Here is a 57,671-nt window from a genome sequence, read left to right as displayed (position 1 = left end):
TTCCTCAATGCTGTCAAACTGCACATTCGTCATTCCCAGCTCTTCTCCCTGGTAAATGTAAGGAGTTCCCTGCATTCCATGAAGCATTGTCGCCAGCATTTTTGCCGACTCTTTTCTGTATTTTCCGTCATTTCCCCAGCGCGACACGATTCTGGGAAGATCATGGTTATTCATGAACAGGCTGTTCCATCCTGTCTGATATAAAGTATTCTGCCACTTCGCAAGGCATTTTTTCAGCTTAACCATATTTAATGGAATAGTATCCCATTTTTCCTTTCCTTCTTCCTGATCAAGCATAATATGCTCAAACTGGAAAACCATGGAAAATTCACTTCCATCCGGATTGCTATATTTCTTTGCAATTTCCGGTGTTGCTCCCCAGGCTTCTCCAACAGTGATCATATCACCCTTCTGAAATGTTTCCCTGCTTAATTCACGCAGAAATTCATGCAGCTTTGGTCCATTATTTGTAATCTTAAGATCTGGCTCTTTTGCAATCTGATCGATCACATCCAGACGAAATCCACCTGCACCTTTTTCCATCCACCAGAGAATCATATCATAGAGTTCTCTTCTCACTTTCGGATTCCCCCAGTTCAGATCCGGCTGTTTCACTGAAAACTGATGAAAATAATACTGCCCCAGTTCTGGAACCCACTCCCATGCCGGTCCTCCGAACGCAGAATTCATATCATTTGGATAAACACCCTCTTCTCCGTCACGCCACACATAATAATCATGATACGGATTGTCTTTACTTTTCTTTGCCTCCAAAAACCATCTGTGTTCATCAGAAGTATGATTCAACACAAGATCCATCATAATTCGAATTCCGCGTTTCTTCGCCTCCGCAAATAACTGTTCCATATCTTCCATTGTTCCGAACATCGGCTCAATATCCTGATAATCTGAAATATCGTATCCATTGTCATCCTGTGGCGAACGATACACCGGTGAAAGCCAGATTGCATCTATTCCAAGTTTTTTCAAATAATCCAATCTGCTGATAATTCCTGGAATATCACCAATTCCATCTCCATCCGAATCTTGAAAGCTTTTCGGATAAATCTGATATACAACTGCATTTCTCCACCATTTATTCTTATTTCCCATACTCATTCTCGATATCTCTCCGGCAGATTTTCTGATTCTACCGGGATATCCTCTCCTTTCTAACCATATACCTGGCTTATTTTTTTCTATATTTTAACGGAGAAACTCCATATGTTTTTTTGAAGCTTCTGATAAAATAGCTTACATTCTGATATCCACTCTGCATTGCAATCTCTGTAACAGGAATATCCGTATCTTGTAACAGCTGTTTTGCATGCTCTAACCTTAAATGTGTTATATATTGCGAAAGGGTAATATGAAAATGTTCCTTAAAATATCGCGATATATATTTTTCCGAAAGATGAAACTGCTCACTAAATTCTTTTAATGATATCTTTTCCATAAAATTCTGCTGTATATATGAAATCATTTCTTTTTCTATCGTATTTCTCCCGCTTTTATCATTTTCGATTACAAAGCCCCTCTCCCACATTTCAAGAATAAATTGTAAAAGAATTATTTTTGTCTTTATCTGAGCAGTTATTATGGACTCAGTTTTCTTATTTTTTGCCACATATATTTCAACCAACTGCTCACATAGTTCTTTTGCTGTATCTTTTACTCTTGGACTTATCATCAGATGACCATTTTTTAACGGCTCCAGTAATTTATCATCCAACATGTCATTTATACAAAAAGATATGTATTTTAACGGAAAAAGGAAAGTAAAATAATCCACTGTACCAGTCTGTGAACCCATAAAATGCAGATTGCCCGGCGACACTACAAAAGCATTCCCGGGGGTTCCAATATAATTTTCTCCTGATATACTAACAGTCAAAAAACCGCTTTTTACATATATAATTTCCAGTTCATCATGCCAATGAACCGGTATCTGAAATGATCGTCCTTCATTTTTTATATGATATGTACTAAACGGATCATCCTTTGTACCATGTGGTTTATTTTCCTTTAATTCAAAGTACATAATCTCTCCTATACTTCTACAAGACCTTTACTTTTCCATTTTCCACTCTTCCATCTAAGTACCATTCCCACAGCTCTCGCACATTCGTCACCTGCCATAGCAATATATGCTCCTACAGCCAGAAGTCCCATGTGTATTCCGAGAAAATAGGTTCCGCCAACTGCAAACAAATACATAAATATCGCACCTAATATAACCGGAAAAAGTGCGTCTCCGCTCGTTTTTAACGCCTGCCCATATACAAGGTTTGTTACCCTTCCAAGTTCAAGAAATATATCTACTATTAACAACTTTACCACAAGATTTATCATCTGTGAATCATCAGTAAATATATGCACGATAAAATGTCCGGCAAATGCAAAGGTCACGGAAAAGCATGTCGCTGTGATGATAGCATATATCGCAGCTTTTCTCGTCCCCCTGTTACATTCCTCAAACTCTTTTGCTCCAATTCTCCAGCCGGTCATAATTGCATTTGCCTGAGCAAGGGCAGCTCCCACGCAATACGAGAAATTTGCAATCTGTACAGCATATGAACGCGCTGTAACATTCATTCCGTCCACATCCATCTGATTCATAAAACGCACTATAAATGTCATTGCGATGTTGTAAAGTGCTGTTTCAAGCGCAGAAGGAAAACCAATCTTAACAATCTGTGCAAATATCTTTCTTGATGTAATCCGCTCAGGACTCTGTTTTGCTTTTATAAGTACAGCCCCCATGCCGGCTACAATAATAAGATTTACAACTCTCGAAATAACCGTGGCAACAGCAACTCCCATCACACCCCAGTCGAATGCAAATAAGAATACTGAATTAAGTATTATATTGAGAACATTTCCAACAACAGTTCCTATCAAAGAATGTTTTGTATATCCAAACACTCTCAAATAACTGGAGAAAATAGGAATCAGTGCATTTAAAAAACATGCACCGCCAACAATTCTAAGATATATTTCAGCCGGCTCAAGCAAAGCCGGAGCAATACTTACGATTCTAAGTATCCCACCAGAAAAAGTAGCAAGAACGACAGACATTACGATACCTATCAATGCGTTGAATATAAGTCCAAGTTGTCTTGCCTGATATGCTATCCCCGGTCTTCCGGCTCCGATATTTTGTGACATAACGGCTATCATACCCGATGATATTACTCCAAACATAATAATAAAAACACCTATATATGTATTTGCTGTTCCCACTGCTCCTACAGCCTGATCACTTACAGATGATAGCATAAGCGTGTCAACCATACCTGAAAGCATATAAAATAAAGTTTCTAAACATATTGGCACAGATAGCTGTGTTAATGTTTTTCTTTCAGTTTCCATAGTTTTCTCCTCACATAGAATTCAAGAATACTATATCAATAATACGATATATTTCTATGTAATTCTTGTATAATATCATGTGAAAATTGCACTATTTCTACTCAATACTCTCGTATATAACAACACTGCTTCCTTTAATCTCTGGAACTCCTTTATTAAGTACAACTTGAACACTGGACTGATAGCAGACGCAAATTCAAAAGCAATATCTTTATGTGCGAATATTCCGCCGTATTTACCTCGCTTAATGGTCTGAGCACGAATGTTCTCATGTTCAATCTCTGCCACTGCTGACAGAACAGATATCATTAGCTTCCCGGCATCTTTAGATGAATCAATTCCATCCTCTACACAAATCAGATTCACACCAAAATTCTGCATATTTCCTAAGTTTGTCCTTCTGTGCCTCCAAGCTGTAACCCTCAACCTGAATTGCTGTTGATACACGAGTATATATATAGCATTTTGTTTTCTTTTCCAATACATTCACTTCCCTCTATTGTGGTAAAATCAACGTTGGGTTTTTTAACAGTGTGGCAATAACCGGGGCATATTTAGATATTCCATAATCTTCAACAATACTGGTTATTCTAGCGCCTGCATCCTTTGATGAAGCACCACATAAGAAAACTCTTTCATCATCAGTTCCATAATCCAACACTATAAATCGATCATGAAATATACCACCTGTCTTTTTCATTGATATTTTTACGGATGGATATTCTTTGCAAAAATCCGTAAATTCTATATTATGAAGTTTATTATTGCCAACATTATCGCTGAATAAGGTAATATTTACTCCTGTAGGAGAATTTTTAAGATGTACCAGCGTTCTTAATCCAATATAATTGTCAACGACATATATTGACGACTTTGCCTGCTTATAGATGGACTCATATACCTCATCTGCACTACTAAATTTTGCATTAAACATGAGCCACTTTTCATCATCATCTGAAACAAAGCTGTTCATCATATCCGCCAACTCGGATTTGGTCACAACATCCTTCAAGCCTTCTGCAACATCTGAAATCTGCTTTTCAAGAGATATCATATCTGAGTTGATTTTGTTAATTTCTATTCTGTTGTTAGCAGTTTCCATGCTTAACTGAAGAATTTCCCGCTGACCTATAAGATCACGATTTTCTAATATGTAATCTTTCATTTTCTTAAAGGTTCTTATTAATGCCTTGCTCTGCTTAACAGCCAACGGTCCTTTCAAGACAGTCATCAACATATATAATCCTTGCTCTGTAAATACATGAGGATTATAACGACTTTTTGAACTTATATTTGCGGTACAATTTTTGTACCGCAAATCTTCTAATTCCTCATCTGTCAATTCAAACATAAAATCTTCATCAAATTTTTCAATATTATTTTTTACCTGTCTATTAAATCCCTTCGTATCATAGCCATATATCTCTGCTAAATCAGCATCAAGCAATACCCTTTTACCCCTAATTTTATACAGTTTTTCTTTTAGATATTCTTCTGTTACTTCTATTACTGCAACATCGATTTCTTTCTTTTTATCTTCTGCCATAAAACTCCTCCATCCATTTTGCGGTCAAAAAAATTGTCCGCAACTCTCATATTACATATTGCTGACGTCAGTAAAATGGTCTATTCCTCTTTTTTCTTCATTTTGTCATAATACGCTTTATACCTATAAATCGTCCGCTCACTGACATTGTTCCGCTTCGCAATTTCTATCATCGTCATACCACTCTCATATCCAATGACAAAATCATTATAAATTGCCATCCATTTGGCGTTATGTTTCTGCCGCCCGCTTAATTTACGATTTCTGTAATACTCCAATTCCTCCCGAAGTTCTGCATTCTCTTTTTCCAACTCCTCAATTCTTTTTAACGCCTCTTCAAGTGTTACAGATTTCTCCATTATCCTGTCCTCCGTTCATGTCATTTTCATTTTGTCTATATTATATATATCTGTGTTTCTTTAGTCAATCCGATTATGTCATGTTGCGTCATTTTTTACAATATCTTTCATACAATCGAAATACCGCTGATATCGTTTACAGGCTAACATTGCAGACCTACGTGCATGATACTGAAAAGATGGTTGGACGTTCTGTTGATCTCTTTGAAAAAACAACACAAGCAAAAACGTCATAAATAAAATATTGGGAGTGAATCCGCTGATTGTTCAGCGTGTTCACTCCCTTTTCTTTGTTCAGTAATGATTTTAAAAATTGCGGTGGCAAATGGGTGGCAAATAGACTGAACCACACCTATAAAACCGCCTATTTCCGTGATAATAAGCACACAGTTTCCACGTGCACCGTATGCGGAAACTGATCCACCGGCGTCACATCCTTAAGTTCATATCCATTTGCTCTTAAGAACTTCACATCCCTCGCAAGCGTTGCACTGTCGCAGCTTACATACACGACTTTCTCTGGCTGCATATCCACGATCGTCTGAAGCAGGGATTCCTCACAGCCCTTTCTCGGCGGATCGACCACGATCACATCAGCGTGCGCCGTCTCTCCGTTATGTGTCTTTTCATATTCTTTATAATATTCCGGCAGAACTTCTTCTGCCTTGCCTACATAGAATTCCGCATTCGTAATATCATTGATCTTCGCATTATTCCTTGCATCGTCAATGGCCTGCGGTACGATCTCTACACCATATACCTGCTTTGCTTTCTTCGCAAGGAACAGGGAAATGGTTCCGATTCCGCAGTACAGATCCCACACTGTCTCATTGCCTGTAAGACCTGCATAGTCCAGTGCCAGTCCGTATAACTTCTCTGTCTGGACCGGATTCACCTGGTAAAATGACAGAGGGGAAATCTGATACTTAATCTCACCGATATAGTCTGTGATGAACTCCTGCCCCCACAGAAGGCGGATCGTATCGCCCATGATCACATTCGTCTTCGCCGTATTCGAGCTGAGTGTGATGCTTGTCATGCCCGGAATCTGTCGGAGACGTCCGACCAGATCATGGCAGTGCGGAATGGTCTTTCCATTGATAACCAAACACACCATGATCTCATCCGTTTTAAATCCGTAACGGAGCAGCACATGGCGCACCAGTCCCTTATGTTTCACTTCATCGTATGCCGGAATTTCAAATTCTTCCATAAAATCCAGGATACAGTTCAAGATCTCTTCATTCACTTCCACACCAAGTACACAGTCTGTATTCCCGATAATACTGTGTGTTCTGCCGGCATAGAATCCGGCGGTCACTTTGCCGTCTTTGTCTGTCCCAATCGGAAACTGTGCCTTATTACGGTAGCGGAACGGCTGCATCCCTTCCTCGTCCATGCCGACAACCGGATGCATGATCTGATCCAGAAGTTCACCCGGAACTTCTCCGATCCGCTCCAGATTGCCGCGTACCTTAGATTCTTTAAATGCAAGCTGTGCCGGGTACTTCATCTCCTGTATCTGGCATCCACCACATTTTCGCGCCATCGGACAGACCACTTCCTCTATGCGGTCCTTCGACGGAGTCAGGACATTCATCAGGCGGGCATAGCCGTAATTCTTCTTGGCTTTCATAACCTTTGCCTCTACGACATCCCCTATAATGGCATCTTTGATGAACAGTGTATACCCGTCCACCTTGCCGATGCCTTCTCCTCCGACTCCGATATCTTCAATTTTAACCTTTACTAATTCATTCTTCTGCATCATTAAATAACTGTCTTTCTGATATTTGATTCAAACAGGCGGTTATATCCCAGCCAGTCATTACTTTTTTTATCTTTGAATAACTCTGTCAGGGTCTGCATCTTCGCATCTGCATTGTCGGCAAGATTCAGAGCCATCGCCTCGGCAAGTGCCGGTTTCTTCGGGGAACCGTATTCCAGTTCTCCGTGATGCGCAACGATACAGTGTTTTAATTCGTTCGCAAGTTTCTCTGGAAAATCCGGAATATTGCGGACTGCATCTCCGATCATCTCCACACCGATCACGATATGTCCCAGAAGCTGTCCTTCGTCTGTGTAATCATTTTCCGGGAAAGATGACAATTCCTTCGTCTTTCCGATATCGTGACAGATTGCCGCCGTGAAAAGCAGATCCTTATTCAGGATCGGATATGCCCCCACCATGTAATCACAGAACTTCACTACACTCAGTGTATGTTCCAGAAGTCCTCCGGCAAACCCGTGATGTACCGTCTTCGCGGCCGAATGTCCCTTGAAATTACGGATAAATGTCTCGTCTTTTATAAAATAATGATCCAGTACTTGTCTCAAATACTGGTTGTCTACTTTCTTAATGTATCCAAGCAGTTCCTCATACATGCCATCTGTACTTTTCTCTGTTGTCGGCATATAATCGGCAGCGATGTATTCGCCTTCCTGCACCTTTCTGATCTGCTTGATATTCATCTGCAGATTATTGTTATAGCTGATGATCTCACCATATACCTCAATGAAATCCAGCTCATCATAGTCTGCGATCCCGCCGGAATTCGGATCCCATACTTTTCCGTCCAGTGTTCCGGTCTTATCCTGAAGGATCAGATTATCATACGGTCTTCCGTTTCTGGTCTCCGCCGAACGCTTTCCTTTACACAAATATACATTTCTGATCGTTTCCCCTTCGTGAAGGGTATTGATATATCTCATCTTATTTCCTCTTTCTATATTCTATATCTTTATTTTACAACTGTCCCGGCACCAAAACATCCAGTCCGGCAGACTACTCCTTACTTCCGACTGTCACGTCAAAGGAAATGTCCACATAACCACCGGATCCCTGTCTCTGTCCTTTGAGTCTGATCTTACTGCCGCTTTTCTGGTCCCGCAGTACACTCTGGTAGGCTGATAGTGATGTTATCTTCTTCCCTGCTGCCTCCGTAATGATATCTCCACTCTGGATCCCTGCTGCCATTGCCGGTGAATCCGTCTCTACGGTCCGGACATACACGCCTTCGGGAATTCCCTGCGCTTCGATTTCTGCCGTCACATCCAGTCCACGGATGCCGATATATGGCACCGCCTGACCGTTGGATAACAGTTCAATCTCTGATTTCAATCCTGAGATCCCATAACCAGTCACCAGTTCTTTGCTGCTGTTTCCGGATATGCCCTGGTCAATAATTCCAACCACTTCGCCCGACAGGTTGATGATCACACCTGTCCCGTCCTCTGCCGCACCAATGTCTGTACAAAGAAGCGGATAACTTCCGTCATCACCGTCCAGTTCATTTCTGCTGCTCGCAATTGTTCCGAATCCAACCGCTCCCGCATAACCGAACGGTTTTCCGAGAACCACCGCAGCATCTCCTTTCTGTACCGAACCGGAACTGCCAAGAGTTGCAATACTGATCTGCTGCCATGTTGACTGCGCGATGCTGCTTTTGGCTACAGCATAGATCGCAAATCCAAGACTTTCATCCTTCTTCTTCACAGAAGCCTGCTTCGTTGTCCCATCCGCGAATCTGATATGGATCTCTTTTGTATCTCTTAATATAGAAGTCTTTCCGTATATCAGAAGTTCCTGGCCATTATCCGCAATGATCAGTCCGGACACACTGTTCTTATTATCATAAGATTCTTCCGTCCAGTCCTGCTCTCCCGAGATACCGATGACCTCAACTACCGATTTTGCGGCTTCGGATGCTACTGAATTCATTGCTTTCTGAAGTTCTCTGTAACTGTCAATGCCAAGCGTCTGTACTGTACTGTCATTGCCGGTATCTGCAGTGGTTTCATCCGACTTTTCTTCCTCTTTTTCTTCCGGTATTACAACTTCCTGTGAATCTCCGGGAAACTTTTCATCCAGCCATGGCCTGAGCGCAGAAAAACTAATACAGGCACACACACCGAACGCCACTCCAAGTCCTGCGATCCGAAGCAGATCTTTACGGTACTTTTTCCCGCGGCTGTTCTCATCTTTGATTGTTTCCTGCATAAATAAATACTCTGATTTTTCAGTTTTATTTCCAGGTTCGCCCTGTTCATTTTTCAGATGTTTCTGCTCATCCATCAGCTCTTCCGTCTCCTTTACAATCCTTTTTATAGTATACCGTATGGAATGGGAATGTTCAATATTATCCTTTTCTTTATAGCGTAAATAAGGTAGAATAGTTACTGACCAGAATTACTGTACATACAGTAACATAGAATAGATCCAGGTGAAAAACATGAATAAAAAAACATTAACGAAATTAGAATATCATAAAATTATTGACATCTTAATAGAACAGGCAACCTCTTTCGGCGGCAAAGAACGCTGCAAAAGATTGAAACCCATGACATCTCTTCCGGATATCAATACTGCACAGGAACAAACTGCCGCCGCATTTACCCGTATCATCAGGAAGGGGCGCCCTTCTTTCGGAAGCTGCAACCCGGTCGGGGAATCTTTAAAGCGTCTGGAAGTCGGTGCAGCTCTTGGAAGCGGGGAACTCCTGCGCATCTGCAAGCTTTTGGAAAATGCAGGGCAGATCAAAGCCTACGGCCGTCATGAGACTGTAGACGATGCGGAAGATTGTCTGGATATATTTTTCCAGCAGATTGAGCCGCTGACACTGATCAGCACCGAGATACGCAGATGTATCATTGACGAAGATGAGATCAGCGATGATGCCAGCAGCACTCTGAAGCAGATCCGCCACTCCATGAACCAGATCAACGATAAAGTACATTCTACCTTATCTTCTCTGGTCAATGGTTCACTCCGCACCTATCTGCAGGATTCGATCATCACAATGCGCGGGGACCGCTACTGTATCCCGGTCAAAGCCGAATACCGGAGCCAGGTATCCGGTCTAATCCACGATCAGTCTGCCACGGGCTCTACCCTGTTCATCGAACCAATGTCTGTTGTAAAACTGAATAATGACCTGAAAGAACTTTACGGCAAAGAGCAGGAAGAGATACAGATAATCCTTGCACGCTTGAGTGCCGATGTCGCAGAATATACAGAGTCCATCCGCACCGACTATAAAATCATGACGGAACTGGACTTCATTTTCGCAAGAGGAAACCTTGCAATTCTTATGAACGCAAGTAAGCCTGTCTTCAATACAAAGGGAAAAATCCATATCCGCGAAGGACGTCATCCTCTGTTAGATAAAAAGAAAGTCGTTCCGATCACCGTCACTCTCGGTGACACTTTCGACCTTCTGATCGTAACCGGACCAAACACCGGCGGTAAGACTGTTTCCTTAAAAACGGTCGGATTATTTACCCTGATGGGACAGGCGGGACTTCATATCCCTGCACTGGACCGTTCGGAGCTGGCTCTTTTTGAAAATGTATATGCCGATATCGGAGATGAACAAAGTATTGAGCAGAGCCTCAGTACCTTCTCCTCTCACATGACGAACATCGTCTCGTTCTTAAAACATGTAGATGAACATTCTCTGGTGCTGTTCGATGAGTTGAACGCAGGAACCGACCCTACTGAAGGTGCCGCTCTCGCAATCGCCATCTTAAGCTATCTCCATCAGCGAGGGATCCGCACCATGGCAACTACTCACTACAGTGAGCTGAAAGTCTTCGCTCTTTCCACACCAGGTGTTGAGAATGCCTGTTGTGAATTTGATGTCGAGACGCTCAGTCCGACTTACCGTCTTCTGATCGGTATCCCGGGAAAGAGTAATGCGTTTGCCATCGCAGGAAAGCTTGGCCTTCCTGATTACATCATCGATGATGCCAGAACACACCTGACCGAACAGGATGAATCCTTCGAAGACTTGTTGACCGATCTCGAGACAAGTAAGCGTACTATCCGGAAAGAACAGGAAGAAATCGAGCACTACAAACGTGAGCTGGAACGTCTCGAAGAAGAGACCCGTCAGAAACGTGACAAATTAGAAGAACAGCGCGACCGCATCATCCGTGAAGCCAATGAAAAAGCGCATGAGATTCTGGCCGATGCCAAGGAAACCGCCGATGAGACGATGCGTAACTTCCACAAGTTCGGCAAGGCAAATATCTCCGTTGCCGAGATGGAAAAAGAACGTGAACGTCTCCGCAAGAAAATGAATGCCACACAGAATTCCATGAAGACGGATGCGAAAAAACCGAAAAAGACTTACAAAGCCAGTGATTTCAAGTTAGGTGAATCCGTTAAAGTACTCAGCATGAACCTGACCGGATCTGTCACTTCACTTCCGGATGCCAAAGGGAATGTCACCGTGCAGATGGGAATCTTGCGCTCCACAGTCAATATTTCCGATCTGGAGATCATTGACGAAGCGCCGGCATATTCATTTACCGGAAGAACTCGTCAGACCGGCAAAGGTAAAGTTAAAATGGGCAAATCCCTTGCGATCAGTCCGGAGATCAACCTTCTTGGAAAAACGGTCGATGAGGCGGTTGCCGAACTGGATAAGTATCTGGATGATGCATCGCTTGCACATCTCAGTTCCGTAAGAATCGTTCACGGAAAAGGTACCGGAGCCTTAAGAGCCGGCATCCACAAATATCTAAAGCGGCAGAAACACGTCAAATCATTCCGTCTTGGGGCTTTCGGCGAGGGTGACGCAGGCGTAACCATTGCCGAACTGAAATAAAACAAAAAATGCATCTGCATATGGGAGGCGTATACATCTATGAATAAACAGAAAATACTGATCGTCGATGACGATGAAAATATTGCCGAACTGGTCTCTTTATATCTGGCCAAAGAATGCTTTGATACCATGATGGTCCACGACGGCGAACGGGCACTGATTGCCTTTGATACTTACAAACCGAATCTGGTCCTTTTAGATCTTATGCTGCCTGGTATCGATGGATATCAGGTCTGTCGTGAGATCCGCACCAGATCCAACACCCCGATCATCATGCTCTCAGCCAAAGGCGAAGTATTCGACAAGGTACTTGGTCTTGAACTAGGCGCAGATGATTATATTATGAAACCGTTCGATGCCAAAGAGCTTGTTGCCCGCGTAAAAGCTGTTTTACGCCGCTATCAGGTTGGTTCAAAACCTGAGACCCCTCAGGCAGATAAGGGAAAATGTGTCGAATATCCGGGAATTGAGATCAATCTGACTAATTATTCTGTCATTGTTGACGGACATACCGTTGAGATGCCTCCGAAAGAACTGGAACTTCTTTATTTCCTCGCGTCTTCTCCAAATCAGGTCTTCACCAGAGAACAGCTGCTGGATCAGATCTGGGGTTACGAATACATCGGCGATACCCGTACCGTAGATGTTCATATCAAACGTCTCCGCGAGAAGATCAAGGATCATAACGGCTGGAGTCTCAGCACCGTATGGGGAATCGGTTATAAATTTGAAGTAAAATAACAGCGGGTAGATATCATGAAAAGTACATTATATTTAAAATTCATATTTATCTATATCATATTCGGATTCTTAAGCCTTTTTACAGCCGCAACGCTGACAGAGAATCTGGTCCGTACACCGATCTTTAACCGTATAAGTAACAGCATGTACCGGGAGGCTACGATGGTTGCCACCAGCTATCTTCCCGGTTATTTTTCCGGTGAATTGCAGGAACCCGATACACAGATGATCTTATCCGGGATTGAGACCCAGCTGGATGCCGCAGTCTGGTTCGTTTCCAGGGACGGTAACATGATCGCCTCCGCTCATTCCGGTGAGTACCCATCCGCTCCGGATACAATCAAGGATTTTGATCCTGCCGAATCCGGAAGTGACCGTTCACAGACCGGTGATTATCACGGATATTTCGACAATGACGTCATCACTGTGACCGTTCCGGTGACTTACGGGTATTTTCCAAAAGGTTATCTGATGATCCATCAGTACACTACCGTCGTTGATACTATGACGGATATATTGATGCGTGGTGTATATATCACATTCATCGTGATCTTCCTGCTCTCGTTCATTATCCTGCTGGCATTCCATTTCCTTGTCTACCGCCCGCTTCACAAGATCACCGAAGCTGCAACACAGTATGCTTCCGGCAATCTGGAGTATGAGATTCCGGTCACGACCGAAGACGAGATGGGTTATCTGTCTGCATCACTGAACTATATGTCTTCACAGCTTCGTGATATGGAAGATTACCAGAAGAAATTTGTGGCAAATGTATCCCACGATTTCCGTTCTCCGCTTACTTCCATCAAAGGGTATGTAGAAGCTATGACAGACGGAACTATCCCGCCTGAACTACATGAGAAGTACCTGAAGATTATCTTATTTGAAACGGAACGTCTGACAGACCTGACACATGATCTGCTGACATTAAATGAATTCGACACCAATCACCTGCTTCTCAACCGGGAAGTATTCGATATCCACGAGATGATCAAACACGTGGCGGCATCCTTCGAGGGAGCCTGCACCCAGAAGAAGATCTCTATTGAACTGGTCTTCGCAACAAAGCATCTGAATGTAAATGCCGACAAACGTAAAATCCAGCAAGTCTTATACAATCTGCTGGACAATGCCATTAAATTCAGCGATCCGGATTCTATTATTACCATCGAAACAACAGACCGCGGTGAAAAAGTATATACAGCAGTCAAAGATAATGGGATCGGAATTCCAAGGGCGGCACTCGGAAAAATCTGGGAACGTTTTTACAAAAGTGATCTCTCCCGCGGGAAGGATAAGAAAGGCACCGGTCTTGGACTTGCGATCGTGAAAGAAGCGGTGCAGGCACATGGTGAGAACATCACTGTAGTGAGTACGGAAGGAGTAGGAACAGAGTTTTCATTTTCACTTCCGAAAGCTGCAGGCTAATGTAACAGGGAATTATCCCTTATCTTCCAAAAAAGAAAGTCACTTCTGCTCATATTCACAGAAATGACTTTCTTTTTTATTTTGTATAGAGTATCTTCTGCACTTCATCCGTCTTCAGATTCTCTTTTGTCACCCAGGTATATCCGGTATTCACTATAGCTTCATTTCCCATATCAAGAGAAGCTCTTGCCGCAGCCACCACGGTTGCGTATCCCATGCCGAATGGATTCTGCACGATCAATCCATCAACCGTACCGTCTTTCAGATCCTGGATCTCATCATCATTGGCATCAAAACCGATCACTTTTACTTTTTTCTCCATTTTATTTCTTTCCAGTCCATCAGCTGCCAGTTTCACAGAATCACCGTTTGCCGCAAAGCAGCCGGTGATATTCGGATGGTTTGCAAGGATGTAATCGACTACCTGGTCTTCTGTAATACTGTCTGCAGCCACTATATCTTCTCCGGTAAGCTGTCCATCCGGAAGTTCACTGTCTTTTGGACGGTAAGTTCCGGCATTGATCTCGTCAGATACTGTCTTCTGCATATTGCTCAATTCATCCATGTGATATACATTTACCACAGAAATATTCGGATGGTTTGCTGTCAGTTCATCCGTCACCGCTTTTTCTCTCTGAAGAGCAGCCTGTGATTTCGAATCCTGAATGAACAGAACTGCTTCCCCGCTGTCTCCCATCTCTTCTGCCAGTCTCTGTGCTGCTTCTGTTCCTGCAGCTACATTGTCCGTTGATACATCCGCAGCCACTCCCTGATAATCAGACCCGGAATCAAAAGTGACAACCGGGATCTCGCTGTCTGTTGCGAGATCAAACTGTACCTGGCAAGCCTGCAGATCTACAATTGAGATTCCGACCGCAACCGGATATCTGTCCAATTCTTCATCCAGAAGGTTCACCTGATCATCCACATTGTCTGCTTTATCCGGTGCATTATACGTTACTTTTATCTTGTCTTTTCCTGTATATCCAAGACTTGCATTCAGATCCTCTGCAGCCTGTGTCACGCCTTTCTTTACTTCGTCCCAATACTGCGTACCATTCGCCTTTCCTATAATAGAAATGTAGTCTCCCTTTTTCAGCTTCAGTCCGTTTGTATTATTATAAGCTGCCGGACTGATCAGGTCTAATTTGCCCTGATATTCCTTCTCTTCTGTCTTGGTTGTATTCTTCTCTGCTTCAATCTTCTTCTCTTCATCTGTTGCTTTCGGTGTCTGCTGACATCCGCATACAAGCAGTGCCATACCAAGCAGCATAGCAATGATTCGATTTCTTTTCATTTTCCTCTCTCCTATATCCGGTATCATTTCTACCTGTATTATATTCTACTCCTATTTTCACTTCTATTTTTCTTATACTTCATCAGCATTCTATACTATACACCAAAACGGTGAAAATTTGTTGAATTTTTTATTGAAATTTTTCTTAATTTTAACCGGGATTTACCCAAAATTCAAAAGAACGTCTCTTTTCACCACCGAATATGCTTTTTCACAACAGTATCTGCTAACGCAAGTTAGTTATGACTAAACTTTTATGTATTTCCAAAAAAACATGTAATTTACTTGTTTATTTCAGCTTTTTGTATTATGATATGGACAGAGACAACGAATTGGTTTATGTCTAGAATTTAAACTCAAAGGAGGGTATAATACTATGGCACACGTAATTGGTGATGAATGTGTAAGCTGTGGATCTTGCGAAGCTGAATGTCCAGTAGGAGCTATTTCTCAGGGAGCAGAGCATTATGAAATTGATGCTGACGCTTGTGTAGATTGTGGAGCATGTGCAGCTCAGTGTCCAGTAGGAGCTATTTCTGAAGGCTAATCATTCGAAATAAGAAGCATATACAAAGAACCTGCCAACAGCAGGTTCTTTTGCATATTCAGACAAACTCATGCGCAGTATTTATGTACTGCGCATTTTTCAACATTTTTGTTTCCCTCGACGGATTCTGACGAAATCGGTGCTTTCCACTGTGCTATGATACATTTACCCATAAGGGACAAGTATTATAATATAAGGGGGTATCTAATGTGGGAAATCATACCAATGCTTTGAATACTTTAGAACAGATCAAACGCGAGACCAAAGATGATGCCAGACTGTATGCATGTATCAGGGATCTCTACGAACAGGGTGTCTCCCTTTCCGATCTCAAAGCCCTGATCCCGGATATCAGACGAACCAGGGAACAGCTTCAGTTAAAACGTATGCTGCAGAATAACAACGAAGTGCTTCTCAACATGTTCAGCCAGGAGATGACATTTCTTCTGGATGCAAAAGAACGCCAGGAAGAGCTGGAATTCAAAAAACTGGACCAGCTGATCCGCCAGCAGCAATCCTTCCGGAAAGCTTCGGCCGATGCCGGTCCAGTAAAAAAACTAAAACGAATCTTCCTGTCTGCTTAGGTTCGCAAACTTTGTGTACTCACCTAACCAGGCCAGATTAACGGTCCCTACCGGACCGTTTCTTTGTTTTGCGATAATGATTTCTGCCTGTTTTTTGAACTCTGAATCTTTGTTATAGTATTCATCCCTGTAGATAAACATTACCACATCCGCATCCTGCTCAATGGCTCCGGATTCACGGAGATCAGAAAGCATCGGCCGCTTGTCCGGCCGGCTTTCTACCGCACGGCTTAACTGTGACAGCGATACAACCGGCACATTCAGCTCTCTGGCAAGTCCCTTTAACTGACGGGAAATGTCTGAGACTTCCTGCTGTCTGGATTCGGAACTCTTTCCTACACTTCCGGTCATTAACTGTAAGTAGTCGATGATGATGATATCCAGTCCGTGCTCCAGCTTGTATTTCCTGCACTTTGATCTTAATTCCGAGATGGAGATACCCGGTGTATCATCAATGATCAGTTTCGACTGACCGATCACACCTGCTCCTTCAATCAGTTTCTCCCAGTCGGAATCTTTCATATTACCGGTTCTGAGTGACTGTGCATCTACCTGTGATTCCAGTGAGAACAGTCGGTTTACCAGTTGTTCCTTTGACATCTCAAGACTGAAGATGGCAACCGCTTTATTCTTCTTGAACGCCATATACTGTGCGATGTTCAGGACAAATGCCGTCTTACCCATGGACGGACGCGCCGCGATCAGGATAAAATCTGACGGCTGGAAGCCGGACAGTTTATAATCCAGATCGATGAATCCGGTCGGGATTCCTGTAACGGTTCCCTTACTCTTAGATGCCTTTTCAATCTTATCCAGCGCATTCAAGACCACCTGCTTGATTGGAACATATTCGCCGGTCGTTCGTCTCTGTAATAACTGGAACATGGATTTCTCGGTCTGCTCCATGATAGACTCCAGAGGTTCTTTTCCGGCATAGCACATATTTTCAATCTCTTCATTCAATTTGATCATCTTACGCATCACAGATTTGTCTGCCACGATCTGTGCATAATATTTCACATTCGCAGAAGTCGGCACTGCTGTCACCAGGTCTCTGACAAATTCCAGACTGGCAATCTCTGCCGGTACATCTTTTTCCTTCAGTCGTTCCTGCAAAGTAATCAGATCGACCGGTTTTCCTTCATTGAATAGTTCGATCATCGAATCAAAGATCACTCCATATGACGCCTGATAAAAATCATCACCACTGATGATTTCTCCTGCAGTGGTGATGGCATCTTTATCCATAAGCATGGCGCCGACAACAGACTGTTCTGCTTCGATGCTGTGTGGCATGACTCGTTTGATGAGTGCTTCTTCCACGCCTGAATTCCTCCTATGCTTCTTCTTTTACAACAACTTTCAGCTCAGCCGTTACCTTTGGATGCAGCTTAACCGGAACCATATGTGTTCCCAGTGTTCTGATCGCTTCTTTTAACTGAACTTTCTTCTTGTCAATCGTAAGATCCATCTGTTTTTTGACTTCTTCTGCAATCTCCTTTGAAGATACAGAGCCGAACGCTCTGCCGCCTTCACCCATCTTGATCGCAACTTCAATCTTTCCTGCTTCGATCTTTCCGCCAAGTTCCTGGGCATCTTCATACTGCTGCTGAGCGATCTTGTCATCGTTCGCTTTCTTTAATTTCAGGTCATTTAAATTCTTTCCGTTAGCTTCTACACCTTTATTTTTCTTTAAGATGAAGTTTCTTGCGTATCCGTCGCTGACGTTTACGATCTCTCCCTTTTTACCAAGTGACTTTACGTCTTCTGTCAAAATAACTTTCATTACAAGTCTCCTCCTTCTATCATTTCGTCAATCACCTGTTTTAAGCAGGCTACCGCTTCATCCATATCAGTATGGTTAAACTGTGCACCTGAAGCGTTCATATGACCGCCTCCGCCCAGACGTTCCATGATGATCTGTACGTTAACTTCATCGATCGAACGTGCGCTGACGTATATTCTTCCATTATATTCTGTTAATACAAATGATGCCTTGATCGCACTGATGTCCAATAATTCATTTGCCGCCTGTGCCCCGATGATCGTCGGGCTTTCAATGTGAAGATCCACACCCCTTGCAATGGCAAATTTGTTACGGTACACTTCTGCACTGCTGATGATCTCCGCTTTTGCCCTGTAAGATTCCATATCGTCACGGAACAACTTTCTTACCAGCGTAATATCTGCACCGGACCTTCTCAGGAATGCTGCCGCTTCAAAAGTACGGACTCCGGTACTGTTCACAAAGTTGTTGGTATCGATCATGATGCCGGCATACAGGCTGCTCGCCTCAATCTTCGGGATCTTGATCCCATCTACAATATACTGCAATACCTCTGATACCATCTCACAAGCCGATGAGGCATATGGCTCAATATAAGATAACAGCGCATTATCAATATTGTCACTGCTCTGTCTGTGATGATCCAATACCACGATCGTCTTCGTTGTCTTCAGAAGGTCCTCGCACTCTGTCATCATCGGACGGTTCGTATCTACAACGACTACCATTGAATTCTCGTCTGCCATATTCATCGCCTGTGACGATGTCAAAAACAGATCATCCGGGTAAGCCGGATCTTGTTCGAATAATTCATATAAAGGCCTGAGCGATGCTGACACTTCATTGATCACAATATAAGCACGTTTCTCCAGTGCCAGTGCCGCACGATAGATTCCCATTGCCGCACCGAACGCATCCACATCTGTCAGCTTATGCCCCATAACGAATATCTTATCTTTGACCGTGATAAATTCACGCAGTGCCTCGGCTTTTACACGCGCCTTTACACGGGTATTCTTCGCTGTCTGTTCTCGCTTTCCGCCATAATAGGTAACACCGTGACAATCCTTGATCACAGCCTGGTCGCCGCCTCTTGCAAGTGCGAGATCGATCGCTACACGCGCATAGTTATAACTCTGTGCATAAGAATCGGAACTCAGTCCCAGACCGATACTAAGTGTTGCCGGAATCCCATTTCCGATATTTACGGACTTTACATCATCCAGCAGGGAGAACTTATCTTCTTCCAGCTGTTTAAAATAAGACTTTCGGATGATAATGAAATACTTATCATTCTCCAGCTTCTTGACGATTCCGTCAACTTTTGCAATATACTGATTGATCTTACGGTCTACCAGAGCCATCAGAAGTGACTGTCTGACCTCTTCCACACTGTCGATCACTTCATCGTAGTTATCAATGTATACCAGGCCTGCAACCATTCTCTGTTCTTCATTTTCCCTAATCGTACGGTTCAGTTCTGTAACATCCTGAAGATATACCGCAATGAAATATTCCTTCTCCTTTGGCAATTCCATAAGCTGTTCCGTATCGCTGAATCCCTCTACCGATACTCTGCGCAGTTCTGCCTGGTATTCCTTATCATCATAATATACTTCCATCGTGACCTTCTGCTGATCCTCTTTTGGAAATATACTCCGGTTCAATTCCGGAATGTATTTACTGATGTAAGCTTCTCCTTTTGGCTTTCCGCCCAGAATTGCTTCGAATTCGTCATTCATCCAGACTGCTTTCCCATCATCTAACAGGATTGCATAGGGAATCGACAGTTCCCTCAGCAGCGTATTCTGGACAATGCCATACTGTGCAGCAAATTCCACGAGATCCTTCATGATGATATTCTTACTGTAAAAATACAGTCCGCCTACCATGATGATATATATCAGCACGAATACGGCCATCAGGATTCCCGCTCTGTGATCCATCTTATACACCCACAGATCCATTGCGATCAGGAGCAATGCCATGATTGCCGGCCACTGAATATAAAGCTTCAACTGGCCTTTCAGCTGCACCTTTCCATTTTCATTCTTTTTTTCCATGATTCTCGCCTCTGTTCGTGAGTCTTACTCACTACTTTTGCACTACAAAATGCCGATGGCATCTCACACTACACTTTACATACGTGATGATTATACCATTTCTTATCATAAAAAGAAAGATGGGAAATCTTAACGTTCTGTTAAGTGTTCCCCATCTTTCTATGTTTTTATTTCTTAAGTTCCTTTTTCATTTATGCTTCATATCCGTTAGGATTCTGTGACTGCCATCTCCATGTGTCTGCGCACATCTCGTCCAGACCTTTTTCTGCTTTCCATCCAAGAACTTTCGCTGCTTTTGCAGGATCTGCATAACACATTGCGATATCTCCTGCTCTTCTCGGCTTGATCTCGTAAGGAATCTCCTTACCACATGCTTTTCCAAATGCTTTTACCATATCAAGTACGGAATATCCCACACCTGTTCCAAGATTGATCACGTCAAGTCCAGGATTGCTGAAGATATAATCAATTGCTTTCACATGTCCTTTTGCAAGGTCCACTACATGAATATAATCACGGACTCCTGTTCCGTCCGGTGTATCATAATCGTCCCCGAACACACCCAGTTTTTCAAGCTTTCCTACTGCCACCTGTGAAATGTATGGCATCAGATTATTCGGAATTCCCTTTGGATCTTCTCCGATACGTCCGCTTTCATGCGCTCCGACCGGGTTGAAATAACGAAGCAGGATGACATTCATATCCGGATTTGCCTTCTGTACATCTGTCATGATCTGTTCCATCATAGACTTTGTCCATCCATAAGGATTCGTGCACTGTCCCTTCGGACACTCCTCTGTGATCGGCATCTCTTCCGGACTTCCGTATACAGTTGCAGAAGAACTGAATACAATATTCTTAACACCGGTCTGTTTCATAACATCCATCAGTGTCAGAGTTCCTGTTATATTATTACGGTAGTACTCTAATGGCTTCTGTACGGATTCTCCGACTGCTTTCAGTGCTGCACAATGGATAACCGCATCTACGCCTTCTTTTTCCAGCATTGCCTTCAATGCAGCTTCATCCATTACATCCCCTTCATAAAATGTAATCGTCTTTCCGGTAAGCTCTTCTACCCTTTTTAAAGATTCTTTAGATGAATTACAAAGATTGTCATATACAACCACTTCATATCCTTCATTCAAAAGTTCCAGTGCCGTATGACTTCCGATATAACCGGCTCCTCCGGTAATTAATATTTTCTTGGCCACAATAGTACCTCCTAGTTGTTACTATACTTTTTCACGATTTCGTTCATAGTATACCACTTTTGTTCCATATCTTCAACAAGCTTGAACTGGGTACGGCATCTGTCAAGATTATGACCTTCTCTGTGTATCCTGAAATATTTATCTCCCTGCAGATAATCTGTAAGGAAACGCATACCACATTCAAATGTCATCGTCTTTGCGCCCATCGGCATCAGCTCGATCTCCTTAGCTGTCAGCTTTCCGTCACATCCTTTTAAAAATCCTTTCGTATACAATTCAAATAATTCCATACTGCAGGATACTTTCGTAAGGTCTGTCTCATCCTCAAGTGCCGTACTTGCACCGAAACGGATGGAATCCCCGAAATCATTCATCGCAAGCCCCGGCATAACTGTGTCCAGATCGATCACACAGATTCCTTTCCCGGTCTTATCGTCCAGCATAACATTATTCAATTTTGTATCATTGTGTGTAACACGAAGTGGAAGCTCATGCCTGTCCAGCATTTCTGCAAAACAATTAGCAATCTCTTCTCTTTCGAGAACGAACCGGATCTCTTTCTCTACAGAAGCTGCTCTTCCCATAACATCTTCTTCCACTGCTTTCTTAAACAGCGCAAACCGGTTTCTCGTATCATGGAACTTTTCTATCGTCTCATGCAGTGTCTCCGCCGGATAGTCAGACAGCAGACTCTGGAAATTCCCGAATGCCACCGCACTTTCATAAAACTGCTCCGGCTTCTCTACCAGATCATAGGTACTTGCATCGGTAATAAATTTATAGGATCTCCAGTAATCTCCCGTAGAATCTATGTAATATGGTTTCCCATCAACCGCCGGGATCACATTCAATGTCTCACGTTCCGGATCTCCACCATTTTCTATAATCTTCTTTTTCAGAAATGATGTCACTCCTGTGATATTCTCCATGACTTCTACCGGTTTTGGAAATGCCGTAGAATTCATTCTCTGAAGAATGACTTTGATTCTTCCCATCTCGGCAATCTCGAATACCAGAAGAAATGTATCATTGATGTGTCCGCTTCCGTATGGACAGTCCTTTACTAATGTTCCTTCATATTTAAAATGTGCAATCGCTTCATCTCTTTGTTCCCGTGTTACAGGATTCATTTATTTTCCCTCCCAAAGATGCTGCGGGTACAGTCCTTCGTCTTTCATTCTCTGAATGGCTGCAACCACAACCGGTTTATCTTCTTTATAAGTTACTCCATACCATTTATCTGCGGATTTCAGTACCGATACTGTTGCTTTGTCTTCCGCAAGAAGATTACTTACTACAGTTGGCAGGAAATACTCGCATTTCATAGGATTCTCCTGCAGTCCTTTGTCAAGAAATGCCGGGAATCCTGCTTTGATCTCTTCTAAGATACTCTTTGTAAATCCCCACATGTTCATAGATACCGTTGTATCATCCGGTACCTGTACCCATGTATTACCGTCGTCTTCTGTGTATGCAACGCCGCCGTTGTACTTTTCGATTCTGGTACGTTCTGTTACGGATACCAGTTCTCCATTCTCATTCGTCTCACATACACCTCTGGATACATATCCGTTGTCCGTTACCGTATTGGCAAGATGATATCCGACCATTGTATATCTGTACTTATCATCATCTGCATGTGTAGACAGATAATCATAGATAAGCTTGAATGCTTCTACTCCATAATAGTCATCTGCATTGATCACTGCGAACGGTCCGTCAATCTCATCCATACAGCTATATACAGCATGTGCTGTTCCCCAAGGTTTTACACGTCCTTCCGGTACTTCATAGCCTTCCGGAATGTTGTCGATATTCTGATAAGCATATGCTACGTCCATGTATTTTTCCATACGTTTTCCCACATGCTCTTTGAACTCTTCTTCGATCTCGTGTTTGATTATGAATACGACCTTCTCAAAGCCGGCTCTCTTTGCATCATACATGGAAAAATCCATGATAATATGTCCGTCATTGTCTACAGGATCTAACTGCTTCAGACCTCCGTATCTGCTTCCCATTCCTGCTGCCATGATCACTAATACTGGTTTATTCATTATAATTACCTCCATGTCTTTAGGATCTTTCGTTTCTAGATTCATTGTAGTATAACTATTTCCAGAAATCTTTATCCTATTATTTTCTTAATTTGCATTATTTATATGGTTTAATTGCCATTTTATTATGTACTGTTTTTCATCTTCTGGCAATCCCCTCTACCCAAATATTAGCGTCCGCTTTAATTTGCATGAAAAGTATAACGATACGGCAATGAAGCTCTGTCCTGATACAATTCATGATTCAGGATCTCCCAGAGATCCTGGATACTGTCTTCTCCTTCTCTTACATCATCAACCACAATTCCTTCCTCACTGTTCAGCAATTTATCCGCTTCTTCAAGCCTTCCTGTCTTCACAAGCCCCAGTGCATAATAATATTGCACCCGCCCGATGGATTTCATATCTTCATCCATAACAGCATACTGCTGTAAAATTGCTCTATATGCTTCGCATTGACTCAGAATTTTAAGTCCTTCTTTCTGATATGACAGGCAGTGTCTCTTAAGTTCCATTCCTCTTTGTGCATACAATGCCGCAAGATTTTTATTTCCTTCATGAATACTTAAACATGCCAGTCCATGCAGTGCCCATGCGTTCTCCTGAAGTTTCAACGATGTCTCATACATTTCTTTTGCAATTTTATCATTTCCTTTTCGGAATTCAAGAATTCCAAGATGATAATATGCATACCAGTTTTCATAATTCGGTGCTACTGGTTTCAGCGTCGTCTTTTTCAGATAAGCCAGAAATTCTTCTCCATTCCAGAATGCATCCGGTTCTGTCTCTGGGTCCGGACAATGAAGCTCTCCTGTCTCAAAAAAATGTTCCCACTTTTCCATACTTTCCGTTTTCTTTACAAATTTCAAATGACCCGTTCTTGCGTACTCTTTGCGAAATGCACCATAACCACTTCCCGGAGTAATCAGTTCTGCCTCTGTTAATGCCATCTTTTTTGTTTTCTTCAATTCTTCTTCCAGTTTCCCGATCAGCTGAGTTTTTTGCAGATAGTCTGTTATGTATCTTTTTCTTTCTTCAAATGATTTATCATATATCTCTGCAGTCAGTTCTTCTGAATATGCCGGTCCGTAACATTCCATCCATTCCCACGCAGTGTGTGGTGCCATCGGAATACATCCATACTGTGTCTTTCCAAGTCCCGCCTGGATTTCTACATAGCGCCCTGCATCTTTTGTCAAAAACTCCTGCCAGTGATCAGATGCTGCATTACTTCCCCATGAAAACAGTTTTCTTCCTTTCAGTCTTCCTGTCGAAAACTGCAAAAGCCCTTTTCCGTTTTTATCTACATTTACAATATATTTCGGCTCGTTTTCCGGGATATTAAAGAAATAATCAATACTCCGTGGAATTTTCTGATAATCCGAAACATCCACACCATCCACTTCTGGCAAAGATACTTTACGACATTCAACGCCTGTTCCTGCATATGCTTCTGATGCAGGAACTGTTATATGTCCCTGTTCATACTCCGGAACCGCCATATTGCTCCACCAATACATCGGAATCACTTCCGTACTTTCATTCACTATTCTCATTCTACATTTCAAATATGAGCAATCATCATCCAGCCAAAAATCCATCTGCCATGTTACCCCTCTGATTCTTTCATACTCATACATTCTCAGTACTGGTTCTCCTTCATCGGTATGTGTCTCTGCAACATATAATGGTTCTGTCGTATACGGCTGATGTCCTATAATGCCAAGATTCCATTCCACGCCTCCCGAAAACCAGGCATTTCGTACCGCCAGGTTACTGAACTGTAATACGTCATTCGTATAAAGCAGATTCCTGTTTTCATTTTTATCCCAAAGTTCCCATAATCTTCCACCATAATCCGGAAGAAATACCGCCTTGAGCTGATCATTTTCCAATACTGCCGTACGAATTTGCTTTTCTTTCAGTTGTCTTGTGTAATTATTCCTCTGACGGTATGGATAAGAATCCGCTACTTTCCCATATCCTTCATAAATTTCATCTGTTTCATCCAAATAAAACTTTAACGAATTCTGCAGAATCCGTTCTCCAAGAAGATCTGGTACACATGACTCTTCTCCCAAATCTGCTGCAAGCATATTTTTCCATTCAAATCTTAATTCTGACATAATTTTTCCTTTCTTCGCTTCAAATAAAATCCACAGGACTTGCCAGTGGCAGTTTCTCCCGTATGCTTTAATATAAAAATGAAGCTGTCAACCATGACTACCTCCTTACATGGTATAACAGCTTCACCACCTTTCTACTACAAGGTTCTCTCTATCCCTTGATTCCTCCCGTTACTCCACCTATAATCTTCTCTGATAAGAAGAGATACAGAATAAAGGTCGGCAGGAATACAATAACAACTGCTGCAAACATTCCTGCCCAGTTGCCTGTATACTGCATAGACTGGAGCATTCCGTACAATCCAACCGCTACCGGCCGTAATGTATCGTTGTTTGCAAAGATCAATGACAGGAAATATTCATTCCAGATATTGATAAAATTGAAAATCGTAACTGTGACGATTCCCGACTGAGCCATCGGGAACATAATCTTCCAGAATGTCTTCGTTGGAGGACAGCCATCAATTGCAGCAGCCTCTTCATATGTTCGAGACAGGTTCGAGAAGAATGTCAGCAGAAAAATTGTTGTATATGGAATGTTGATTCCAATATACAGAAAGATCAATGTTACTTTGCTGGCAAATACACTGTTCAAGATTCCAAGATTGGCAACGATACTAAACAGCGGAAGCACGATCATGGTAATCGGAATTCCCATTGCCGATACAAAACTTGTCTGAATGATTTTATTTCCCAGAAATGTGAATCTCGCCAGTACATATGCTGCCGGCGCACAGATCAGGATCAGCAGGAAACATGATATCAGAGAATATAACATTGAGTTCATAAAGAACGTTGCCACACCACCAGATCCCCATGCCTGCATATAATTTTCAAAATGTAGTCCTGTAGGGAACTTTAATGCTTTTCCTGCGAAAATATCAGTTGTTGTCGAAAGACTCGCTGCAAGAATCCATCCAAGCAGCATAAATGTAAAGATAACCCACAAGATGATCACGATATATCCAGGAGCCAGTTTCATTTCTTTTTTCCAGTTAATTTTCTGTCTTACTTTTTTTTCTTTTTCCATAACTGCTCCTCCTTTCTAAAATTCAAGGTCATCATCTTTGATCAATTTGTTACAGATTGAGAATACGATCACTACACATACGCACAGAATAATACCGATTGCAGCTCCATATCCTGCATTTCTCTCTGTCACCGCATTACCTGCGCCAAATGTATGCATATACATATACTGTACCGGTACGATTGTTGCCTTATCTGCCGTAACCGTTGAGAATAATTGCGACCATACAAAGAATGCTGCTGTACTTACTGTCCACATTGTAATATTTGTTTTAAATACACCTTTTAAAAGAGGCACTGTCATATAGCGGAACTGCTGCGGTTTATTCGCACCGTCAATTGTTGCCGCCTCAAAAAGATCTGGGCTGATTCTTTCGATTCCGCTCATCCAGATCAACATATGATATCCAATCATTCCGAAGCAGTATGCAAAAAGCAATGCCCAGAACTTGTGATCGGAATCCAGCCATGGAGTTTTCGCAAGTTTGTGTAATCCAAGCGAATCCAAAACGCCCTTTAAAAGTCCGAATTTAGAACTGTATACATACTGCAGCCACATGGTTGCAAGCGCTACCGCACTTACGATATTCGGAAGATAGATGATTGCACGGAAGAATTTCTTTCCGCGTATTCCACTTGTCAGGATTACTCCGAATAACAGGGACACCGATAATACGATGATTCCACCCAATGCCCATATTTTCAAAATGTTCATCATTGCTGTTTTAAAGATCGCTGTCGTAAACAACTTCTGGTAGTTGCCCAATCCAACAAATGTCCACCATTCCATTGTATCCGTTACTGACTCGATCTTATACATACTCATCATAATGGTTCTGATAATCGGATACAGGAATACTATGAGGAAGATGATTACTGCCGGGGCAAGAAACCCAACGATCATTTTTTTATTCTTCTTCACGTATATGCCTCCTTTTACTAAAATATGGTGGCCGCGTAGTAACCGCCCTGCCACCATATTGATCACTATCTAGTCTCTTTTCTTTACTGTCTGATTTTATTGTCCTGCTGCTTCTTTCATTGCTTTGATGAATCCTGCTGCGTCCAGTTTGCCTGAAGCAAGTTTCTGTGTGTTTTCCTGAAGCACAGGTGTGATATCATTGTTGCTTTCTACACCTGCTGCCCAGTCATAGAAAGTTGTTGTTGCATCGAATGCTTCTTTTACTCCTGAGAGTTCTGTCGGCCATGCATCCGAATTTGCTTTGTCAGTTGGGATACAAAGAGCATCTTCTGTCATCTTCTTATCATACTCACCTGTTGTAATGTACTCGATAAGCTGGAATGCTTTATCTGCCATCTTAGAATCCTTGTTAATTGCAAGTACCTGGTTTGCAATGTTGTTAGCTGTATTATCATCTTTTCCGTCTGGAACTGATGGATAATTGAAGTAACCCCATTCAAGATCATCTGCTACAGAATCTTTTGCTTCATTTGGAAGCCATGATCCACAGATAACGATTGCTGCATCACCAGGAGCGAATTCCTGATTCTGTCCTGCTGGATATTTGTTTGTTGCGATATTTTTTGAGAAATAACCTTTCTTAGCGAAATCAGCAAAACTTTCTGCTGCTGCTTTAACTTTTTCATCATCCCATGTTACAGATTCGCCATTGTATTCTTCTCCCGTTACCAGAGATTTTACTCCATCCTGTCCGATATATCTTGCAAAATGATATCCGATAAATGATGTCAGATAAGCATCATCTGCTGTAATTGGTGTTATTCCTGCTTCTTTTAATTTTGCACAAGCTGCATCTAATTCTTCCCATGTAGTTGGTACGGATTCGATTCCTGCTTTTGTAAATAATGTCTTATTGTAGAAGAAACCAAAGATAGATGGCTGATATGGAATGCTGTGTAATGCATCATCTCCATCGTGTGTCTGACCATATGCGTTACGTGCAATCTTGAACAATGTCTCATTGCCGTGCTCAGATTCATAATCCTTAGCCATATCTTCCAGATCTAATAAGTATTTTCCCCAACTTCCGTTTACACGGTTAACATCTTCATCAAACAAATCAATCTGCTGTTTTGCGCTCAAAGCCGGCTCAAGTCCCTCTCTCTGTCCGGTACGTCCCTTGAACTGTACATCAACCTTAACACCAGTATCTTTTTCATACTTACTGATAGCTTCCTTGATAACCTTTGCCTGTGGTTCATCCTCACTCCACATAGCCCAGTATACAAGTTTGTCCCCACCTTTGCTGCTTCCACTGTCTGAACCTGATTTACTTCCGCATCCTACAACCAGTGAAGCTGCCATTGCCACGCACAGAAGTGCGCTCACAATTTTCTTTTTCATAACACGTTTCCTCCTATTTCGTATCGTTTGTTGTTAAATCTATTCTAATACAAATTTGCACAAAAATCTTTGTCTTATAGAACTCTAAATTTGCACTATCTGCATTAGTTGTTTGATTTTCGAACAAATTTATTGTATCATATTGTGTAGATTTTACAAAATATTATTTTCGCAGACTCGTCTTTATTTGTAAAATATACTGTAAAACATATACGCAAAGGAGAATAAGCATGGCATACTACGGAGTGGATTTACATAATTCTATTACTTTAGGACGAATCTTCAGTATTCATTATTTTGAATATATGAGTGATTTCAGCTTTGAAGGAGAATCTCACAACTTCTGGGAGTTTGTCTGTGTCGACAAAGGCGAAGTTGATGTAACCAGAGAAAAAACGCATATGATATTAAAAAAAGGAGATCTTGTTTTTCACAAGCCCAATGAATTTCATAATGTTAAAGCGACCGGCAATATTGCACCCAATCTGGTTGTTATTTCTTTTGAATGCCATGATGATGCCATGTACTTTTTCAATGACAGAATCTTGCGGATTGATGAGATAGAGCGTAATCTGCTTGCCAACGTTATAATAGAGGCCAGACGCTGTTTTGACTGCAGACTGGATGATCCTTATCTACAGAATATGCCTTTAAAAGATTCTAATACATTTGGATCTCAGCAGATGATCAGACTCTATCTGGAACATTTTCTGATCCACCTGATCCGCCGCTATTCCAATCCTGTCGTGCTTCAGAAAAAGCTTTCAAAAGTAGATGCCCCAAAAGCTACAAAAAGTAAAAGCGATGCCGAAGTTTTCAATCGTGTTACCGACTACCTGGAAAGTCATCTGAATACGCATGTTACCATCGATCAGATCTGCAAAGACAATCTGATTGGACGTTCACAGCTCCAGAAGATTTTCAAAGAACATTGTGATCTTGGAATCATTGAATATTTTTCAATGCTGAAGATCAATGCTGCAAAAGAATTAATACGTACCAAGCAATTAAATTTTACCCAGGTTGCAGAACACCTTGGGTATACCTCCATCCATTATTTTTCCAGACAATTCAAAAAAGTGTCCGGAATGACTCCTTCGGAGTATGCATCTTCGATCAAGGCTATGGCGGAGGGGGAATTCAAATAATTTTTCTTGGGATTTAATTCAGGAAGGCTGTGGATACCCGAACCGGAATAAAGCTTGGAAAGGTGTTCCTGTTCAGGTTCCATCGGCGGGTCAATTCTAAAGGGGCAAAATTCTGCTAAAAGCAGGCTTTCAAAATTTGAAACTCGGCATACGCCTCAGACAGTCAAATTTTGAAAACCTAACGCAGAATTTTACCCCTTAAGAATTACCAACGCCTCTTTCACATTCACTGGAACACCTTTCCAAGTTTTATTCCGTGTGTATCAAATGCCTTACGAATGAAATGGCAATTGCGTAACTGTGGTGGTCTCCACTGGGTTACACTTCCGGGCATTTTATTTATTAACATTCGCTGCCAGTCACGACTTGAAGGAAACAATAGATAAGGATTATTGTGAATGTGGAATGCCGTTAGAAACAATTAGAGAGTCAGAAGCACCGTTAAAGGAACGAAGCGAACGTGTTTGAGGCGAATGCCGAGTTTGAGCGTAGTTCCTTTGCTTTTAGGTGGTTCTGACTCTCTTAGTGTTTCTTATGGTATGGAACCTGAACAAGAAGCCTTATCTATTGTTTCCTTCAAGGACTGAGAGGCCACTTCCCCAGTTAATAAATTAAATCCCAATTTTAGCAAGCGCTGCCTCATCCCCAACCAACGTCACATCATTATGCAGCTGGAGAATAGAAGCCGGCACTTCCGGTGTGACCGGGCCGAAGAAAGCACGCTCTACGATATCTGCCTTGTTTTCTCCGTTCACTACTATCAGGATCTTCTTTGCCTGCATGATTGTCTTAATTCCCATCGTATATGCCTGTTTTGGCACATCGTCGGCAGACGCGAAGAATCTCTTATTTGCCTCAATCGTACTCTCTGTCAGATCTACACAATGTGTTTCCTTTTCAAATGCTTCTCCCGGCTCATTGAAACCGATATGTCCGTTATGTCCGAGTCCGAGCAGCTGAAGATCCACACCGCCCAGTGAACGGATCAGTTCTTCATATCTTCCACATTCTTTTTCCGCATCCGGCTCCATTCCGTTCGGAACATTTGTCCGTTCCGGATCAATATTCACACGGTCAAACAGATGTTGATGCATAAAGTAATAATAGCTCTGATCATTCGTACGTGGCAATCCCTTGTATTCATCCAGATTTACTGTCGTAACCTCCGAGAAATCCAGATCTCCCTTGTTATACCATTCAACCAGCTGATCATACGTTCCGATTGGCGTAGATCCTGTTGCCAGTCCCAGTACACAGTTTGGTTTCATGATCACCTGTGCAGAGATGATATTCGCTGCTTTCCTGCTCATGTCCTTGTAATCTTTTGCTTTGTAAATTTTCATAAGTACAACCTCCCAATTGTATTTGTTACTTTCTTTTCAAAATTACTGCATTTTCAAAATACTCCGGCAGATGAAAATTCGGCTGTTCGCTTTCTACGCATCTGTACGCTGCATAATGTTCGTATTCCTTTGTTTCACAAATTTTATAAAAATTGCAGCGGAAATCGGATCCTTCCTGTAAATTCAATTTCCCGTATACCTGTTCCAGTATTTCTATCGGAAGCGCAAGATTCACATTCCATTGCTCTTCCTGTATTTCTGCGCTACATTTCATCTTCCGTATCTGATCCGGCGTAAATGGTATCCGGTTCATCTTATTCTTTCCATAGCATGCAAGAAGTGCACCATTTGCATTCATTTCGAAGTTAAGATAAATATCATCTGCTGCCGTATCATTTCCTTTAAATTGAAAAAAAGCCTCCATAGCGCTGTCCTTGTAAACCGGATCCTGATCTTTTTTATAAATCCGGAGAGGATTCTTCTCCACACACACAAGTTTGATATATAATCCTTCCCCCGGAACGAATCCAATATACCCATAAGTTTTTGCAATCTTCTCTGTTCCCCATAACAGATTTTCAATTTTAAACAGCTCTACTGATTCTAATAACTCTTTGTTTTCTATCAACCGAACTTCCATATGCCGACTCCTGTTGCATAGTTAATGGCTTCTATCTCAATCTAGCAAATATACCGCAGAAAAACAAGATTGTATAAAATCAAAGAGACAAACGTACAAAAAAATAAACCAATCGTGACAGCATTCTTTACACAAAAAAACCGCCAGTGCAATGCACTGACGGTTTTCAACATTCAATATTAGTCCTGTACGTATGGCATAAGAGCGATGTGACGTGCTCTCTTGATTGCTACTGTAAGAGCTCTCTGGTGCTTAGCGCAGTTTCCAGTAATTCTTCTAGGAAGAATTTTTCCTCTTTCAGAGATGTACTTTCTTAATTTTGCTGTATCCTTGTAATCGATCTCGTTATTCTCTTTTCCACAGAATACGCAAACTTTTTTTCTTCTGCGTCCGCCGCCTCTTCTCTTGAAGCCGCCTTCTGGACGATTTCCTTTATCGTAAGCCATTTTGGTTTCTCCTTTCAACAAAATGAAATGCGGCAAGTACCACAGCATGGTACCATTGCCTAATTAAAAGGTAATTCCTCATCAATTCCATCCGGAATGTTCATGAAGCCGTCACCTGCATCAGATACTGGTGTGGCTGGTGCCGGAGCCGGTGATGGAGCTGCCGCACGGAAACTTCCTGCATTTGCGTCGCTTACTGCCTTGCTTTCAGCAAATTCCTGATCTTCTACAACAACATCTGTTGTGTATACTTTCTGACCTTCTTTATTGGTATAGCTTCCTGTCTGAATACGTCCGGTTACGATAACCTTCAGTCCCTGACGGAAATATTTCTCAGCAAATTCTGCACTTCTTCCGAAAGCTACGCATCCGATAAAGTCAGCTGTCTGCTCTCCGTCGTTGTTACGTCTGAATCTGCGGTCTACAGCTAATGTATATCTTGCGATCGCTGTAGAATTCTCACCCTGTGAATATCTTACCTCAGGATCTCTTGTCAAGCGTCCCATCAAAATTACTTTATTCATATTATACCTCTACTTCCTGCTTATGCATCCTGTCTAACGCATAAAAATCTGATAACGTTGTCCATAATGCGAATTCTCTGCTCGATTTCGCTTGGAGTCTCAGCATCAGACTCGAAGTGGATGAAATAGTAGTATGCTTCTTTCATCTTCTGAATCTCGTAAGCTAATCTCTTCTTACCCCATTCATCAACGTCAGAGATCTGTCCACCGAAACGTTCAACTAATGCTTTCACCTTTTCGATTACCTGAGCTCTTTCGTCGTCTTCGATTTTTGCACTGACAACAACAGCTAATTCATATTTGTTCATGTCGTCTTGCACCTCCTTCTGGTCTTTTGGCCCCCGCTCATCTTATGTGGGAGCAAGGATTTCTGTCTCTATTTTAGGACAGAATTATTGTATCACGAGTTCTTATATTACCATAAAGTCTCGGTTCTTTCAAGCCTTTTTCTTCAAATCTTTTGTATTTTTTTCTACCAATTTACGGGCGATCATGATCTGATGTCCGCATCCCATACATTTCAGTCGGAAATCTGCTCCAACCCTTAGTATCTCCCATTCTTTACTTCCACATGGATGCGGCTTTTTCATTGTTACCACATCTCCTACTTCATAGGTATATTCTTTCTTCATCACTGTTTCGTCTCCTCCTCTTTTACCCCTCTTACAACAAACCGGTGATTATCACTGGCACTGGTACAGGTCGACAATGTAACGATCGTATCTGCCGTTGTCACTTCCACGCCGGTATTATACAGAGAAGTACTCTGCGTCATATTCAAAAATTCCTGATATTCTTCATCTGTTTCAAATGTTGTCTGATACGATTCTGAAGTGTCGACTACCTGTCCTGCCGAATAAATATGATATTTCAGAATTCTTCCATCAACGGTATATATGTAAAAATATGGATTATTCTTCCAGAATTCACGGGTATCATAATCCTGCAGGTGACGGAACATCGAACCGTCCCGCATTCTATGTCCATATATTACAGAGTTTTTATCCGAAAAATCCTTTTGATTGTCAACATTCAGGAAGATTGCTCCCAGCGTATTTTCGTTAGACGAAAATGTTTTCTTCAGATATTTACTGTTATCCGTTCCCTGAACAACAGGATAATTGATCTGACTCGGCTCATCCGGGAATCTGATCCATGCGATCGTATCCGGATTGATCTCCAGCAGTTTTTGAAAATCAACAGAGAATGCATCATCTCCGTCTTCACTATGATTTTTATCTTTATCATTTTTATTCTTATCATCCGTCACCGCAAGTTTCCGCACTTTATCATACTCACTTCTTCCATCCAGATAACCTTTTCCGATCTTAAACAGTTGAAAGCCCGACACGCAGAATACGATCAGTGCGATCACAAGAATCACATTGGCGATTATATTCCCTTTTTTCTTCCGCCTTCTTCCGCGGTGATGTTTTTTTCTTTCATTGTCTGCATTTTCATTTCTCATTCCGGATTCGATCCCTTCCTGTGCTGTTCTATTTTCTTTACTTTTTCGATTCCATAATCTCTACAATCGTCTTTTCCGTCCCTGTCATTCCAGGGGATGCGATCATTCCCATGTACTTCATAGTTGCTTCCGGGGTCCTGCCGTTGATTCCATGAATATTTTCTATGCAGATATCATCCATTGCCATATCTGTTGCACGGAATGCTGCATCTACTGCCACGATCCCTTTCATCGTACATCCGTGATTGCCTCCGTCACAGATCATTCCGGTCAGACCGCTTGCCATATTCTGAATCACTTTTGTATGTTTTTCTCCATCCGCTCCCTGCAGATATGCCAGTCCACAGGCCATCCCGGTTCCGGCTGCAATCCCGCAGCCGCAAAATGCCGATAATCTTCCTGAGTACTCTTTGATATACATTGTAATCAGATAGCTGAGTGCAGTTGCTCTCCACAGGGTCTCATCATCCGTCTTATCTTCATTAGCATGCCGGTACGCATACAACGGCATCGTCGCAATGATTCCGTGTGCACCGCTCCCGGTAATGCTCATAGCCGGTCTGGAAAGGCCCAGAACCCTGGCCTCTATCGCACCGTTACACAGTAATTGTGCCGTCTTAAGTGCATCCCTGGATATGATCCGGTTGCCATTCTCACGATAAAGTTTCTTTGCGAACACTGCCCTGTCCGAAGCCAGTCCTTCTTTTAATAATTCCAGATTCATCGTATACGCTTTTCCTATAAACGCAATCTCTTCAACCGGAACTGTATTTACATATCGAAGAATCTCTGCCAGGGAATATCCGTGAATTACCGGACGTGCCTGCTTTTTCCGGGATTCATCCCTGTACATCTTATCTTCTGTCTCAAATATTACAATGCCGTCTTTTTCTATCTTTACGATATTCGTATGTGCATCCCGGATCATCACCTTACACCGGTTATTCTCCGTTGTCACCACGGCATCGATCGTGATCTCGGATCCGACATGATCCATAACCACCTCCACCAGACCGTCGCTCACCATCTGCGCCGCTTTCTCATCATCTTCCGGTGTGATATCTGCCAGCGATTCCAGTCCTTTTTCCGAATCTGCCGCTACCGCCCCAAGTGCCGCCGCATAATAGTTGCCGAATCTCTCCGAATTAGGAATTCCACAGGTAAATGCATTCTTGTACATACCGGAATTCAATGCCACATGTACATTTACAATCTTACCTTCCGTATATTTCTTCGCACTTGCCACGGCAAATGCGATAGCTCCCGGCTCGGTCACGCCAAGTGCCGGTTTCATATCTTCTCTGATCAGCTCCGTCAGCTTCTGCATATTCTGCCTCCTCCCCGTTATCAACCCTGTTCTACGAAATTAACATTCTTATCTTAACACATCCACCACAGTTTCTGCACTTTTCTCATCTAAAATCTTTAGAAATTTTAATACTCTGTTTATTGATTTTTCCTATTCCCGGCGTATGATTAAATGTATATTGCAAGTACTATTTTAAGAGGTGAATGAATTGAAACTAAAAGACAGATTTATACGTTTTATGTACGGAAGATATGGTGTTGATTCCTTTGGCAAATTTACCATCTGGGGATCCCTGATCCTTATGCTGATCGCAGGATGGACGCATCGGGGAATCCTTTCCTGGCTGGCATGGGCCGGTATCATCTATTCTTATTTCCGGATGTTTTCCAAAAATACTTACAAACGAGCCGCCGAGAATCAGAAATATCTGCAGATGACACGCGGCATCCGGACATTTTTCTACAGGCAGCGTAACATGATAACACAGCGCAAGACACACCACATTTACAAATGTCCGTCATGCAAACAGAAGATTCGTGTTCCAAAAGGAAAAGGCAAGATTGAGATCCGCTGCCCGAAGTGTAACACCAGATTTATCAAACGAAGCTAAGGAGTTCCCATGTTTGGTTATATTTCTATCAACAAAGCCGAGATGAAATTCAAAGATTATGATGTCTATCATTCTTATTACTGTGGACTATGCAAAGTCTTAAAAGAATGTTATGGTAGAAGAGGTCAGGTGACTTTATCCTTTGATATGACATTTCTTGTGATCCTGCTCACCGGTCTTTATGAACCGGACACGAAGACAGAGATGGTCCGTTGTATTGCACATCCCATGCAAAAGCATGCGGCAAAGACCAATGAATTTACTGAATATGCCGCAGCCATCAACATGCTGTTATCTTATTATAAGTGTGAAGATGACTGGGCAGACGAACACAGGAAGAAAGCTTTTGTTGCCGCAAAACTTTTGCATTCAAAGATAAAGAAGATTGAAAAATTATATCCCGTAAAATGTAAGGTCATCTCAGAAAATCTCGCCCAAATCTCAAAATATGAGGCAGAAAATGAACAGAATCTGGATCTTATGTCCGGACTTTTTGGCAATATCATGGCTGAGATTTTTGCATACCGCCACGATGAATGGGAATCCTCTCTTCGTAAGATCGGATTCTTCCTCGGAAAATTCATCTATCTGATGGATGCCTACGATGATGTCGAAAAAGACATCAAATCCGGCAGCTATAATCCATTCAGGAAGGCATACCTGGACGATCCTGCATTTGCAGATGACTGCCGCAGCCTTCTGACGCTTATGATGTCGGAATGCTCCAGGGAATTCGAACAGCTTCCGATACTGCTGCATGCAGAGATCTTGCGGAACGTTCTCTATTCCGGAGTATGGAGCAGATACACTGCCGTAACATCCGAAAGACTCGCCGGCAAGAATACACACAACGCTGCAGATACTGCTGACGACAATTCCACTGCCGGTAGAACCACGAATGATAATCCACATCCTGACACAGATAATTCAACAACAGGAGATCAAGAACAATGACAGATCCATATAGTGTCTTAGGAGTATCCCGTGATGCTTCTGATGACGAGATAAAAAAAGCATATCGTAACCTCAGCCGAAAATATCATCCGGATGCCAATATCAATAATCCGAACAAGGATCAGGCAGAGGCGAAATTCAAAGAAGTCCAGCAGGCCTATCAGCAGATCATGAAAGAGCGGGAATACGGCTCTTCCGGGAATTACGGTCCATATAGCCAAAACGGATATGGTCCGTTCCGCGGCTTCTACGGGGAATACCGACAGACCGGTAATGCAGGTAATGCAGGTCAGGAAAGTGAGCAGGATCTTCACTTAAGAGCTGCTGCCAACTTCATCAACAACGGCCGGTATCAGGAAGCAATGAACGTATTAAACGGAATCAACGAGCATACTGCCCAGTGGTATTACTACAGTGCGATTGCCAATTCCGGTCTCGGCAACAATGCAACGGCCCTTCAGCATGCCAAAGAAGCGCTCCGCATGGAACCAGCCAACTATCAATACCAGATGTTAGTTAACCAGTTTGAAAGTGGCGGAAGCTGGTACCGCCAACGCCAGAATCCGTATACCACCACCTTCGGCGGCGGAAGCGACTGGTGTGTAAAATTATGTATTGCCAACATCGTCTGCAACTTATGCTGCAGCGGCGGAATGTGCTGCGGTGCCCCGGGCGGTTACAGTGGCGGCCATTATATGTAAATCATGAAATTTCAACAGGATACAGATGTACAGTAAATTGTCATCATCAGCAAACGCAAAAAAAGGAGGAATTCTTATGTTGGATTATCTTGTTTTATATCAAAGCGGATCCGGAAATACAAAGAAAATTGCTGCATCTATCTTCTCACGTCTTCCCGGCAATTCCAAAGATCTGATCGATATCGATACAGATAAGACGATTCCGGAAGCCAATGTCTACTTCATCGGATTCTGCGTGCACCGCGGAAGCTGCAGCCTGGAAGTCAGTGACTTCTTAAATGACTTAAGCGGCAAACAGATTGCTTTATTCGGAACTTGCGGAATGGGGGATTCCCCTGAATATTATAAGGATATTGCCGGACGTGTCAGTGCCTGGATCGAAGCAGACAATGATTATCTGGGATATTTTATCTGTCAGGGAAAGATGCCGCAGAAGGTACGTATGAAATATGAATCCATGAGAAATGATGAAAACAACGACCAGATCGACCGTTTTATCCAGAATTTCGATCTTGCACTTACTCATCCGGATGATCTGGATGTGGAGCATGCAAAAGTATTCGTCGATCATATATTAAAGAAGATTCAATTATAATGAAATAATATACGAGAGGCTGCCACCGGCAGCTTTTCTTATATTCTTTGATGCAAAAACACCCGGAAATAAATATTCCGGGTGTTTTTATAAGAGGCGCCAACCAGATTTGAACTGGTGATAGAGGTGTTGCAGACCTTTGCCTTACCACTTGGCTATGGCGCCATATGACTCCAACGGGAATCGAACCCGTGTTACCGCCGTGAAAGGGCGATGTCTTAACCGCTTGACCATGGAGCCGTATATTTATTTGTCACTGTGTTTTTCACACGACCGAGATTTAATATATCATAGACTCGGTTGTTTGGCAAGTGTTTTTTTGAATTTTCCGAAAAATTTTTATTTTTCAGATTTTTTCTTATTTTCTGCGGACAGCAAAAGCTTTGCCTGCTTTTTTCTGTCCGCATCTTGTCCGGTTCATAATCGTAATAACGAATCCATATGTCCCTTACAGAAGTGTATGATATAAAATCAAACGTGTTACATCAGAATCAGATCTTACATGCCCCTGTCGTCATCTTAATTATTAGCGATTGTGATCTATCCTGTCCATATGCTCAATCAGCCGGAATATCTGACTTGTATATCCCCACTCATTGTCATAGAAACAGATGACCTTGAAAAAGTGGGAATTCACTTGAATTCCCTGCCTTGCATCAAAGATCGATGCATGTGAATCTCCGATAAAATCGGAAGATACCACTTCATCCTCTACATAATCCAAAATGCCGGACAAATATGTCTCAGAGGCCTCCCGGACTTTTTTGCAGATCTCATCATATGATGCCGGCTGCTTTAACGCTACATTCAGATCAACAATTGATACATCTGAAGTTGGAACCCTGTAAGAAATACCACTCATCTTATCCTTTAAAGCCGGAATGACAAGCGAGATTGCTTTTGCGGCTCCCGTTGTAGATGGAATCAGGTTACCAAATGCCGAACGTCCGGTTCTCCAGTCTTTCTGGGAACGGCTGTCCACAACCTTTTGTTTTGCAGTTGCGGCATGAATCGTTGACATCAGCCCATATTCGATTCCATAATTATCTTCCAGAACTTTACAAATTGGTGCGAGACAATTCGTAGTACATGATGCATTCGATACAACCGGCATATCCGATGTATATTTGTCATGGTTGATTCCCATGATAAATGTCGGTGTATCCCCATCTTTTGCCGGTGCTGAGATAATAACTTTCTTCGCACCGCCTTCTAAATGGGCTTTTGCCTTTTCCGTTGTACAGTATGCACCTGTTGCATCAATAATATACTCTGCACCACATGCTCCCCATGGAATCAATGCCGCATCTGATTCTGAAAATACAGGAATCTTCTGTCCTTCAATGATCAGTCCATTCTCATATGTATCCAGTTCTCCCTGAAAACGTCCAAATGTAGAATCATACCGGATCATATACTTCATATAACCCAGGTCTGCATTCCGTACATTGATTCCGCATACTTTAAAAGTGTCTGGTTGATTAATGGCGATACGGAGTGCTACGCGTCCAATACGTCCAAATCCGTTAATGCCGATTGAAATTGCCATGTTACAATTACCTCCTATAAGACATACTTGTCTGCCGGTTATCCTGTTCCGGTCTCTGTTGTTAGAGGGGCACTGTTTTTGGCTCTTTCTGATTCTTTTTGTACTCTGTTGTCAATGTAACATAGGACGCTATAAAATGCAACACATCCAAAAGTAATTAAAATATTAACGATTTTTACATCTGATCGGCTTTCTCGACGAATCCCCGGATGACGTTACATGAATTATGAAGCTGCTCTTTTTCTTTCTCTGTCAGGGAGATTTCCAGAATCTCTTCCACACCGTTTTTCCCGATTACACATGGTACTCCCGCCGGAATACCCTGTTCTCCATATTCTCCTTCAAGGAGAACGGATACCGGAAGGATCCTCTTTTCATCATGCATGACTGCTCTTGTAATATTGCTGAGTACGGCACCGATTCCAAATTCTGTACAGCCTTTTCCTTCTACGATGTGAAATCCACAGACCTTATCCTCCGCACTGATCTTATCAAAATCCATTTTATCCCGGTATTCCGGATGAATGCTCAGGTATTCTTTTACCGGTATTCCGCCAATCTGTATATGTGATACCGGAATGAACTGTGAATCCCCATGCTCACCCATACAATAAGCCTGAATGGAATGACGGCTTACGCCGGTGATCTCAGATAACATTCTGCGGAGTCTTGCTGAATCCAGAGATGTTCCGGTGCTGAATACCTGATTTCTTGGAAGTCCCAGTCTTTTTCTTAAAAAATCAGCAATGATGTCTGCCGGGTTGGAAATGCTGATCAGAATCCCATGGAATCCTGACTCTTTTAACGGTCCTACGATCGTATTCATCATCTTGATCGAATCATCGAACATATCCAGCCTTGTCTGTCCCGGAAGACGGCTCTTTCCGGCCGCCATCACAACGATATGCGCATCCGCACAGTCGCAATAATCTCCGGCTCTCACTGTAAAATCTCTGTCCAGATTAGAGGCCATATCATCAAGATCAAGTGCCTGCATTGCCGCTTTATTCTTATCTATATCAATATATACGATCTCCGTTGCCAGTCCCTGCATCATAAGACTCAGTCCGCAATGAGATCCTACATGTCCTGCTCCGATAATTACAATTTTCCCATTTTTTACTGCTTTCATTTTTTCATTCCTCCGTCTTTTCCTGGGTAGTATCAATATGTTATTCATTCTAGCACTATTGGTATTACCTGTAAATAGAGTGCGCTCTGTTTTTTCCTTTTTGGAACCACAAAAAGCTCCTCAACTTTCGTTGAAGAGCTTTCCGTCTTTTAAAAATCTAGAGAATGGATTTTTTAGAAGCACATTTTTCGGGGTTGAATATTCATTCTTTTGTACTTCTCATACAATATATCACACGAAATTCACTATGAATATAGTTTTAATCGACAGATTTTATTCCATAAATTGTGTGTCACACACAATTATGATAAAATATATCTATACTCTGATCAACATATATCAGGAGGACCACACTTATGGCAATTAAATTACAGTCCCTGTATGAAGCAATTAACAACCAATTTGATGTCATCCTTCATACCAATAGTTTTTATGATAAAGAAGTAACCTGGATCCATACCGTCGAACAGGGTGAATTCTCCCATCTGCTCCACGGTGATGAACTGATCTTTAACTCAGGTCTGAATTTTACCTCTCAGGACTGGCTGAAAGAGTTCTTAAAGTCATTGAAAGACGCACACGCCAGCGGACTGATCATCTCTGTAAAATCACGTCCTGCATTTTCCCAGGAGATTATCGACTATTGCAATGAAATACAGCTTCCGCTGTTCTCCACTTCCTGGGACACTCCGTTCATTGATATCATGCGGATCTTTTCTGAGATTCTGTTAAAAAACGAACACCGCGAGACCAGTCTTGCCGCTGCTTTGAAAAATGCGATCTATTACCCCGAGAATGAAGACTCCTATCTGAATCCTCTGGAAAGCAATGGATTCTTCCGCGACATGAACTATACTGTCCTCATAATCAGCTGCCACACTTATGACAGTGATTCCGGTAATTCTTACCTGGAACAGCTGGAAAAGAAGATCCGTTATTTCATGTCTAAAGGGATCGTATATGAAGAAGGGAAGCATCTGATCGTATTGTTTGCCGGTGAATCTGTAAACGATATATCTCAGAAGCTCTACGATGTCTGTCAGAATAACTCCGATGTCTATGTCGGGATTGGAACTACGGTCTCGCAGCTTACAGACATTCACCGCTCTTACGAGACCGCATTTACCGCCTATCAGCTCACCAAAACTGCTCTCCCGAAGAACTTCCTTGAGTACGATAAGCTTGGTGTATACAAACTTCTGGCCGATATCCACAATCAATCTCTGACAACGGATTTCCTGAACTCCACACTTGGCCCGATTCTTGACTATGACGCTGTGCATCATACCGATTATCTGCATATCCTGGAAGTCTACTTTGATCATGACTGTAGTATCATCCATACCGCAGATGCACTTTATTGTCATAAGAATACGCTGTCGTATAAACTGAATAAGATAAAAGAACTTCTGGATTATGATATCCTGACCAATGAGAACCGGACAAACATCATGCTTTCTTTTTATATTTTAAGGCTGGAAAAGCGCAGTATATAAATGATCATCCCCTCAACTTCTGCATGATTTCAAAGACTACGGACCTGAATCTGTGTTATAATTTCAAGTAAAAATATCTAAACAACATAAACGTGGGAGGGATTCATTATGGATCAGAATCGAATCAAACGAAACCAGATGTTAGGCGCAAAGATTGTAAAAGAACTTACAGCCCGCAACATGGAAGCTTATTATACAGACTCCAAAGAAGAGGCTCTGAAGAAAGCATTGGAATTAATCCCGGAAGGAAGCAGCATCTCCTGGGGCGGTTCCATGTCTGTCAATGAGATCGGCTTAAAAGAAGCTGTCTGTCAGGGAAATTATCAGGTATACAACCGCGATACCGCACCGACACCGGAAGATAAGCGCAAGATCGAGCTTGCGGCATATGATTGTGATTACTTCCTGACCAGTGCAAATGCGATCACGGAAGATGGAATTATGATCAACATTGACGGACATTCCAACCGTGTATCCTCTATCGCTGCCGGACCACGGAATGTGTTGATGATCATCGGAATGAATAAAGTTACACACGATGTAGATTCTGCCATGTCCCGTGCAAGAAATGAAGCCGCGCCGATCAACGCACAGCGTTTCGACCTGAGCACTCCTTGTTGCAAAACAGGTGCCTGTTTTGACTGCAAAACACCGGATACGATCTGCTGTCAGATCCTGATCACCAGATATTCCAAGACACCGCAGCGCATCAAAGTCATTCTGGTAAATGAAGATCTTGGATTTTAACATACAGATTTTCTTGACTTCATCTTACGTATTTGTTATACTTAACAGTACGTAAGGCATGGCGCCATAGCCAAGTGGTAAGGCAAAGGTCTGCAACACCTCTATCACCAGTTCAAATCTGGTTGGCGCCTCTGATATAACCTCGGAAACATCATGTTTTCGGGGTTTTTCTATATCTGAAAGGAGTATATATATATGAAATCACTCGTACTGGCAGAAAAACCATCTGTTGCCCGCGATATCGCCCGTGTTCTCGGCTGTCACAAGAACATTTCCGGTGCGATCGAAGGCAGCAATTATATCGTCACCTGGGCACTCGGCCATCTGGTCACTTTGGCCGACCCGGAAGAATATGATAAGAAATTCAAAGCCTGGGATATGTCTTATCTCCCGATGGTTCCAAAGAAATGGGAACTCGTCGTGATCAAACAGACATCCAAACAATACCATAATGTAAAAACACAGCTTTTCCGGAAAGATGTCTCTGAGATCATCATTGCCACCGATGCCGGACGTGAGGGAGAACTGGTTGCCCGCTGGATCCTGGACAAATCCGGCTGTCATAAGCCGATCCGCCGTCTGTGGATCTCCTCTGTTACCGATAAAGCGATCAAAGAAGGGTTTGCCCACTTGAAGGACGGTCGTGCGTACAACGACTTATATCATGCCGCAAGAAGCCGCGCAGAGGCAGACTGGCTGGTCGGGATCAATGCCACCCGTGCATTGACCTGCAAGTATAACGCCCAGCTCTCCTGCGGACGTGTACAGACACCGACACTTGCCATGATCGCACACCGCGAACAGCAGATCCGTTCATTTAAACCGGAAGATTATTATGGACTGCGGTGTACAACTTCTGTTACCGGTGGTTCTGTCGGCACTATGGCTTCTATCGTCACATGGACATGGCAGCAAAAGAAAAGCGGTTCCCTGCGCTCCTTTAACAAAGAGCTGATAACCGGCCTTGATAAAAAATTAAAGAACCAGACACTTACCGTGACGGATGTGCATACCTCATCCAAGCGGACACCTTCCCCGGGCCTCTATGATCTGACGGAATTACAGCGCGATGCCAATAAGCGCTTTGGCTTCTCCGCAAAGGAGACATTGAATATCATGCAGAGTCTGTACGAACACCACAAAGTCCTCACCTATCCAAGAACAGACTCCCGCTATATCGGTACGGACATTGTGCCAACGATCAAAGAACGCCTGAAAGCCTGCAATATCGGACCTTATAAGAAATATATTCCGGAGCTCTTAAAGAAACCGCTTAAGACAAGCAAAGCCTTCGTAGATGATAAAAAAGTCAGCGACCATCATGCGATCATCCCGACGGAAGAATATGTCCAGCTGGAACATATGTCGAACAATGAACGCAAGATCTATGATCTGGTCGTACGCCGTTTTATCAGCGTCCTCTATCCGGCATTTGAATATGAGCAGACTACACTGAAAGCTGAAGCCGCAGGTGAAACATTTACTGCAAAAGGAAAGGTCATCAAAGCCGCCGGATGGAAGGCCGTATATGCCGATGCTGCATCTTCCGGTTCCTCCGCTTCACAGTATGATGCTTACGGGGATTATGAAGATTCTGAAGATTTTGGAGAAGATTTCCAAAATAATGATATGTACTTAAAGGCTTCAGAGCAGGCACTTCCTGTTCTCCACAAAGGCGACACCCTGACTGTCACACGCACGAATATCACAAACGGTAAGACCAAAGCTCCCGCCCGTTTTACAGAAGCGACACTTCTGTCCGCCATGGAGAATCCGGTACGTTATATGTCTTCTGATGATAATAAGATGAAAAAAACTCTCGGTGAAACCGGCGGACTCGGAACCGTAGCGACAAGAGCCGATATCATTGAAAAATTGTTCCACTCTTTCCTGCTGGAAAAGAAGGGAAATGAGATTCTTCTGACATCCAAAGGAAAACAGCTTCTGGAATTAGTCCCGGAAGATTTGAAAAAACCGGAGCTTACCGCTTCCTGGGAAATGGAACTTGCCAAGATTGCCAAAGGAGCACACAAAGAACAGGTATTTATCAAAGATATCGAAAGCTACACCAAAGAATTAATTCAGGATATCAAGACTTCCGACGGAACTTTCCGTCACGATAACCTGACTAATACAAAATGCCCGCACTGCGGCAAGCGTATGCTCTCTGTCAAAGGCAAGAACTCCCGCATGCTGGTCTGCCAGGACCGTGAATGCGGCTATCGCGAGACGATCGCACGCACCAGCAATGCAAGATGTCCGAACTGTCACAAGAAGATGGAACTGATCAAAAAGGGGGACAGTGAGACATTTGTATGCTCCTGCGGCTACAAAGAGAAGCTGGAAGCATTCAAGAACCGTCGTGCCAAAGAAGGTGCCGGCGTATCTAAGCGCGATGTCCAGAAATATCTGAAGAAACAGCAGCAGCAAAATGACGAACCGGTGAATAACGCATTTGCACAGGCACTGGCGGGACTTAAGTTAGATAAATAATATGCAAAAAGGAATAACAAACCTTTGCTAATCTGGTTTGTTATTCCTTTTCAGAGAGAGAATAATTATTTCATTGTCTTTTCAAGTTCCCATGACCGAATGCTTTCAATCATCAGATCTCCGCCAATTGCTTTCACTTCATTTTTCTGATCATCATCCACATTATATATATTACAAGAAAAATTATTCTGATAATCATTGCTGAATATTTCTAATGAAATTTTGTCAGAATAAATATGAATATCCAGATGCTCTTTGCCCATTAAATTCAATGGACATCTTGCGACTCCTTTACTCCAGCCATCGGAATTATTACGGTCAAAATATGCTTCCGCTCTCTTCAGATCAAATAGGATCTCTGTCTTCTTTCCCTGAGACATTCTTAAGTTCAGCCTAATCTTGTCTGCAGTTGATTTTTTCAGATTTATCCGCATTTCCGTTTCATAAACACAGCCACTCCGAAGTTCTTTTTTCTCGTCTTCTTTTATCAGAATGTCCGCTTCTTCCTGCTTATTCTTCCGGAGATCCTGTAATTCTTTTACAGGAATAAACTTTAATGTATTATCTTCTGCTAATACCGCCTCTCTCGGAATGTTAAAGAATCCGCACCAGCCTTCTTGATATGTCGGACCCCAGTCTTTCCAAAATGGCATCCAATCCCATGCATTCGCCCATCCTACCAGAATCCTTCTGCCATCCGGTGCCTGGAATGACTGTGGTGCATAATAATCAAATCCCCAGTCAATTTCCCCTGAAATTGTATAGAAAAATTTTCCGGTATCATAGTCAAAATCTCCCACCAGATAAACACTGGTGCGCTCTTTTCCTCCCATCGGAGAGAACATCAACACATACTTATCTCCTACCGGATAAAAATCCGGGCACTCCCACATATAGCCCCATTCGCCTCTGCTCTCTGCAAGGACATTGACAAATTCCCAGTGGAACATATCTGTCGATTTATACAGTCTTGCCTGTGCAAATCCATTTTTGCTTGCTCCACAGACTACATAATAGGTATCATCATGTTTCCATACTTTCGGATCCCTGAACAGATCTGTTGGAACACCTTCCGGTGCTGTGATCACCGGGTTCCCTTCATATTTTTCAAAGTGGATTCCGTCTTCACTATATGCGATACACTGTGCCTGTTCAAACCCATTTCCATTATTACAGGTTCCTGTATAGATCAGGAATAACTTTCCATCATGTTCAATCGCACTGCCGGAGAAGCAGCCCCCCTTCAAATGATCATCATATACTTCACTTGGTGCAAGCGCTAATGGCAGATACTCCCAATGAATCATATCTGCACTGACAGCATGTCCCCAGTGCATACAGTCCCAAAATCCAGAATATGGATTATATTGATAGAAAAAGTGATACTTTCCTTTAAAATATATCAACCCATTTGGGTCATTGATCCATCCGGTTTCTGCCATAAAATGATAGTCCTGACGAAATTTTCCCTGCTGTACGGTTTCTCTTTTTGCTTCAATTTCTTTCTGGGCTTTTTCTATTCTTTCAATCATCAGTTCTTTTGACATATTGTGCCTCCGATATTATTACTTATATTCTTCACGAAGCTTCTTTGCAAATTCAGTATTAAGCTTTGATTCCCGGCGGGCCTTATTTTCTTTAATTCTGAACTGTTCTTCTCTTGCAGGCTTATACTCTTCCCAGCGTTTTGCCCATGATTCTCTCGCTGCTTTCATTTCTTCTGTTAATTCCGGCATCTGAAGATTGCGTTCTGGAAGTACCGGTACATTTGGAATTCTCTCTTCTACAGGAAGAATCGTAATTGGTTTTGCTGTTGGCAGTGTCTGATACCAGTATGCTGTTGAACTCCAGTCATCTGACAGATGGTTCGCATGTCCATGTTCAATCGTAACTTTCAAATGTTTCTCAAATCTTACTGGATCTGTAATGTGGAAACGATAAGATACCTGGAATCCATCCGTATCACTTTCATGTACAATAGTTCCAAAGAATGGATATGCATTTTTCTGCATTCCCCATGCATGATTGAAATAATCCTCTGTTCCTGTACCATTTAATGACGGGTATTCCTCTCCATCAATGAAGAACATATCATTTCCTTCTCCCCACCAGCTTCCCTGGTAGTGTTTTACAGTAAGGTTACATCCTACATAATGTCCCGTTCCTTCTACGTCAAGCACCGTATAGTTATTCTCACCTTTAAAATTGGTTACATTATTAACTTCCGGACAGTTTGTCTGAAGGTCTGGTCCCCAGCCCTGACAAGGATTTTCTCTGTGCCAGCTTGCATGGAAATATGCTGTATTCTCATCCAGTGGCTCTTTATACATTTCATAGTCAATATTGAAATATAAAATAAATGGAAGTTCGTTTTCATTTACAATCTCAATTTTTGCTTTTTTATTAAAAGGCATTGGGAAATAGCATGACACAGAACAAGGAGCTCCATATCTTCCTGCTTCTTCTGGTTTCAGCGAAACATTAAATGGCAGCGAAGAAAAATTGCCCGGATAACTGTTACCAATACAGAAGAAATCTCCCAATGGTGCAAGTACACTTGGTGTATCCTGATCATCCCATGTAATCTTGATCAGAACTTTTCTATAATAGAATGGATCATAATCATCCCAGATAACTCCAAGTGCCGGATGAATCTCCATAACCGGAGCTGCTGAAGCATTTAATACCGGATCAAGAATACTTGGTGCTACTACTTTTCTGCAGGAAGAAGTCATCCAGATATGTGTGATACATCCCGGTCCTTCCACTTCTCCAAGAGAGATTGTCTCACCTGCCGGGATTTCCCAATAATCCTGATTCTTACCTCTCTGATCCCAGCTGGCAAGTCTTCCGTTTCTGGCTTTTTTTACAGTTGTCAAATCTTTAAATAATCCTGATACATTGCTCATAATATAAGTCTCCTTTTCTTTTTGTTAATAATTATCCTTTCACAGCTCCCGCTGTCATACCCTCTACAATATTCTTCTGGAATAATCCATAGAAGATCAGTTCCGGAACAATAATCATAAGACTGGATGCTACAATTCCACCATAATCTACCGTATAATTTCCTTTGAAGAATGAAGCTCCCATAGAAAGTGTATAATCAGATACATCTTTCAGCATTACAGATGCATACGGATATTCATTCCATATGTATAACACGTTAAAAATGACAATTGTTGCAATAACCGGCTTTGCCATTGGCAAAATAACTTTCACCATCAGCTGCCAGATGTTACAGCCATCTATTACAGCCGCTTCGTCAATTTCCGTAGGAAGCTGTTTCAAATATGCTGTCAGAAGAAGCGTATTGAATGAAATCGAACTTGCTGCATATGGAAAAATCAATGCCCATTTTCCTCTCAACCCGAAAAAGATATTAATCTTATATACCGGGAACAATAAAATAAATGGTGAAACAGATAATCCCAAAATCAAAAATCCATACAATAAACTCTTTGCCTTCGGATGCTTAAATTCCATTCTTGCAATTACGAAAGAGCTGCAGAATGTAATAATAAGTTCCAACACAACAGATACTATACATACAACAAAAGTGTTCGCATATAATTGTGGAAAGTTTAATGTTTCCAATGCATGTTTGAAGTTGTCGAGATTAAATGCCTTCGGCATTGCCAATGGATTAGACATGATCTCTGAACTTGATTTGAACGAAAGCAATACCATCCATAAAAATGGAAATACAACAATCGCTGTTATAATGATCATCGCAGCATACATTGCAATTTTCTTTCTTTTCGGTACCATTCCTATTCACCTCTTTCTCTTGTAAGTATTGAATAAATACCTGTGATCACCAGTGAAAGAAGGAATGTAAATGTAGCCAGAGACATTCCATAACCATAATCTCCACTGTTAAATGTCATTGAGTAACTATATGTAACCAACGTCTCAGACAGGTGGTTTGGACCTCCTCCTGTTGTCTGCTGCACAATTTCAAAGATCTTAAACACTCCTGTAATGATCAGAACTGCTACTGTTGAAATCGTTGATTTCATCATTGGAATTGTGACATACATTGTCTTCTGTATAAAGCTTGCACCATCTATTTCAACTGCTTCCAACACCTCTCCCGGTATCATTTTAAGACCTGCAATAAATACCGTTACCAGATATCCTAATTGTTGCCAGAAATAGATAATCGCGATACTATACGGAGACAGTGTATTGCCGCCTATCCATTTTTGTTTCAAACCAGATGCCCCTATCGCATCCAGAACATTATTGATAATACCAATGTTTGGATCTAATATATAAACCCAGATAATTCCAACAATGATCGGTGCGATAATGGCAGGAGAAAAGATTAATGACTTTGAAAAATCCACTCCTTTTAATTTATTATTCAGTAACAAAGCAATGAGAAAAGATAAAGACAATAACAATACAAATGCCAATATAAACATAATCATTGTGTTCTTTAAGGATATCCAAAACAAACGGTCTTTAAATAATCTCATATAATTTGTCAATCCGTTGAATGTAGCCTTTCCAATTCCAGAATATTTTGTAAAACTATATCCAATTGACATTCCAATAGGAATAATAATAAATACCATATACACAACCAGTGTCGGAATTACCAATCCTATCTTGTATCTCTTTTTACTTAACCAATGCATACGCTCATCCTCTTTATATCCGGGACCACCATGATAAATCTTCATGGCAGTCCCATGCAGTGTCAGCCAATATTAACGTCTGTCTAGTTTGCTGCTGCCGAATCCATATTTTTTAAAGCATCTTTCGGACTGTATGTTCCTTGCATAACACCAAATATTGCATCATACATTGCTTCCTGAACTGCCGGAGTAACTGTCTGGTCCGGAGCTGCTTTTGGTGTTTCCCATCCATTTCCAAGTGCTGTGATCATTGCATTCATTGCATACTGTGAATCTGTTGCTGCAATACCATCATAATTGGTTGCCGGGAAAATGGATCCTTCATAAGAAATCTTTGCTGCTTCTTCTCCATAATAATATTTCAAAAATGCATACAAAGCTTCTTTTGCTTTATCATTATCTTTTACCGCTGAACTTACTACCAGCGGAGCTGCCGGAACTTTCATTGCAATATTCTGTTCATAAGAAGAATCCCCAAATTTTGGTCCCCACCAGAATCCGATGTGTTCACCGACATTTTTATCAAATTCTGCACAGTCCCACTGACCTGTTCCGAACATTGCTGCTTTTCCTTCATTAAAGAGCTGTTTTGCGTCAAAATATTCGATTGTTGCCATATTTTCCGGAAATGCTCCGGCATCTGCAAGTCCTTTTATTTTTTCAAAACATGCATTCATATCATCGTTTGAATATTTTGCCTTATCACCAGTATAGGATTTTTCATTATCTTCCCATCCATATCTTGAAAAGAATTCATTGAACTCCCACATTGAGTATCCACTGTTCTTACTTCCGATTGCGATTGGTGTAACTCCTGAATTTTTCAGTTTTGCGATCATATCAAGGAATTCGTCATAAGTTGTATCATCTGTTGGATAAGCAATCCCAGCTTTATCAAACAAATCTTTATTATAGAAAAATCCCTGAACATTACTTTGATATGGAAGTCCATACTGTACTTTTCCATCATTGAATGCATCTTCCATACCATCCAGTGCATCATCAATGTCTTTATTTTCTTTCAGGAAATCAGACATATCTAATAAGTATCCGGCCTCATTGTATTCCGGTGCCTCCGCTGAATCTAAATGTACAATTTCCGGAAGACTTCCATCCTGTGCTGCCAGTTTCATATTTTTTGAATGTGCCTCTGTATCAGCTGCTACGAATTCTACTTTATATTTTCCTTTATTTTCTTTGTTAAATCCCTGAACAATATTGTAAGTAACCGTTTCCTGTTTTTTTGGGTTTGCCACATGAATACCAAATTTAATGACGGTTGCCCCGTCCGCATCCGTTTTTGCTTCTTCTGATGACTTACTTCCTCCGCATCCAGCAAGCAGTCCCATCGACATCGCTGCAACTAATACTGCAGATGTAACCTTTTTTAAGCTTTTTTTCTTCATAGTTTTTCCTCCCTAAATGAGTAGATGGTTGTTTGTGGAACCCGTTCCATGTTCCTAAAAAAAATAATTCCGCATCTTTTCTTTTTTATGGAACCCGTTCCATGTTTGTTAAAAAAATAAATTCAGCTGTGCACATGACTGATTTGTATAATCTATATATAACTCTTAACTGCTCAGATGTCAACATTTTTTCGTCATTTCGTTTATTTCATCAAATTTTTAGCACTGTTTTTGTGCATTTTTACTATTCTATTGTTGTTCTCCCCTTTCTCACAGATACTCCTAATGTTACTTTTTCATTTTTATATGTCTTCCCATTAACCAATTCACAAATTAACCTGGCCGCCTCTTTTGCCAGTTCTTTTGTCGGCTGAACGATTGAAGTCACACTTGGTTCTACTATCTGCGTAATATATGTTCCATCATAAGCCACACATTTTACATCCTTCGGAACCTTTTTATGTCTTCGGATAACCTCATTCATACACTCGATTGCAACCAGATCTGTTCCGAATATCCCATCAAATTCCCATTCATCCAGTCTGTCAAACAAATCTTTTACCGCATACTTATAATACTCCAGATCAAATTTATTCCATGCCAGTTCATAATCAAAGCACTCTACTCCCTGTTCCTTCATAATTCTTGCGAATTCAAAATGTCTTTCGTGATATGGCGACTCTACTGCAGTTGAACCTCTGAAATGTACTATTTTTTTACACCCATTCTTAAGCAGAATTTCCGCCGCCAGTCGTCCGCCCTCCTTATGATCGACTGCAACTACAGGAATATCTTCTCCCAAATAACGGTCAAATGCAACGATTGGTTTTTTTATCTTTTTGTACTCTTCTACATCTAAGGAATGTACACCTGTAATCACACCATCCACGATATGCCTGTTTAACATATCTAGATATTCGAGTTCTGCATTATGTGCCTTATCTGTATTACATAACATGATCTTGAATCCTTCATTATAAAGTTCTGCTTCAATATTATGTACAAGTTCTGCAAAAAAAGGAATTTCTACTGTTGGCACCAGAACGGCAATGATCCCACTCTTTTTATGATACAGATTTCTGGCAAGTTCATTCGGTGTATACTGAAGATTTTTCATAGCCTCTTCTATTTTTTCACGTGTCTCATCCGATACATATCCACTGTTATTCAGTACTCTTGATACTGTTCCAACACCGACTCCTGCCTTTTGTGCTACATCTTTTATACTTGCCATGTTTACACCCCCTCTCATTTTAACAATTTATTATAACAGAACATTTACACAAGCTCTAGTTTCATTTTTCGCTTTGTTATATCTTTATGTATCTTTAAACGCCCAAATTAGAAATATTACTCTTCTTCACTCTTCTTCAACTTCGAATAATAACTATCCGCAGTATAAAGCGCCACCACCGGATTATGCCCCAGTACACGGTCTTTCGTCACTGCTGTCGTAGTCAGTGCCTCGGAATATTTATAAAACAGACTGTCATGCCCCACACAAAGTCCGACCACAACATTCAGGTCCGTCTTCGCCCTATTCAGAAGCTTTGCCTGCAAGATCGGATTACACATATTCACACCGACACCTTCGCAGCATTCCGGAATGCCGACGGATGTCTTCTTCTGTGTTCCTGCCTTGCAACCGACACCATACACCTCAAAGCCGTGTCTGCGCAGGATATCTGCCAGGATACGGCTTTCTTTCAGTAAGCCGACACAGGTCGCGATCCCGATCTTTTTCGCATTGATCTTCTTTGCGAAATCCATGATTTCTTCGACACGGGTATGTTTGCAGTAATTCTCATACTCCACTTCTGCCGCAGCAATTGTTACTTTGCGGTTCTCGTCTTCATTGTAGCATTCCATAGCTTCATTTAGAACTTCTTCGTCCATGTGTGTTGTCAGACAGAAATCTGGATATGTTTTATCCATTTTATTGCAGTTTTTTACTGCGCAGTCGATACAGGACATGTCTTCTTTTTTCATTTTTTCATTCTCCTTTTGTATACCTTGGTATCTACAGCGGCCTGCCGCTGGCAGATTCTCTAGATTAAGCTTTACTTTGTAAAATATCCTCTATTTACTTCATAATAACAAATACTTATACTACAGACAATAGTTTTCCGTTTTTATTTTCTTATTTTTTGTAGCTCTTTTCTATGAGAAACGTTCCCCGATTCAGGGTTGAATAAAAGGATCTTTTAAACTTTTTCCTCGTCTAAAAGATCCTTTTAAATTATAGAGATTGTTTTTTATCCTACATGTTTCTTTTACTCTTCCGCTATCTCTTTTTCCGGTTCTTCATCCTTCTCCAGCACAAGTATATCCGCAATACTGCATCCCACATAATCGCAGATCTTCGCGATTGTGGCCAGATCAACTCTCACGACTTTGTTCTTACAATAATTATTCAGCTGGGTATGCTGCAGCTTACATGCATAGCATAACTGATTCTTGCTGATCTTCCTCTCTTTTAATACCTTTTCCAGTTCAATCTTAATTCTACTCATCTTTCGTACCATCCTATAACTGAAGTATACTAAGATTTCGGTTGAAAAAATAGATGTGATAACTTACACTGTATTTATATAGATGTATTTATATACACTGTAAGAAATTACCATTTAGGAGGTTTGCCTTGAAAAAAAGAAATATCCGAATCCTAGCTATATTATTGATCATTGCATTCTTTTTCTCCTTTATTCAAACCAGACCTTATTCTGTCAGGCATTCTACTGTCTATACTAATGATAATACGCTAAAAATCGAGCTATATATAGTAACGAATCGTTTCTTCGTCATCCATCCGGATCAGTATTGCAAAGACATTATTCAGAAGCACCGGCGTATTAACAAGCTTTCCGCTGATACGACTTATCAGATTGTTCTGTTTGCAAATTCATGGTGTTTTAAGAAAGGATATTCCTGCGCAGAATATGAATATCGGGTTGACAATGATAGGATTCAATTACAGAAATAATGTATTAAAAAAGACAGAAATCAAATCGATTTCTGTCTTTAACTCCCCGAGTTGGGTTCGAACCAACGACCCTTCGGTTAACAGCCGAATGCTCTACCACTGAGCTATCGAGGAATACTTATATAGTATAAACCCTTTTGTCTATTTTGACAAGGGTTTTTACTTGCTTTTATATTTTTATGTACCTTCAAAACTGCATACAAGAAATATTTTCTTTCATCCTACCTATCACCTTGCTTGGTCATGCCCTCGACCGATTAGTATCAGTCAGCTCCATACATTACTGTACTTCCACCTCTGACCTATCTACCTCGTCGTCTTCAAGGGGTCTTACTACTTACGTAGGGATATCTCATCTTGAGGGGGGCTTCACGCTTAGATGCCTTCAGCGTTTATCCCGTCCCGGCTTGGCTACTCTGCCATGCACTTGGTATGCAACAGATACACCAGCGGCCAGTCCATCCCGGTCCTCTCGTACTAAGGACAGCTCCTCTCAAATATCCTACGCCCACGCCGGATAGGGACCGAACTGTCTCACGACGTTCTGAACCCAGCTCGCGTACCGCTTTAATGGGCGAACAGCCCAACCCTTGGGACCTACTTCAGCCCCAGGATGCGATGAGCCGACATCGAGGTGCCAAACCACTCCGTCGATGTGAACTCTTGGGAGTGATAAGCCTGTTATCCCCAGGGTAGCTTTTATCCGTTGAGCGATGGCAATCCCACTTTATACCACCGGATCACTAAGTCCTACTTTCGTACCTGCTCCACCCGTCGGTGTCGCAGTCAAGCTCCCTTCTGCCTTTGCACTCTTCGAATGGTTTCCGTCCATTCTGAGGGAACCTTTGAGCGCCTCCGATACCCTTTCGGAGGCGACCGCCCCAGTCAAACTCCCCACCTGACATTGTCCCCCGACCAGTTCATGGTCGCTGGTTAGAAATCCAATACTGCAAGGGTGGTATCCCAACAGCGGCTCTGTGACAACTGGCGTCATCACTTCCTAGCCTCCCACCTATCCTGTACATGCAATACCGAATCCCAGTATCAAGCTGGAGTAAAGCTCCATGGGGTCTTTCCGTCCTGGCGCAGGTAACCAGCATCTTCACTGGTATTTCAATTTCACCGGGTGCATTGTTGAGACAGTGCCCAAATCATTACGCCTTTCGTGCGGGTCGGAACTTACCCGACAAGGAATTTCGCTACCTTAGGACCGTTATAGTTACGGCCGCCGTTTACTGGGGCTTAAATTCAAAGCTTCGCGTTACGCTAACCTCTCCTCTTAACCTTCCAGCACCGGGCAGGCGTCAGCCCATATACTTCACCTTACGGTTTTGCATAGACCTGTGTTTTTGCTAAACAGTTGCTTGGGCCAATTCTCTGCGGCCAGCTCTCGCTGGCACTCCTTCTCCCGAAGTTACGGAGTCATTTTGCCGAGTTCCTTAACAATGCTTCTCCCGTCGGCCTTAGGATTCTCTCCTCATCCACCTGTGTCGGTTTACGGTACGGGCTTAAGTAAAACAATAGCGGCTTTTCTTGACGCACGGCTCACACACTTCCCTACTCTTAATTCGGTCCGCATCACGTCTTCGGATTGATGAACGGATTTGCCTGCTCATCTCCTACCTCGCTTGCACCGGCTTTTCCATTTCCGGCTTGTGCTCTCCACACGTGTCCCCACAGTTCTGTTTACTTAAGGTACAGGAATTTCAACCTGTTGTCCATCGGTTACGTCTTTCGACCTGGCCTTAGGCCCCGACTTACCCAGAGCAGATCAGCTTTACTCTGGAAACCTTAGATATTCGGCCGGAAGGATTCTCACCTTCCTCTCGCTACTCATTCCGGCATTCTCTCTTCTATACAGTCCACAGCTCCTTATCGGTACTGCTTCGTCCCGTATACAATGCTCCTCTACCAATGATCTAGGATCATTCCTGAGCTTCGGCAGTGTGTTTCAGCCCCGGACATTTTCGGCGCAGGACCTCTCGACTAGTGAGCTATTACGCACTCTTTGAATGTATGGCTGCTTCTAAGCCAACATCCTAGTTGTCTTTGAAATCCCACATCCTTTTCCACTTAACACACATTTTGGGGCCTTAGCTGCAGGTCTGGGCTCTTTCCCTTTTGACTGTCCAACTTATCTCGTACAGTCTGACTCCCATACAACATCTACACGGCATTCGGAGTTTGATATTCTTCGGTAAGCTTTGACGCCCCCTAGGAAATTCAGTGCTCTACCTCCGCAAGACTTATATGAGGCTAGCCCTAAAGCTATTTCGAGGAGAACCAGCTATCTCCGGGTTCGATTGGAATTTCTCCCCTATCCACACCTCATCCCCACCCTTTTCAACGGATGTGGGTTCGGTCCTCCATTGCCTTTTACGGCAACTTCAACCTG

General features: G+C 42.1%; 50 protein-coding genes, 4 tRNA genes, 1 rRNA gene and 1 pseudogene (2 of these 56 cut by a window edge). 14 read left to right on the top strand and 42 right to left on the bottom strand.

The window, feature by feature from the left end:
* The 9 genes and pseudogenes from NKF87_RS00880 to NKF87_RS00840 all read right to left on the bottom strand — a co-directional run.
* Positions 1-1,113, bottom strand: the 5' portion of a protein-coding gene (locus NKF87_RS00880) for a glycoside hydrolase family 13 protein (RefSeq protein ID WP_117598390.1). The gene continues 534 nt to the left of window position 1, outside the view; only the first 1,113 of its 1,647 coding nucleotides appear in the window; its start codon is at positions 1,111-1,113; its stop codon lies beyond the left edge, outside the window.
* 76 nt (positions 1,114-1,189) lie between these two features.
* A complete protein-coding gene (locus tag NKF87_RS00875) occupies positions 1,190-2,041 on the bottom strand; it encodes an AraC family transcriptional regulator (RefSeq protein WP_117598357.1) in 852 nt (283 codons plus the stop codon).
* Positions 2,042-2,049: 8 nt separating this feature from the next.
* The gene (locus NKF87_RS00870; RefSeq protein WP_117598358.1) at positions 2,050-3,372 is read right to left on the bottom strand and encodes an MATE family efflux transporter; all 1,323 of its coding nucleotides are present in this window, start codon (positions 3,370-3,372) and stop codon (positions 2,050-2,052) included.
* A gap of 156 nt (positions 3,373-3,528) precedes the next feature.
* A pseudogene (locus NKF87_RS00865) lies at positions 3,529-3,853 on the bottom strand (recombinase family protein); the annotation flags it as partial.
* 15 nt (positions 3,854-3,868) lie between these two features.
* The gene (locus NKF87_RS00860) at positions 3,869-4,918 is read right to left on the bottom strand and encodes an ORF6N domain-containing protein (RefSeq protein ID WP_055283867.1); all 1,050 of its coding nucleotides are present in this window, start codon (positions 4,916-4,918) and stop codon (positions 3,869-3,871) included.
* A gap of 80 nt (positions 4,919-4,998) precedes the next feature.
* On the bottom strand, positions 4,999-5,277 hold the full coding sequence (locus NKF87_RS00855) for a helix-turn-helix domain-containing protein (protein ID WP_055283868.1): 279 nt from the start codon (positions 5,275-5,277) through the stop codon (positions 4,999-5,001).
* Positions 5,278-5,641: 364 nt separating this feature from the next.
* Positions 5,642-7,045: a 23S rRNA (uracil(1939)-C(5))-methyltransferase RlmD gene (gene rlmD, locus NKF87_RS00850; RefSeq protein WP_173791782.1), complete on the bottom strand. Its 1,404-nt coding sequence runs from the start codon at positions 7,043-7,045 to the stop codon at positions 5,642-5,644.
* A gap of 2 nt (positions 7,046-7,047) precedes the next feature.
* Positions 7,048-7,989: a 3'-5' exoribonuclease YhaM family protein gene (locus NKF87_RS00845; RefSeq protein ID WP_117598366.1), complete on the bottom strand. Its 942-nt coding sequence runs from the start codon at positions 7,987-7,989 to the stop codon at positions 7,048-7,050.
* 73 nt (positions 7,990-8,062) lie between these two features.
* Positions 8,063-9,352 carry a S1C family serine protease gene (locus tag NKF87_RS00840; RefSeq protein ID WP_226853843.1) on the bottom strand — a complete coding sequence of 430 codons (1,290 nt, stop codon included), beginning with the start codon at positions 9,350-9,352 and terminating at the stop codon, positions 8,063-8,065.
* Positions 9,353-9,509: 157 nt separating this feature from the next.
* On the opposite strand from NKF87_RS00840, the gene NKF87_RS00835 reads away from it, so the two are divergent.
* Genes NKF87_RS00835 through NKF87_RS00825 form a run of 3 tightly spaced genes read left to right on the top strand, consistent with a single transcriptional unit; the run spans position 9,510 to position 14,057 of the window.
* A complete protein-coding gene (locus NKF87_RS00835; RefSeq protein ID WP_117598367.1) occupies positions 9,510-11,888 on the top strand; it encodes an endonuclease MutS2 in 2,379 nt (792 codons plus the stop codon).
* A gap of 39 nt (positions 11,889-11,927) precedes the next feature.
* A complete protein-coding gene (locus NKF87_RS00830) occupies positions 11,928-12,629 on the top strand; it encodes a response regulator transcription factor (RefSeq protein WP_028088555.1) in 702 nt (233 codons plus the stop codon).
* Positions 12,630-12,644: 15 nt separating this feature from the next.
* The gene (locus NKF87_RS00825) at positions 12,645-14,057 is read left to right on the top strand and encodes a sensor histidine kinase (RefSeq protein WP_117598368.1); all 1,413 of its coding nucleotides are present in this window, start codon (positions 12,645-12,647) and stop codon (positions 14,055-14,057) included.
* A 76-nt stretch (positions 14,058-14,133) separates the two neighbouring features.
* Here NKF87_RS00825 and NKF87_RS00820 read toward each other — a convergent pair whose 3' ends face one another.
* Positions 14,134-15,354, bottom strand: coding sequence for a substrate-binding domain-containing protein (locus NKF87_RS00820; RefSeq protein WP_242998910.1), 1,221 nt, complete (start codon positions 15,352-15,354; stop codon positions 14,134-14,136).
* A 376-nt stretch (positions 15,355-15,730) separates the two neighbouring features.
* Between NKF87_RS00820 and NKF87_RS00815 the strand changes: the two genes are divergently transcribed.
* Both NKF87_RS00815 and NKF87_RS00810 read left to right on the top strand, forming a co-directional pair.
* Positions 15,731-15,901 (top strand): DUF362 domain-containing protein, encoded by a 171-nt coding sequence (locus tag NKF87_RS00815; RefSeq protein WP_028088558.1) that lies wholly within the window; start codon positions 15,731-15,733, stop codon positions 15,899-15,901.
* 209 nt (positions 15,902-16,110) lie between these two features.
* Positions 16,111-16,485, top strand: a complete 375-nt coding sequence (locus NKF87_RS00810; RefSeq protein WP_028088559.1) for a hypothetical protein — start codon at positions 16,111-16,113, stop codon at positions 16,483-16,485.
* On the opposite strand, the gene dnaB is transcribed toward NKF87_RS00810, so the two are convergent.
* From dnaB to NKF87_RS00760, 10 genes are all read right to left on the bottom strand, one after another.
* Positions 16,459-17,808 carry a replicative DNA helicase gene (gene dnaB, locus NKF87_RS00805; RefSeq protein WP_028088560.1) on the bottom strand — a complete coding sequence of 450 codons (1,350 nt, stop codon included), beginning with the start codon at positions 17,806-17,808 and terminating at the stop codon, positions 16,459-16,461. The genes NKF87_RS00810 and dnaB overlap by 27 nt on opposite strands.
* A gap of 13 nt (positions 17,809-17,821) precedes the next feature.
* Positions 17,822-18,271, bottom strand: a complete 450-nt coding sequence (gene rplI / locus NKF87_RS00800) for a 50S ribosomal protein L9 (protein WP_253583822.1) — start codon at positions 18,269-18,271, stop codon at positions 17,822-17,824.
* A complete protein-coding gene (locus NKF87_RS00795) occupies positions 18,271-20,334 on the bottom strand; it encodes a DHH family phosphoesterase (protein WP_028088562.1) in 2,064 nt (687 codons plus the stop codon). Before NKF87_RS00795 ends, rplI begins: the two co-directional genes overlap by 1 nt.
* 191 nt (positions 20,335-20,525) lie before the next feature.
* Positions 20,526-21,548: a UDP-glucose 4-epimerase GalE gene (galE, locus tag NKF87_RS00790; protein ID WP_044925843.1), complete on the bottom strand. Its 1,023-nt coding sequence runs from the start codon at positions 21,546-21,548 to the stop codon at positions 20,526-20,528.
* Between the two features lie 11 nt (positions 21,549-21,559).
* On the bottom strand, positions 21,560-22,678 hold the full coding sequence (locus NKF87_RS00785) for a phosphotransferase enzyme family protein (RefSeq protein WP_117598371.1): 1,119 nt from the start codon (positions 22,676-22,678) through the stop codon (positions 21,560-21,562).
* Positions 22,679-23,605 (bottom strand): nucleotidyltransferase family protein, encoded by a 927-nt coding sequence (locus NKF87_RS00780; RefSeq protein ID WP_117598372.1) that lies wholly within the window; start codon positions 23,603-23,605, stop codon positions 22,679-22,681. It lies immediately after the preceding gene.
* Positions 23,606-23,787: 182 nt separating this feature from the next.
* Positions 23,788-25,731 (bottom strand): DUF5107 domain-containing protein, encoded by a 1,944-nt coding sequence (locus tag NKF87_RS00775; RefSeq protein WP_253583821.1) that lies wholly within the window; start codon positions 25,729-25,731, stop codon positions 23,788-23,790.
* 151 nt (positions 25,732-25,882) lie between these two features.
* Positions 25,883-26,761, bottom strand: coding sequence for a carbohydrate ABC transporter permease (locus NKF87_RS00770; RefSeq protein WP_139009999.1), 879 nt, complete (start codon positions 26,759-26,761; stop codon positions 25,883-25,885).
* Positions 26,762-26,776: 15 nt separating this feature from the next.
* A complete protein-coding gene (locus NKF87_RS00765) occupies positions 26,777-27,682 on the bottom strand; it encodes a carbohydrate ABC transporter permease (protein ID WP_117598385.1) in 906 nt (301 codons plus the stop codon).
* A 96-nt stretch (positions 27,683-27,778) separates the two neighbouring features.
* Positions 27,779-29,086 (bottom strand): ABC transporter substrate-binding protein, encoded by a 1,308-nt coding sequence (locus NKF87_RS00760; protein ID WP_118310074.1) that lies wholly within the window; start codon positions 29,084-29,086, stop codon positions 27,779-27,781.
* Positions 29,087-29,316: 230 nt separating this feature from the next.
* Between NKF87_RS00760 and NKF87_RS00755 the strand changes: the two genes are divergently transcribed.
* The gene (locus NKF87_RS00755) at positions 29,317-30,234 is read left to right on the top strand and encodes an AraC family transcriptional regulator (protein WP_253583819.1); all 918 of its coding nucleotides are present in this window, start codon (positions 29,317-29,319) and stop codon (positions 30,232-30,234) included.
* 611 nt (positions 30,235-30,845) lie between these two features.
* Here NKF87_RS00755 and nagB read toward each other — a convergent pair.
* From nagB to NKF87_RS00715, 8 genes are all read right to left on the bottom strand, one after another.
* Positions 30,846-31,577 carry a glucosamine-6-phosphate deaminase gene (gene nagB / locus NKF87_RS00750; RefSeq protein ID WP_022415243.1) on the bottom strand — a complete coding sequence of 244 codons (732 nt, stop codon included), beginning with the start codon at positions 31,575-31,577 and terminating at the stop codon, positions 30,846-30,848.
* Between the two features lie 25 nt (positions 31,578-31,602).
* Positions 31,603-32,217, bottom strand: coding sequence for a carbohydrate-binding family 9-like protein (locus tag NKF87_RS00745; RefSeq protein WP_195465246.1), 615 nt, complete (start codon positions 32,215-32,217; stop codon positions 31,603-31,605).
* A 179-nt stretch (positions 32,218-32,396) separates the two neighbouring features.
* A complete protein-coding gene (gene rpsR / locus NKF87_RS00740; protein WP_006427702.1) occupies positions 32,397-32,663 on the bottom strand; it encodes a 30S ribosomal protein S18 in 267 nt (88 codons plus the stop codon).
* 59 nt (positions 32,664-32,722) lie between these two features.
* On the bottom strand, positions 32,723-33,187 hold the full coding sequence (locus tag NKF87_RS00735; protein ID WP_006427703.1) for a single-stranded DNA-binding protein: 465 nt from the start codon (positions 33,185-33,187) through the stop codon (positions 32,723-32,725).
* A gap of 20 nt (positions 33,188-33,207) precedes the next feature.
* Complete coding sequence (gene rpsF / locus NKF87_RS00730) at positions 33,208-33,495, bottom strand: 30S ribosomal protein S6 (RefSeq protein ID WP_006427704.1); 288 nt, start codon at positions 33,493-33,495, stop codon at positions 33,208-33,210.
* A gap of 129 nt (positions 33,496-33,624) precedes the next feature.
* A complete protein-coding gene (locus tag NKF87_RS00725; RefSeq protein ID WP_022415154.1) occupies positions 33,625-33,819 on the bottom strand; it encodes a DUF951 domain-containing protein in 195 nt (64 codons plus the stop codon).
* Positions 33,819-34,655, bottom strand: a complete 837-nt coding sequence (gene srtB / locus NKF87_RS00720; protein WP_253583817.1) for a class B sortase — start codon at positions 34,653-34,655, stop codon at positions 33,819-33,821. Before srtB ends, NKF87_RS00725 begins: the two co-directional genes overlap by 1 nt.
* Positions 34,656-34,692: 37 nt before the next feature.
* On the bottom strand, positions 34,693-35,982 hold the full coding sequence (locus tag NKF87_RS00715; RefSeq protein ID WP_118225478.1) for a serine dehydratase subunit alpha family protein: 1,290 nt from the start codon (positions 35,980-35,982) through the stop codon (positions 34,693-34,695).
* 220 nt (positions 35,983-36,202) lie between these two features.
* On the opposite strand from NKF87_RS00715, the gene NKF87_RS00710 reads away from it, so the two are divergent.
* From NKF87_RS00710 to bilS, 4 genes are all read left to right on the top strand, one after another.
* Positions 36,203-36,574: a hypothetical protein gene (locus NKF87_RS00710; protein WP_006427708.1), complete on the top strand. Its 372-nt coding sequence runs from the start codon at positions 36,203-36,205 to the stop codon at positions 36,572-36,574.
* 9 nt (positions 36,575-36,583) lie between these two features.
* Complete coding sequence (locus tag NKF87_RS00705) at positions 36,584-37,528, top strand: DUF5685 family protein (protein WP_253583815.1); 945 nt, start codon at positions 36,584-36,586, stop codon at positions 37,526-37,528.
* Complete coding sequence (locus tag NKF87_RS00700; RefSeq protein ID WP_118309312.1) at positions 37,525-38,229, top strand: DnaJ domain-containing protein; 705 nt, start codon at positions 37,525-37,527, stop codon at positions 38,227-38,229. Before NKF87_RS00705 ends, NKF87_RS00700 begins: the two co-directional genes overlap by 4 nt.
* 76 nt (positions 38,230-38,305) lie before the next feature.
* Positions 38,306-38,824 carry a flavodoxin family protein BilS gene (gene bilS, locus NKF87_RS00695; RefSeq protein WP_118309311.1) on the top strand — a complete coding sequence of 173 codons (519 nt, stop codon included), beginning with the start codon at positions 38,306-38,308 and terminating at the stop codon, positions 38,822-38,824.
* 94 nt (positions 38,825-38,918) lie between these two features.
* Here bilS and NKF87_RS00690 read toward each other — a convergent pair.
* The 4 genes from NKF87_RS00690 to NKF87_RS00675 all read right to left on the bottom strand — a co-directional run bounded on the left by NKF87_RS00690 (position 38,919) and on the right by NKF87_RS00675 (position 41,505).
* Positions 38,919-38,989, bottom strand: a tRNA-Cys gene (locus NKF87_RS00690).
* A gap of 3 nt (positions 38,990-38,992) precedes the next feature.
* Positions 38,993-39,064: transfer RNA gene (locus NKF87_RS00685), tRNA-Glu, on the bottom strand.
* A 286-nt stretch (positions 39,065-39,350) separates the two neighbouring features.
* Positions 39,351-40,373: a type I glyceraldehyde-3-phosphate dehydrogenase gene (gene gap, locus NKF87_RS00680; RefSeq protein WP_117598580.1), complete on the bottom strand. Its 1,023-nt coding sequence runs from the start codon at positions 40,371-40,373 to the stop codon at positions 39,351-39,353.
* A gap of 175 nt (positions 40,374-40,548) precedes the next feature.
* A complete protein-coding gene (locus tag NKF87_RS00675; RefSeq protein WP_226853974.1) occupies positions 40,549-41,505 on the bottom strand; it encodes an L-lactate dehydrogenase in 957 nt (318 codons plus the stop codon).
* A 356-nt stretch (positions 41,506-41,861) separates the two neighbouring features.
* On the opposite strand from NKF87_RS00675, the gene NKF87_RS00670 reads away from it, so the two are divergent.
* The 4 genes from NKF87_RS00670 (at position 41,862) to NKF87_RS00655 (ending at position 46,241) form a co-directional block, all read left to right on the top strand.
* On the top strand, positions 41,862-43,001 hold the full coding sequence (locus NKF87_RS00670) for a PucR family transcriptional regulator (RefSeq protein WP_118225484.1): 1,140 nt from the start codon (positions 41,862-41,864) through the stop codon (positions 42,999-43,001).
* 108 nt (positions 43,002-43,109) lie between these two features.
* Positions 43,110-43,748, top strand: a complete 639-nt coding sequence (locus tag NKF87_RS00665) for a lactate utilization protein (RefSeq protein ID WP_253583813.1) — start codon at positions 43,110-43,112, stop codon at positions 43,746-43,748.
* 60 nt (positions 43,749-43,808) lie between these two features.
* Positions 43,809-43,879 (top strand) — tRNA-Cys (locus NKF87_RS00660).
* Positions 43,880-43,943: 64 nt separating this feature from the next.
* Positions 43,944-46,241 (top strand): DNA topoisomerase III, encoded by a 2,298-nt coding sequence (locus tag NKF87_RS00655; RefSeq protein ID WP_173793317.1) that lies wholly within the window; start codon positions 43,944-43,946, stop codon positions 46,239-46,241.
* Positions 46,242-46,306: 65 nt separating this feature from the next.
* On the opposite strand, the gene NKF87_RS00650 is transcribed toward NKF87_RS00655, so the two are convergent.
* The 10 genes from NKF87_RS00650 to NKF87_RS00605 form a co-directional block, all read right to left on the bottom strand.
* Complete coding sequence (locus tag NKF87_RS00650) at positions 46,307-47,788, bottom strand: glycoside hydrolase family 32 protein (protein WP_253583811.1); 1,482 nt, start codon at positions 47,786-47,788, stop codon at positions 46,307-46,309.
* An 18-nt stretch (positions 47,789-47,806) separates the two neighbouring features.
* Entirely contained in the window at positions 47,807-49,150 is a 1,344-nt protein-coding gene (locus NKF87_RS00645; protein WP_006427727.1) for a glycoside hydrolase family 172 protein, read from the bottom strand.
* A gap of 31 nt (positions 49,151-49,181) precedes the next feature.
* The gene (locus NKF87_RS00640; RefSeq protein WP_055283948.1) at positions 49,182-50,012 is read right to left on the bottom strand and encodes a carbohydrate ABC transporter permease; all 831 of its coding nucleotides are present in this window, start codon (positions 50,010-50,012) and stop codon (positions 49,182-49,184) included.
* A gap of 2 nt (positions 50,013-50,014) precedes the next feature.
* The gene (locus NKF87_RS00635) at positions 50,015-50,887 is read right to left on the bottom strand and encodes a carbohydrate ABC transporter permease (RefSeq protein ID WP_055215302.1); all 873 of its coding nucleotides are present in this window, start codon (positions 50,885-50,887) and stop codon (positions 50,015-50,017) included.
* An 83-nt stretch (positions 50,888-50,970) separates the two neighbouring features.
* Entirely contained in the window at positions 50,971-52,293 is a 1,323-nt protein-coding gene (locus tag NKF87_RS00630; RefSeq protein WP_161144486.1) for an ABC transporter substrate-binding protein, read from the bottom strand.
* Positions 52,294-52,537: 244 nt separating this feature from the next.
* A complete protein-coding gene (locus NKF87_RS00625; RefSeq protein ID WP_161144487.1) occupies positions 52,538-53,527 on the bottom strand; it encodes a LacI family DNA-binding transcriptional regulator in 990 nt (329 codons plus the stop codon).
* Positions 53,528-53,643: 116 nt separating this feature from the next.
* Positions 53,644-54,282: a DUF1847 domain-containing protein gene (locus NKF87_RS00620; RefSeq protein ID WP_161144488.1), complete on the bottom strand. Its 639-nt coding sequence runs from the start codon at positions 54,280-54,282 to the stop codon at positions 53,644-53,646.
* A 284-nt stretch (positions 54,283-54,566) separates the two neighbouring features.
* The gene (locus NKF87_RS00615) at positions 54,567-54,806 is read right to left on the bottom strand and encodes a helix-turn-helix domain-containing protein (RefSeq protein ID WP_138377012.1); all 240 of its coding nucleotides are present in this window, start codon (positions 54,804-54,806) and stop codon (positions 54,567-54,569) included.
* 512 nt (positions 54,807-55,318) lie between these two features.
* A tRNA-Asn gene (locus tag NKF87_RS00610) sits at positions 55,319-55,390 on the bottom strand.
* Between the two features lie 123 nt (positions 55,391-55,513).
* Positions 55,514-57,671 (bottom strand): 23S ribosomal RNA (locus tag NKF87_RS00605) (it continues 734 nt past the right edge of the window).

This window comes from Dorea longicatena (genome assembly GCF_024168045.1).
Taxonomy (GTDB): Bacteria; Bacillota; Clostridia; order Lachnospirales; family Lachnospiraceae; genus Dorea_A.
This window is presented reverse-complemented; position numbering and strand designations above follow the sequence as displayed.

Bases quoted from the DNA above. Each gene is read 5' to 3' on its own strand.
- NKF87_RS00875 (WP_117598357.1), bottom strand. From the start codon at position 2,041: ATGTACTTTGAATTAAAGGAAAATAAACCACATGGTACAAAGGATGAT.
- NKF87_RS00870 (WP_117598358.1), bottom strand. From the start codon at position 3,372: ATGGAAACTGAAAGAAAAACATTAACACAGCTATCTGTGCCAATATGT.
- NKF87_RS00860 (WP_055283867.1), bottom strand. From the start codon at position 4,918: ATGGCAGAAGATAAAAAGAAAGAAATCGATGTTGCAGTAATAGAAGTA.
- NKF87_RS00855 (WP_055283868.1), bottom strand. From the start codon at position 5,277: ATGGAGAAATCTGTAACACTTGAAGAGGCGTTAAAAAGAATTGAGGAG.
- rlmD (WP_173791782.1), bottom strand. From the start codon at position 7,045: ATGCAGAAGAATGAATTAGTAAAGGTTAAAATTGAAGATATCGGAGTC.
- NKF87_RS00845 (WP_117598366.1), bottom strand. From the start codon at position 7,989: ATGAGATATATCAATACCCTTCACGAAGGGGAAACGATCAGAAATGTA.
- NKF87_RS00840 (WP_226853843.1), bottom strand. From the start codon at position 9,352: ATGGATGAGCAGAAACATCTGAAAAATGAACAGGGCGAACCTGGAAAT.
- NKF87_RS00835 (WP_117598367.1), top strand. From the start codon at position 9,510: ATGAATAAAAAAACATTAACGAAATTAGAATATCATAAAATTATTGAC.
- NKF87_RS00830 (WP_028088555.1), top strand. From the start codon at position 11,928: ATGAATAAACAGAAAATACTGATCGTCGATGACGATGAAAATATTGCC.
- NKF87_RS00825 (WP_117598368.1), top strand. From the start codon at position 12,645: ATGAAAAGTACATTATATTTAAAATTCATATTTATCTATATCATATTC.
- NKF87_RS00820 (WP_242998910.1), bottom strand. From the start codon at position 15,354: ATGAAAAGAAATCGAATCATTGCTATGCTGCTTGGTATGGCACTGCTT.
- NKF87_RS00815 (WP_028088558.1), top strand. From the start codon at position 15,731: ATGGCACACGTAATTGGTGATGAATGTGTAAGCTGTGGATCTTGCGAA.
- rplI (WP_253583822.1), bottom strand. From the start codon at position 18,271: ATGAAAGTTATTTTGACAGAAGACGTAAAGTCACTTGGTAAAAAGGGA.
- NKF87_RS00795 (WP_028088562.1), bottom strand. From the start codon at position 20,334: ATGGAAAAAAAGAATGAAAATGGAAAGGTGCAGCTGAAAGGCCAGTTG.
- NKF87_RS00785 (WP_117598371.1), bottom strand. From the start codon at position 22,678: ATGAATCCTGTAACACGGGAACAAAGAGATGAAGCGATTGCACATTTT.
- NKF87_RS00780 (WP_117598372.1), bottom strand. From the start codon at position 23,605: ATGAATAAACCAGTATTAGTGATCATGGCAGCAGGAATGGGAAGCAGA.
- NKF87_RS00775 (WP_253583821.1), bottom strand. From the start codon at position 25,731: ATGTCAGAATTAAGATTTGAATGGAAAAATATGCTTGCAGCAGATTTG.
- NKF87_RS00770 (WP_139009999.1), bottom strand. From the start codon at position 26,761: ATGGAAAAAGAAAAAAAAGTAAGACAGAAAATTAACTGGAAAAAAGAA.
- NKF87_RS00760 (WP_118310074.1), bottom strand. From the start codon at position 29,086: ATGAAAAAGAAAATTGTGAGCGCACTTCTGTGCGTGGCAATGGCAGCT.
- NKF87_RS00755 (WP_253583819.1), top strand. From the start codon at position 29,317: ATGGCATACTACGGAGTGGATTTACATAATTCTATTACTTTAGGACGA.
- nagB (WP_022415243.1), bottom strand. From the start codon at position 31,577: ATGAAAATTTACAAAGCAAAAGATTACAAGGACATGAGCAGGAAAGCA.
- NKF87_RS00745 (WP_195465246.1), bottom strand. From the start codon at position 32,217: ATGGAAGTTCGGTTGATAGAAAACAAAGAGTTATTAGAATCAGTAGAG.
- rpsR (WP_006427702.1), bottom strand. From the start codon at position 32,663: ATGGCTTACGATAAAGGAAATCGTCCAGAAGGCGGCTTCAAGAGAAGA.
- NKF87_RS00735 (WP_006427703.1), bottom strand. From the start codon at position 33,187: ATGAATAAAGTAATTTTGATGGGACGCTTGACAAGAGATCCTGAGGTA.
- rpsF (WP_006427704.1), bottom strand. From the start codon at position 33,495: ATGAACAAATATGAATTAGCTGTTGTTGTCAGTGCAAAAATCGAAGAC.
- NKF87_RS00725 (WP_022415154.1), bottom strand. From the start codon at position 33,819: ATGAAGAAAGAATATACCTATGAAGTAGGAGATGTGGTAACAATGAAA.
- srtB (WP_253583817.1), bottom strand. From the start codon at position 34,655: ATGAGAAATGAAAATGCAGACAATGAAAGAAAAAAACATCACCGCGGA.
- NKF87_RS00715 (WP_118225478.1), bottom strand. From the start codon at position 35,982: ATGCAGAAGCTGACGGAGCTGATCAGAGAAGATATGAAACCGGCACTT.
- NKF87_RS00710 (WP_006427708.1), top strand. From the start codon at position 36,203: ATGTACGGAAGATATGGTGTTGATTCCTTTGGCAAATTTACCATCTGG.
- NKF87_RS00705 (WP_253583815.1), top strand. From the start codon at position 36,584: ATGTTTGGTTATATTTCTATCAACAAAGCCGAGATGAAATTCAAAGAT.
- NKF87_RS00700 (WP_118309312.1), top strand. From the start codon at position 37,525: ATGACAGATCCATATAGTGTCTTAGGAGTATCCCGTGATGCTTCTGAT.
- bilS (WP_118309311.1), top strand. From the start codon at position 38,306: ATGTTGGATTATCTTGTTTTATATCAAAGCGGATCCGGAAATACAAAG.
- gap (WP_117598580.1), bottom strand. From the start codon at position 40,373: ATGGCAATTTCAATCGGCATTAACGGATTTGGACGTATTGGACGCGTA.
- NKF87_RS00675 (WP_226853974.1), bottom strand. From the start codon at position 41,505: ATGAAAGCAGTAAAAAATGGGAAAATTGTAATTATCGGAGCAGGACAT.
- NKF87_RS00670 (WP_118225484.1), top strand. From the start codon at position 41,862: ATGGCAATTAAATTACAGTCCCTGTATGAAGCAATTAACAACCAATTT.
- NKF87_RS00665 (WP_253583813.1), top strand. From the start codon at position 43,110: ATGGATCAGAATCGAATCAAACGAAACCAGATGTTAGGCGCAAAGATT.
- NKF87_RS00655 (WP_173793317.1), top strand. From the start codon at position 43,944: ATGAAATCACTCGTACTGGCAGAAAAACCATCTGTTGCCCGCGATATC.
- NKF87_RS00650 (WP_253583811.1), bottom strand. From the start codon at position 47,788: ATGTCAAAAGAACTGATGATTGAAAGAATAGAAAAAGCCCAGAAAGAA.
- NKF87_RS00645 (WP_006427727.1), bottom strand. From the start codon at position 49,150: ATGAGCAATGTATCAGGATTATTTAAAGATTTGACAACTGTAAAAAAA.
- NKF87_RS00640 (WP_055283948.1), bottom strand. From the start codon at position 50,012: ATGGTACCGAAAAGAAAGAAAATTGCAATGTATGCTGCGATGATCATT.
- NKF87_RS00635 (WP_055215302.1), bottom strand. From the start codon at position 50,887: ATGCATTGGTTAAGTAAAAAGAGATACAAGATAGGATTGGTAATTCCG.
- NKF87_RS00630 (WP_161144486.1), bottom strand. From the start codon at position 52,293: ATGAAGAAAAAAAGCTTAAAAAAGGTTACATCTGCAGTATTAGTTGCA.
- NKF87_RS00625 (WP_161144487.1), bottom strand. From the start codon at position 53,527: ATGGCAAGTATAAAAGATGTAGCACAAAAGGCAGGAGTCGGTGTTGGA.
- NKF87_RS00620 (WP_161144488.1), bottom strand. From the start codon at position 54,282: ATGAAAAAAGAAGACATGTCCTGTATCGACTGCGCAGTAAAAAACTGC.
- NKF87_RS00615 (WP_138377012.1), bottom strand. From the start codon at position 54,806: ATGAGTAGAATTAAGATTGAACTGGAAAAGGTATTAAAAGAGAGGAAG.